Origin of the sequence: Streptomyces sp. NPDC021019, assembly GCF_044333295.1 — a bacterium.
Classification (GTDB): Bacteria; Actinomycetota; Actinomycetes; order Streptomycetales; family Streptomycetaceae; genus Streptomyces.
The window spans coordinates 1-55545 of sequence record NZ_JBIRQR010000013.1; the positions used below are offsets into that span (position 1 = coordinate 1).

The window sequence follows — 55545 nt, forward strand, 5'->3', positions numbered from 1 at the left end:
CCCCCCGGATCATGGTTAACAAGGGGGGGAAGTCATGCCGGGCCCGGAGGCCGGCAGCCCCGTTGCGAGGCCACCAAAAAGGTAATGGGGGGGGCTGGCCAAGGCGTCGGTGACCGACGGGTTCGCACCCTCCGTTCGGCATGCCCGGGGCCGAGGACCCGCGGGGCCCGCGACCGTCAGGCCGGGCCCGGGGTCCGCCCGTCCGGCAGGAAGAGCACCGAGTTGATGTACCGCTCCCGGTGCGGGACGAAGGCCCGGCGCAGCAGCCCCCGGTGGACCAGGTGCTCCGTCCGCTCCTGGTGTGCCACCAGGTCGAACCCGTCTAGCGCGATCCAGCGCCGGCCCGCCAGCAGCCAGCCCGCGTAGCCCTGACCGGTCAGCAGGTCGACCGCCGGTGCGATCGGGCCGAGCCGGCTCTCCAGTTCGACGAGCAGGGCCGGCCGGTCCCTGCGCAGCAGCTCCGCCGCACCGAGCAGCGCCGCCCGCTCGCCGCCGTCGACGTCCATCTTCACGAAGCCGACCCCGCTCAGTCCGAGACCGTCGACGGTGATCGACGGCACCTCCAGGCAGTGCGCGTGGATGTCGCGGCGGGCCAGCGACGACACCCCCCGGTCGCCGCTGTCGCCCTCCGGGAACCACAGCTGCGCCGTGCCCACCCGGTCGGTCGCCGCGCCCTGGACCACCCGGGCGTTCGGCGGCAGCGTCCGGCGCAGGTGTTCGGCCAGATGCGGCACGGGCTCGACGGTGACCACCTCGGCGCAGCGGGCGGCGAGCCGCCGCGACCAGGGGCCGTACCAGCCACCGATGTCGACGGCGATACCGTCCGGCGGGCAGAAGTCGGCGAGCCGCCGGAGCTCGGGCTCGAAGCGCGGGTACAGGGCGACGGCGGCCGAGCCGACGAGGCCACCGGGCAGGCGGGACGCCACCGCCGCGGCGAACGTGGTCACGTGGCCGAGGCCTTGAGCCGGGTGAGCAGCCGCTCGTGGTCGTCCGCCCCGACCTTCCTGCCCGATGAGGGCAGCAGTTGCGGGATGCCGTCCACGATCGGGTAACTCAGGCGCAGCCGGGGATTGTAGAGCGCCTCCTCCTCGGTCAGCAGGGACAGCGGGCCCTTGTCGAGCGGGCAGGCCAGCAGGGCCAGCAGCGGGTCGTCGGGGTTCATCGGGTGGCTCCTCGGTCTCGGAGGTGTCGGAGGTGTCGGAGGTATCGGACGGCAGAGGTGGCGGGGAGGTCGGGAGGGCCGGTGGTGCCGGTGGTGCCGGTGGTGCCGGACCCGGGTCAGGACGGGGCGGCGGGCTGGGGGTCGTGGCGCGGCATGGCCAGCAGGACGGAGAGGGCGAGCGCCGTGCCGCCCACCCGCAGGGCCAGCAGCAGCGGATCGTCGGGCAGCGTCTCGCCGAAGGCGAGCGTCCCGAGTACCGCGGTGAACAGGCTGGTCACCGTGGTGCACACCGGCACGATGAGGGAGGCCCGGCAGCGCTGCAACGCCGTCTGCGACATCACCAGACCGGCCCCCGCGGTGAACAGCAGCAGATACGGATAGGGGGACGCCAGCAGCGACAGTGCGGCCTCGCCCAGACCAGTGCCGGTCAGGCGGCTGGACGTGCCCTTGATGGCCAGCGAGCTGACCCCGTAGAGCAGGCCCACCGCCACTCCGTACCCGATGCCGCTGGTCGGGACCCGGTGCCGTTTCGCCGCCCGGCTCTCCACTCGTACGTACAGCCAGACGCCCGCCCCCAGGGCGGGCACGCAGACCAGGAGCACCAGAGCCCACGGAGCGCCGCCGCTCACCACGTCCTCGCCCTCGCGCACCGAGGCGACGACCATCAGCAGGGCGACCAGCACCCCGCCCAGCGCGTAGCGTTCGCGGCCCGTCGACTCCTCGCCGAGCACGGCCGACGACAACAGCAGGAGCAGCACCAGACCGGAGACGAAGATGCCCTGCGCCGCCGCGATCGGCAGCGCCCGGTAGACGACCAGCTGGGCCCCGAACCCGGCCGCCAGCGCCAGCGCGCCGACCATCCACAGTGGACTGGTCAGCAGCGTCCGGACCACCCGCAGCGGTCGGCCGGCGGAGAGCGCGGGCAGCGCGCCCAGGGCCCGCTTCTCCACCACGAACCCCACGCTGTACAGCGCGTTGGCGACCAGCGCCGCGCCGACACCCCACCACACCGCGCTACCTCCGCCGCGCGTGGGCCAGCAGGATGGAGGCGGCCCCGGGCACCGAGCACGCCGCCCGGTCCACCAGCCGCAGCGCCCGCGGCACCCCGTGGAAGGGGGCGCCCGTGATCCGCACGTCGTCGAACCCGGACGCCGCGAGGAACGAGCGCAGCGCACGGGCCGTGTACAGCCGCAGATGCCCGACCACCTCGGAACCGGGGCGGCCGTGGATGCCGCGCAGACTGACCTCCGAGAACACCGGCTGCACCCCGGCGAGCAGCAGCGCCCGGTTGTACCAGGCCGCCAGGTTCGGGGTGGACAGCATCAGATGGCCGCCGGGCCGCAGGACCCGCCGCAGCTCGTCCAGGGCCTGGTCCGGGTCGACCAGGTGCTCCAGTATCTCGCTGAACAGCACCGCGTCCGCGCACCCGTCGGCCAGCGGCAGCCCGCCGTGCTCCAGCTCGCCGCGGACCACGAGGCCCATCCGGGGCCGGGCCCTGCGCAGCGCGTCCTGCGACCAGTCGACGCCGATCAGCCGGTGACCGGCGAGGACCGGGGCCGCCGTGGCCGCCGCCGTGCCGTCGCCGCACCCGATGTCGAGGATCACCTGCCCCGGCGCGCCCAACGCGTCGGCCAGCAGCCGGGCCTGCCGCAGGGTGCGCCCGTCGCCCGAGGCGACCGGGACGGCCGGGTTCTCGTAGAAGTCCCGCAGCCCGGGCGGGGGAGAGGTGGTGCCGGTCATACGGTCTCCGAGGACGTCGAGGCCAGGTGACGGGTGAACAGCTCGCGCAGGCGTACGCCGTCCTCGTCGCCCAGCAGGGTGCGCGACCAGCGCAGCGCCAGATGCAGTCGGCCGCCCGTGGACGCCGTGGTGAACGTCAGCCCCCGGGGCATCCGGGCGGGCGCGGAGAACCACACGGCGGTGGCCCGGCCCGCATCCCCGAAGTCCAACGGGTACGGCACCCGGCCGATGTTGCTCAGCAGCGTCGTCGAGGTCCACGGCCCCGCCAGCACCCGCAGCCCCCGGGTGACGGCGGCGCGGGCGGTCACCGGCAGCAGTGGCGCGGTCAGCAGGGAAGCGGACCGGCCCAACGGGGGACGGGGGCGTGCCTTGAGCGCCCGGGTGCGCTCAGCGGTCGCCCGCAGCAGTGCCGGGAGGTCGGCCCCGGGCGCCAGTTCGGACGCGGCGAATCCGACCTCCACCAGCCGGGTGCCGTTCCCGATCGGCATCTCGGGTCCGCGAGTGCGGTCGTCGACCGGCATGGTGATCCGCAGCGGCCGACGGTCGGCCCCCGGCGCATCCCGCTCCCGGTTCCAGTCGGCCACCGTGAGGGCGGTGGCCACCATCAGCTGGTCGTTCACCGTGTACGGAGCGCCGGACCCCCGCCGGGGTACCGGCAGTTCGACCAGCAGCATGGCGTTGCCGGGTACCGGCGCGGGCCCCGGCGAGCCCGCCGCGATCCGGGCGGGCCGGGCCAGCGGCGCCGCCGGGGACTCCCCGTCGAACGGCTCGGACGCCGGGCGCGCGGGTGCGGGGGCCGGCGGGGTGCGGTGCGCCCCGTAGACCTCGGCGGCCGTCGCCGCCAGCCGCATGCAGGCCGGGCCGTCGAGGGCGGTGTGGTGCACGGTGAAGAGCAGCACACACCCTGCGGCGCCCGGCTCCTCGACCACCGTGAGCCGCAGCGGCGGCGACACCGTCAGCGGAGGGGCCTCGTCCAGCGCCCGCGCCCGGGCCCGGGCGAGCGCCCCGGGCGCGGACGGCGGGAAGGAGACCGGATCCGTGTCAGGACTTCCGGTCAGCTCCCACTCGTAGCGCCGGGCGAACGGGGACCAGGGGCGCTCCCGCATCAGCGCCCGGGGGTGCCGGGCGAGCGCCTCGCCGAACGCGGCGCGCAGCCGCCCCTCGTCCACCCGGCCGGGCAGGTGGATCTCGATGTGCACCGTGTTCGGCTCGGCGTCCTGCGCACAGTGCCGGGCCACCTCGTCGACCACGGGGAACGGCACCCGGGCCGGGTCCCCGGGCGGGGGCATGCCGCCCCGCGCCCGGGGGTGCCGCGTGGTTGCCATCAGGTGCCCCCTCCGGGACGGGACGGCTGCTGCTGCTGACCGCCGGCCTGCTGCGTCGGGCCGTCACCGCCGTCGCCTTCGCCCCTGCCGGAGCCCGAGCCCGGCCCGTACCCGATTCCGGGCGCGGGAGGCGGAGTTCCCTGCGGACGCTTCGGGTCGGTGGACAGCGTCCGGCCCGAGGCGGCGGCCTGCGCCGGCACCGTGGGCGCCTCGCCGTCCGCGGCGGCCGTGCCCGGGCCCCCGACGGCCCGCCTGCCGAGCGGCTCGCGCCCGACCGTGACCAGGGCGGCGAACAGACCGACCAGGGCCAGGAACTGGGCCGTCGCGCCGAACGCGCCCTCGCCCTCGGCCGTGGTGTCCCCGGTGCCCACCGCGGTGACGACACCCGCCGCGGCCATCGCCGCGAACGCGAGCGGCGCGAGCAGCTGCGGCCGGAAGTGGGCGAGTACGGCGAGGACCGGCACCGCCAGGGCGAGCGGCCCCGCGATCACCACCCCCACCAGGGTGAGTGCCACCGTGCCCAGGACCAGACCCGGACCCGGCACGACGGGCTGCTCCTCGGCCGCGTACGGCTCGGCTCCCCGTCGGCGCCCGAAGGCGAGTCCCACGAGCACCAGGAGCAGGACTCCCGCGCCGATCAGGCCCACCTGGTAGATGCGGGCCGGCTCGTACTCCAGGGTGACCTCGCCGCCCTCGCCCTCCGGGATCAGCCAGGCCTGCTGCCAGCCGTCGATCCGCAGCGGCGTCAGCTCCTCGCCGTCCAGGGTGGCCTTCCAGCCCTTGTTGTGGTTCTCGTGGATCTGGAGGTAGGAGGCCTCGCCCGCGCCGACGGCGATCGTGCGCCGGTCGCCGTCGCCCCGCTCGACGTCCACCGAACGCGGCTTGCCCGCCGCGGCCTCGGTGGTCCCCTTGCTCAGCGTGACGTCCGTGATGGCGAGCGGTCCCGCGTCACCCGCCTCGACCGTGGTGGACGAGGCGGCCAGCTCCACCGTGCCGCCCTCCGTGCACGGCGTGACCTCGATGGGGCGGCGTTGGGTCAGGTCCCGCACCAGGCCCTCGGCGCGGGTCTCCAGGAACGTACCGCCGACGGACAGGACCGGACCCTTGCCGCAGGCCAGACTGAAGGTCGTGCCCGGCTTCGGCTGCGGCGAGCGGTACTCCTCCAGGGCCGGGACGTAGACCTCGCTCAGCCCCACCGGCAGTTGCAACTGGTCGTCGGCGACCGGGTTGTGGACGGTCAGCGGAGCCTGGCGCGAGATGGTGATGTCCATCCGGTCGGTCCTGATGGGCGAGAAGCGGGCCATGCCGTTCTCGTCCACGGAGGCCACCGCCGTGCCGTCGGGGGAGCTGATCTGCACCTGCTCGGGGCGGGTGGACAGGCCGCCGGCCGCCGCGAAGACGATCTCCCCGATCTCCTTCTTCTCCGGCCAGGACAGATGCAGTACGGGGCGTTCGCCCGCGATCCACGCCGTGGTCAGATCACCGTCGGTCAGATTGCGCGGAGTGAGGCTGGTGCCCAGCCGCGCCGTGGAGTCGGCGCTCACCTCGATCTTGTCCCGCTCGCCCGTGAGCTCGAAGAGCAGCTTGTCCAGGGCCTCGCCGGGCACCGGCACCGCGCTCGCGGACAGCTTGTACGGGCCGGCCTCCTGGGCGGTGAACTGCCGGTGCAGGCCGACCTCGGCCGCCACCGACGACAGACCGCCCGGGTCGCTGCCCCGCCGCAGCGAGTAGACCGCGGAGTCCGCGCCCTCGCGCGGCGCGTCGGCGGGCAGCTCCAGCATCCGGGTCACCTGCACCCCCGGGATCGCGATGTCCGTGAAACCGGCCCCGGTGAGCCCGGGACGCCCCTGCTGGGACTCCAGGATCGTCACCTTCAGCCACGAGGCCTGCCCGGTGGGCGCGGCCACGGTCTGCGTCGACCCGTCCGGCTTCAGCGGGCTGTCCTCGAAGCCCCGCTCGGTCTCGACCCGCACGACGGTCGGCGCGGCCCGCACGTTCGCGCTGGGCAGCGGCGTCACCTGGAGCGAGCCCGGAAGCTCCGTCGGGGTGGTGAAGTCGACCCGCACCCACTCGTTCTCGGGCGAGCCCGGGGACCCTTCCGCCCAGCCGGTGTCCGGGTTGCCGTCGAAGGCGTTGACCGGGTCGTACTGCGGCAGATGGAACAGCCAGTTGCCCACCGACGAGGCGCTGACCTTCTTGGCGCCCCGCAGCACGGCCGTCGTCTGGTGCTCCGCGCCGGACGTCGGCAGGATCTGCCGGGGTTTCCGGTCCGGATCCTGTGCGGCCTCCACCGCGTTGCGCTCATCGGCGGTGTACGTGTACGAGGTGTTGGAGTTGACCAGCCCGAACCGGGTGTCGGCGCGCCGCAGCCCGTCGCCCGCCGCGTACAGCGACGGCCGCCCCAGACCCGGATGCGCGTCACCGGCCAGTACGGCCGGCCGGCCGTTCAGCGCGCCGCTCGCCGACAGCGGCAGCAGGGACTCGGGCCCGCCGCTCACGACGGCCGTCGAGGCCACCGGGGACGTGGTCGCCCGCCCCGGACGCTCCGTTCCGGCGGGCGGCTCGTAGATCTCCACGGCCCGCTGTCGCGGATAGAGGCCCTCGACCTGCACGGGGGTGTCCGCCGCGATCCGGCCGCCGGTCATCACCGGACCGAAACCGGTGACGCGCCGGTACCCGGACGCCTCCAGGGTGCGCTTCACCGTGGTCGTGGGGACATACCCCAACTGGTCGGGATCCAGGTCGTTGCGGACCACCACATAGTGCAGCCCCGCCCGGTTGAGGTACTCGCTCAGTCCGGGGACCTCGCCGCCGGTGGTCAGCGCCTGCTCGACGGCGTCCATCGCCCGCCGGTTGCCCGGCGTGCCGAACGGCACGTAGTCCCGTTGCGCCCAGGGCGAGTTCGCCAGCACGTCCAGCGGCTGGTCGATGGGGGAGCCCCAGGTGTAGATGCCGTGCGCGGTCGCGGGGACCACCAGGGCGCGGTCGTCGGCCGAGTTCTTCTTCAGCCAGCTCCCGGTCGTCTCCCAGTACGTGGGCAGCTGCTGGAACGAACCCGTCTGGAGGATCGAGCCGTTGACGTACGGCCAGGCGAGACCCGGCAGCACGAGCGCGGCGGCGATCACCGGCACGAGCCGGCGGGCGCGCACCGCGCTGCCTCCGCCCCGCGCCGCCGCGGCGACGGAGGCCACCGCGGTGAGGTGCGCGAGGCCCAGCGCCAGGGCCAGCGCAAGACCCGTCTGGAACTTGTAGATGTTGCGGAACGGCACCAGCCAGCCGTCCAGCCAGTCCTGCACGGTCCCGTGGAACAGCCCGCCCAGCGCACCGCCGTAGCCGGCGAGCGTGATGAGCGCGACGCTCAGGACGGTCAGCACGAGCCAGCGGCGCTCGGGCAGATCACGGCGTGCCAGCCCCGCCAGGCCCAGGGCGGCGGCGAGCGCCGAACCCAGGATGGTGACGGTCCCGGTGGCGACGGTCCAGCCGGCGGGCAGCCAGGCCTCGCCGAAGTTCAGATAGCCGACCCAGTTCCCGCCGCCGCGCAGGACCTCCGTCGCCGACATGGTCGTCGTGGTGGTGTACGAGGACTCCACGTACGGCATGAAGTTCTCGCCGTAGATCCCCAGCAGCAGCAGCGGAACGATCCACCAGGCCGTAGCCAGGACGACGCCGGGTATCCACCACGCCAGCAGGGCGCGCTTGCGCGGACCGCCGGGACGGGACAGCAGATACAGCCCGACCGGCAGCAGGGAGGCCAGTGTGGACGCGGCGTTGACGCCGCCCATCAGCGGGATCAGCAGTGCGGACCGGGTCGCCGCGATCCTCGGCGCGAGCCGCGGGTTCGTCAGCGGCAGCAGCACCCACGGCAGCAGGGCGCCCGGCAGGGCCGCCGCCGAGGTCGAGCCCACGACGATGGTGTACGTCGGCCACAGCGCGTACGCGACCGCGGCCGGCAGCCGGGTGGCCGGGGAACCCACGGCCAGCCGCTCCGCCAGCCGGAGGGCGCCCCAGAAGGCGGTTGCCACGATCAGCGACAGCCACAGCCGCTCCGCGAGCCAGACCGGTAGGTGCAGCAGGTCGGCGGCCCCGTAGTACGGCAGCATCGGGACGGCGTAGCCGACGTACTGGTCGGCGATCCCGCCGAACCCGGCCCGGCTGTGCCACAGCTCGCCCAGGTCGCCCAGGAAGCGCCAGGGATCGGCGACGACGCCGAGCTTGGTGTCGAACGTCATCCGGCCGGGCGACACCGCGAGGAACGCCGCGAACACGGCGGCCCAGAAGCCCAGCAGCCAGCGCCGTGAACGGGGCGTGGGCGGTCCGTCGGCGGGACCGGACGGCGCGGGACCCGCGCCCTCCGGGACCGTGGACCGGGGTGGGTGGACAGCGCTGGTCATGAACACCGCCGGAGGATGAGGAGGAGGTTCCAGGTGGCGAATTCCCGCAGTACGGGGATGCGCGGCACGAGCTGGGGAAGGACGGGCCAGTAGCGCGAGCGTGCTGAGACGACGGTCACGTCGGAGCGGCTCCGGACGTGGCTCAGGGTCTCCCCGACGCCGATCTTGAAGAGGTTCTCGCCGAGCCGGTGCTTGGCCGGGCCGCCGGTGCGCCGCTCGTAGCGGCTCCGGGCGCGTTCGGCGCCGAGGTAGTGCCAGGGCGCCCACTCGTGGCCGCCCCACGGGGAGAGCCAGTTGGTGTACGAGACGTAGATGAGACCGCCGGGGCGGGTCACCCGCGCCATCTCGCTGAGGAAGGTGTGCGGATCGGCGACGTGCTCCAGCACGTTGGAGGAGAAGCAGACGTCGGCCGCGCCGTCGGCGAGCGGCAGCAGATAGCCGTCGGCGACGACGGTGTCCGCGCGCTGCCCGGGGCCGATCTCGGTCGGATCCGGTTCGAAGAGGTAGCTGTGCGCACCGCGCCGCCGGAACTCGCGGGTGAAGTAGCCGTCGCCGCCGCCGACGTCCACGACGATCTTGTCGCGGAGCGGGGCGTGCCGTTCGACCTGGTCGGCCGCGTCACGGGCCAGCAGGGTGTACGCCGTGGCGGGGTCGGCCTGTTCGCGCAGGAAGGCGCGGAACAGGGCGGCCGACCGCCGGAACGAGGGGTCCTTCACGCGCTCGCGCCGATCACCGGGGCGCTCGGGCCGCCCGCGGCCCCGGCGCTCGCACCCGCGGTCGCCTCGGCGGCGACCGCGGCGAACCGGCGCACACTGGCGGTCCACCGGTAGTCGGCGGACCGTTCGCGGGCGGCCTTGCCCATCGCCTCGCGCCGCTCGTCGTCCAGCGCCAGCGCGCACCAGGAGGCGGCGAAGGAGGACGCGCCCGCGGCGAGGATCCCGGTGACACCGTCCTCGACGGAGTCGCGCAGCCCCGGCACGTCGAAGCCCAGGGTCGGGGTGGACCGGGCCGCGGCCTCCGTGACCACAAGACCCCACCCCTCCACGGCCGCCGGGTGCAGGAGCATCCACGCGGCGCAGAGCAGCCGGTGCTTCTCCGCCTCGGTCACATGGCCGGCGAACTCCACGCCAGGACCGGCGAGTTGTTCCAGCCGGGCCCGCTCGGGGCCGTCGCCGACGATGACGAGCCGGCCTCCGGTGACCGGCCGGACCCGCTCCCAGAGCTGGAGCAGCAGATCGATGCGCTTGTAGTCGACGAGCCGGCCCAGCGCCACGAACAGCGGTGTGGCGGACCGCTCGCCCTGCGGGTTCGGCTCCTGGACGCCGTTGTGCACCACCCGGATCCGCCGGTCGGGCACGCCCAGTTCGCGCAGGGCGCCCGCCGTGGACGGGGACACCGCGATCATCAGGTGGTCGCGGTAGGCGCGGGACAGGGCCCAGTGTTCGAGCTTGCGGCCGACACGGGCCACCGGCGTCGGGAAGCGCATGTCCCACAGGTCGGTGTGCACATGGTTGACCAGGCAGACCGTGGGTCCGCGGTGCCACAGCGGGGCCAGGTACGGCATGCCGTTGCAGACCTCGACGAGCAGGTCGCATGTGCCGATCCGCCGGGCGAAGGCGGACCGCGCGCCGACGTAGTGCCCCAGCGCGGAGCCTGCCGAGACGACCCGGTAGGGCCGGCGGGCGGCCGGTCCGCCGCACAGCAGCGTGACGTCGTGGCCCTGCTCGGTGAGGCCCAGGGCGAGCTGGTCGACGAGCAGCTCGGAGCCGCCGGCGGCCGGATTGCCCAGGTCGCGGTGGGCGAGGAAGACGATGCGTCCGGGGGTCGCGGGGATCGTCGCGGGCGCCGGGCCCTGACCCGGACGCGCGACGGCGTCAAGCAGGGGGGGAGGGACGTGCTGGGGCATGGGTGCTCCAACTCGGCTCGGGGGGCGGGGACGGGGGGAGCGGCCCTCGGGGTGAGGGCCGCCTTGGAGCGGGGACGTACCGGGGGGCCGGGACAGGGGGGGCGCCGGGGCCGGGAAACCCGGCTGCGGGGCGAGGGACCGAGAAGAGGGTGATGAGGGAGAAGAAGGGGACGGAAGTGATGAGGGTGATGAGGAAGTGAAGAGGAGAAGGACGGACGGGACGAGACCGGGGGGCCGTGCTCTGGTGGGGATAGACAGTTTTCGGCACGGGTACGCCCCCGGCTACTCACCGGTGCAACAACTTGCCGGTAACTCAGGTGTGCGGAATCGTCATCATGTGAGTATTCGGCGCTTCCGGCTCCGTCCGGCGGCCCCGGACGACGAGCACGACGCCCGCCAGGGCGAGCACACCGCCCAGCCCCGCGGCCCCGGTCGGCGCGGTCGTGCCGAGCATCGCCAGCCGGTCGCTGTCCGCCGACGCCAGCTCGACCTGCTTGAGCTGGGTCTCCTCGGTGAACTCCACCCGCTTGCTCTCCAGGAGCACGACGGCGTCCTTCTCGGAGCCCGGGGCGCGCAGCGTCTTCTTCGGGCCGATCGCCGCGTTCATGATCCGGCCGGTCCGCCGGTCGACCACCAGCTCGATGCCGCTGTTGGAATACCACTCCTCGGCCAGCACCTGGGGGATCTTCTTCTTCCCCACGAGCAGCCCGGGCACCTGGCGCACCCCGGTCCTGGTGGGCTCGACCTCGCCCTTGAAGAGCAGGCCGGAGTAGCCCTGAACCTCCTGCTCGCCGGCGTAGGAGAGCCGTACGACCCCGCCGAGCGTGCTGTCCCACCAGCGGTAGGAACGCTTCTCGACGTCGAAGGGGAACTTCAGGTAGGCCTCACCGTCGAACGTCGGGGATTCCTCGCAGCAGTGGACCGGCTCGTTCGTGACCCGGTCGGTCACCCAGCGCTCCAGCGTCCACTGGAGGGCGTCACGGGGGTCCGAGGCGGGCAGGGTGTCCTGGTGGTCGACCGAGGTGGAGACGTCCCACACGGCGTGGCCGCTCTTCTCGCTGTCGGCCACGTCCCCGCGCACCTGCCGCGTGATCGTGATCGTTCTGCCCTCGACCGTCTCGACCTCGGACGTGTCGAAATAGCTGCCCGTCCCGGTGAAGACGGTGGTGGTGTCGATGTCGATGGGGGTGCGCTTGGCATGCGGCTGGACGTACCAGACGAGCAGCGGCGCGAGGACGAGCAGGAAAACCCCTGCCCCCAGCAGGACAAGCGACAGGGGTGAAGCGTTGTGGCGCATCCGGGCACTCCTGGGTCGAATCTCTTCGCGGAGGTGCACGGGCCCGGGCCGGTCAGCCCTTGATTGGCGTGAACAGTAGGCAAGCCCTTGACGGAATGTCAATGTGCTGTCGACACTGTGTCCCAGCCGGAGGGGCCCGGCTGACAGGGGTGGGGATCGCCTCCAGCAAGGAGCTGACCCGACCATGCGCAGACTCATCGCCGCAGCTGTCACCGTTCTGGTGGCCGCCACACTCGCCGTTGGCGCGGCGGTCGGTGTCGTGGCACTGCTCGACGCCACTCCCGACCAGCCCAATACCCCCCTGATCAGCTATGACACCGCCCCGGCGGTTCCGTGACCCGCCCGGCCTGGCAGGACGTCCCCCGGTCGAAGCTCGACCGTTTCGAGGCGATCGCCCGGTCCGAGGCCCCGGAACTCGCTCAGATGATCCTCTACCAGATTCGCCAGGAATATCCCTATCTGCAGCTGGTCGAGGACGAGTCCGGGGAGCCGCTGGCCCTCGTCGGCATCCGCCGCGCGATCGAGGGCTTCGTCCACAACCTCACCGCCGGCGCCCACCCCCGGGTGCCGCCGGAGATGTTCCAGGAGTTCGGGCGCGGCGAGGGGCTGGAGGGCCGCAGCCTCGACGCGCTCCAGGCCATCTACCGCCTCGGGGTCCGGCTCACCTGGCGCAGGCTCGCCGAGATCGGCCAGCAGGTCGACATCCCCGCGCCCGCCATGTACGAGCTGGCCGAATCGGGATTCGAGTATCTGGACGGGCTCGTGGAACAGTCGGTACGGGGCTACGCCGAGGCGGCGGCCCGGCGCGCCAGCGAACGGCTCCGCCTCCAGCGCCAGCTGATCGAGCTCCTCCTGGTGGAACACCGGGGCGATGTGTCGGTGGCCCTGTCCGAGCGGGCCGCTCGCATCGGCTGGGAGCTCCCGGAGACGATCGCCGTCGGTGTGCTCATGCGCCCGGCCCGCGAGGCCGTGGCCCCGGCGGTCGGGCAGGGCATGCTGCTGGAGATGGAGAGCGAGCAGCCGCGCATCGTCATCCCGGACCCGGACACGGCGGGCCGCGCGGAGATCCTGCGGCGCGCCACGGCCGGCTGGTCCGGGGCGATCGGCCCGGCGGTCCCGTTGGCGGCCGCGGCGACCTCGCTGCGGTGGGCGGAGACCGCCGTCCAGCTGATCAAGAAGGGGCTGCTGCCGCAGGGCGAGGTGCTGTACTGCACCGAGCGGACGGAGGAACTGCTGCTGCTTCCCGCCCAGGAGCTGATCGACGCGTCGGCCCGCCGCTGCCTCGCCCCGCTGGAGGGCCTCAGTCCGACCCAGGCCCGGCGCCTGGCCGAGACGCTCCTCGCCTGGATCGAGACCCCCGGCGGCGCCCCGGAGGTGGCCGCCCGCCTCGGCATCCATCCCCAGACGGCCCGCTACCGGCTGCGGCAGATCCGCGAGCTGTGGGGTGACGCCATCGACGAACCCGATCAGCGCTTCGAGATGCTCCTGGTGCTCCGCGCGCGGCGTCTGCGGGGCGACCCGGCCGCCACCGCGGGCTGAACGGCGACCGGGCGTCCGGACGTTCGCGAACGTCCGACCGCCGGGACCGTTGGCAGACCGCCGGGGCCGCCGGGACGGTCCGGATCAGACCGGGGTGACGTACGCCCCGGCGATCCCGCCGTCGACCAGGAAGTCCGTGGCGTTCACGAACGAGGCGTCGTCGCTCGCGAGGAACGCGACGGCGGCGGCGATCTCCGTCGGCTCGGCGAACCGGCCGACCGGGATGTGCACCAGACGCCGGGCGGCCCGCTCCGGGTCCTTGGCGAACAGCTCCCGGAGCAGCGGGGTGTTGACCGGGCCGGGACACAGGGCGTTGACCCGGATGCCGTCGCGCGCGAACTGGACCCCCAGCTCGCGCGACATCGCCAGGACCCCGCCCTTGGACGCGGTGTACGAGATCTGCGAGGTGGCCGCGCCCATCCGGGCCACGAAGGACGCCGTGTTGATGATGGAGCCCTTGCCCTGCTCGCGCATATAGGGGATCGCCGCCTTGCAGCAGAGGTAGACGGAGGTCAGGTTGACCTCCTGCACCCGCCGCCAGGCCTCCAGGCCGGTGTCCAGGATGGAGTCGTCGTCGGGCGGGGAGATCCCCGCGTTGTTGAACGCGATGTCGACCGAGCCGTAGGTGTCGAACGCGGCCTCGAAGAGGGCGCCCACCTGGCCGGCGTCGGTGACGTCGGTGCGGACGAAGAGCCCGCCCGCCTCCTCGGCGGCCGGCTTGCCGCTCTCCTCGTCGACATCGGCACAGACGACGTGCGCCCCCTCGGCGGCCAGCCGCCGGACGGTGGCCAGGCCGATGCCGCTGCCGGCTCCGGTGACGACGGCGGTGCGGCCGACCAGGCGGCGGCAGACGGAAGAAGTGTCGGTCATGGTGCTCAGGCCTCCGTGCTGATGAAGACGTTCTTGGTCTCGGTGAAGGCGGCCAACGCGTCCGGGCCGAGCTCGCGCCCGAGCCCCGACTGCTGGTAGCCGCCGAAGGGGGTCGAATAGCGCACGGCAGAATGCGAGTTGACGGAGAGGTTGCCCGCCCGCAGCCCCTGGCTCACGCGCAGCGCGCGGCCGACGTCCCGGGTCCAGACCGAGCCGGCGAGTCCGTAGTCGGTGGCGTTGGCGAGGCGCAGCGCGTCCTGTTCGTCCTCGAACGGAAGGACCACGGCGACGGGCCCGAAGACCTCCTCGACCGCTACGGGCGCCTCGGGCGAGACCCCGGTGAGGACGGTCGGCGGGTACCAGAACCCGGGACCCTCGGGGGCCGTTCCGAGGACGGTCCGTACGCCGTCGGCACCACGGGCACCGTCGACGAAGCCCCGTACCCGGTCGAGCTGGTGCGCCGAGATCAGCGGGCCCATCTGCGTCTTCTCGTCGGCCGGGTCGCCCACCACGACGGCGGACACGGCCGGGACGAGAGAAGCGAGGAAGCGGTCGTACACGGACCGCTCGACCAGGATCCGGGTGCGGGCGCAGCAGTCCTGACCGGCGTTGTCCAGGAAGGACATCGGCGCGGCCGCCGCGGCGGCCTCCACATCGGCGTCGGCGAAGACGATGTTGGGGCTCTTGCCCCCCAGCTCCAGGGTGAGCCGCTTCACGCGCTCAGCGCAGCGGGTCATGATGTGCTTGCCGGTCCGGGTGGAGCCGGTGAACACGATCTTCGCGACGCCCGGGTGCTCGACCAGGGCGCTCCCGGCCACCGGCCCCTCGCCGGGCAGCACCTGGAAGAGACCCTCGGGAAGCCCGGCCTCCAGGGCGAGTTCGGCCAGCCGGAGAGCGGTCAGCGGTGTCGTCTCGGCGGGCTTGAGGAGGACGCCGTTGCCCGCCGCGAGGGCCGGGGCGAGGCCCCAGGCGGCGATCGGCATCGGGAAGTTCCACGGGGCGATGACCCCGACGACGCCCAGCGGTTCCAGGATCGTGAAGTCGATGCCGCCCGCCACCGGGATCTGCCGGCCCAGGAGCCGTTCGGCGCCGCCCGCGCCGTAGTCGAGGAGATCCCTTACGTTGCCGGCCTCCCACCGGGCGTTGCCGATGGTGTGACCGGCCTCGCGGACCTCCAAGCGGGCCAGTTCCTCGATGTGTTCGTCGACGACGACGGCGAAGCGGCGCAGCAGCCGCGCCCGGTCGGCGGGCGCGGCGGCCCCCCAGCGGCGCTGGGCGGCCGCCGCGCGGATGACGGCGGCGTCCACGTCGGCGGCGGAGGCCGCCGGGACGGTGGCGATGACCTCGGCGGTCGCCGGGTCGAGGACGTCCAGGGTGGGTTGTGACACGTACGGGCCCCGATCGGGAAGTGGTGGTCAGAGGCGTTCGAAGGAGCGGCGCAGTTCCCAGTCGGTCACCGCGGAGTCGTACGCGGTCAGTTCGACCCGGGCCATGTTCAGGTAGTGGGCGACGACCTCCTCGCCGAACGCCTCCTTGGCGATGGGGCTGGCCTCCCACAGCTCGGCGGCCTCGCGCAGGGTCGTCGGCACCTGGTCGTAGTTCCCGGTGTACGCGTTGCCCGTACAGGCCTCGGGCAGCTCCAGCCCGTGCTCGACCCCGTACAGTCCGGCGGCGACAAGACCGGCGACGGCCAGGTGCGGGTTGACGTCGCCGCCGGGCAGCCGGTTCTCGAAGCGCATCGAGCGCCCGTGGCCGACGACCCGCAGGGCGCAGGTGCGGTTGTCGACGCCCCAGGCGACGGCGGTGGGGGCGAAGGAGCCGGGCTGGAAGCGTTTGTAGGAGTTGATGGTGGGCGCGTAGAGGAGGGAGAAGTCCCGCAGGGCGGCGAGCTGTCCGGCCAGGAAGCGCCGCATCAGCTCGGACATGCCGCCCTCGCCCTCGCCCGCCATCAGGTTCGCGCCGTCCGCGTCGGTCAGCGAGAGGTGGATGTGGCAGGAGTTGCCCTCGCGCTCGTCGTACTTGGCCATGAACGTCAGCGAGACGCCCTCCTGGGCGGCGATCTCCTTGGCGCCTGTCTTGTAGACGGCGTGCTGGTCACAGGTGGTGAGCGCCTCGTCGTAGCGGAAGACGATCTCGTGCTGGCCGGGATTGCACTCGCCCTTGGCGGACTCGACGGTCAGCCCGGCCTCCTGCATCTCGTTGCGGATCCGGCGCAGCAGCGGCTCGACGCGGCCGGTGCCGAGGATCGAGTAGTCGATGTTGTACTGGTTGGCCGGGGTCAGCCCGCGGTAGTCGCGGTCCCAGGCCTCCTCGTAACTGTCCCGGAAGACGATGAACTCCAGCTCCGTGCCGACCTGCGCCGTGTATCCGAGCTCCGCCAGCCGGTCGAGCTGGCGGCGCAGGATCTGGCGCGGGGCCGCCACCACCGGACTGCCGTCGTGCCAGGCGAGATCCGCGATCAGCAGGGCGGTCCCCTCGTGCCAGGGGACGGGGCGCAGGGTGGCGGGGTCGGGGACCATGCCGAAGTCGCCGTAGCCGTTCTCCCACGAGGACATCGCGTAGCCGTCGACGGTCCGCATCTCGGTGTCCACGGTCAGGAGGTAGTTGCAGCCCTCGGTGCCGTGCTCCAGCACCTCGTCGAGGAAGAACCCGGCCGCGAACCGCTTCCCCTGGAGCCTGCCCTGCATGTCCGGGAAGGCCAGCACCACGGTGTCTATCGACCCGTCCGCGACCCGTGAGCGGAGCTCGTCGACGCCGAGCGGGGGTGTGCGGTCTGCCACGGGATGCCTCCTAGGGTGAACCGGGAGGCTTAAGGTATGGCAGGGAACCATTGCTTGGGAAGGGGATCGGCCAGTGGCCACCAGGGGAAGAGCGGACGACACCCGTCCGGCGGTAGGGGCGGCGGAGGTGGCGGCGGCGGTGGACGCCGCCGGGGGCGGGAGCGACACCGTGATCGGCCCACCGGCCTCCGTGCTGCGGCCCGTCCGCGCGGGCAACGGCTTCGAGGAGGCGCTGGAGCAGCTCCTCCAGCTCCTGCGCCTCGGGCTGGTCCCGCCCGGCGAACGGCTCCCCTCCGAACGCGAGTTGTCCCAGCACCTGAGGGTCAGCCGCGTCACGCTGCGCGAGGTCCTCAAGGTGCTCCAGGATCAGAACATGGTCGAGAGCCGCCGGGGCCGCTACGGAGGAACGTTCGTCCTGCCGCGCCCCGCGGCCCCCAGCGGCAGCGGCGAACTGCGCCGCCGCATCGCCGCCGTCGACGTGGAGGACACCCTGCGCTTCCGCGAGGTGCTGGAGGCCGGAGCGGCGGGCCTGTGCGCCGAAGGGCTCCCGGCGGGCGGCGGGTCCAGGCTGCGGGCCGCGCTCGACGCGACGCGGGGCGCCAGGCTCGAGGACTACCGCCGCCGGGACACCCTGCTCCACCTCACGCTCGCCGAACTCTCCGGCTCCCGCACGCTCGCCGCGCAGTACGCCGCGGTCCGGGCCACCCTCAACGAACTGCTCGCCTGCATCCCGCTGCTGGTGCGCAACCTGGAGCACTCCCAGCAGCAGCACGCGGCCGTCGTCGAGGCGGTGCTCGACCGGGACGCGGACGCGGCCCGCGAGATGATGCGCGAGCACTGCGGAGGCACGGCGGCCCTGCTGCGCGGCTTCCTCGTCTGAGCCGGCCTGATCGGCGGGACGCTCCCGGCCGGTGTCCGGCGCGTAGGTGAATCCGTGGCCACGCTCCGCGTCCGTGGCCACGCTTCTCATCCGTGGTCACCCCGCGAATCCGCAACCACTCTTCAACGCACGCCCCTTGCGATTCCCTCCGCGTTCCACAAAGGTGTGCCGACGGACCTTTGATCGAAGCAGTTCCCACGATGAAGTCGACACACATCTGGAGCGCCTCATGGCTCAGGGAACCGAAACACCCGCCGGACCACCCGGAGACGCGAGCCCGGGGGCGTCCGGCACGGACGCGTATCTGCACCGCAGAACCCTGCGCCGGGGCAGTGCCGGCTGGCTCCTGCTGACCGGGCTCGGCGTCGCCTACGTCGTCTCCGGCGACTTCTCCGGCTGGAACATCGGCCTGTCCAAGGGCGGCTTCGGCGGACTCGCCGTCGCCATGGTCCTGATGGGCGTCATGTACGCGTGTCTGGTCTTCGCGCTGGCCGAACTCTCCGCCATCCTGCCCACGGCGGGCGGCGGCTACGGCTTCGCCCGGCGGGCGCTCGGCACCTGGGGCGGATTCCTCACCGGCACGGCCATCCTCATCGAGTACGTCCTCGCGCCCACCGCGATCGCGCTGTTCATCGGCGACTACGTCGAATCGCTCGGCCTGTTCGGCCTCACCTCCGGCTGGCCCGTCTACCTCGCCTGCTTCGCGATCTTCATCGGCATCCACCTCTGGGGAGTCGGCGAGGCGCTCCGCTTCAGCCTGGTGGTGACCGGCATCGCGGTGGCCGCGCTGCTGATCTTCGCCGTCGGCGCGTTCACCGAGTTCGACGCGGGCCGGCTCAACGACATCCCGGCGGACACCTCCGCCTTCGGCTCCTCCTCCTGGCTGCCGTTCGGACTCCTCGGGATCTGGGCGGCCTTCCCGTTCGGCATGTGGTTCTTCCTCGGCGTGGAGGGCGTGCCGCTCGCCGCCGAGGAGGCCAAGGACCCGGTCCGCTCGATGCCCAAGGCCCTGGCCATCTCCCTCGCCGTGCTGGTCCTCCTGGCCGTCATCACCTTCATCTCCGCCACCGGCGCCCAGGGAGCCGACGCCATCAAGGAGGCCGGGAACCCGCTCGTGGTGGCCCTGCAGGGCACCGGTGAGCCGACCGCCCTGAGCCGCTTCGTGAACTACGCGGGCCTCGCCGGACTGGTGGCCTCCTTCTTCTCCCTGATCTTCGCCGGATCCCGCCAGCTGTTCGCCCTCTCCCGGGCCGGCTACCTGCCGCGCTTCCTCTCGCTGACCAACCGGCGCAAGTCCCCCTACCTCGGCCTGCTGATCCCCGGGATCATCGGGTTCACGCTCGCCGCCTGGAGCGGCAACGGCGGCCGGATGCTGAACGTCGCCGTCTTCGGCGCCACGATCAGCTACGCCCTCATGGCCCTCTCCCACCTGGTGCTGCGCCGCCGCGAACCGGAGCTGCCGCGCCCCTACCGCACCCCCGGCGGCGCGCTCACCTCGTCCGTGGCCTTCGTTCTGGCATGCTCGGCGCTGGTGGCGACCTTCCTGGTGGACCGCGACGCGGCGTTCATCGCCCTCGGCGTGTACGCGGTGGCGCTGGCCTACTTCGCCTTCTACAGCCGTCACCGGCTGGTCGCGGGGGCCCCGGAGGAGGAGTTCGCCGCACTGGCGGCGGCCGAGGCCGAACTCGCCCGCGACTGAGCCCCGCGCCAACGCCCGGCCCTCCCGATCCCACGAGGAGTACGTTCCATGTCCCGGCCCGTCATCGGCATCAGCACCTACCAGGACCCGGCCCGCTGGGGGGTGTGGGAGATGCCCGCGGTGCTGCTGCCCGCCGGTTACCCCCGCCTCGTCCGGGCGGCGGGCGGGCTCGCCGTGCTGCTGCCGCCCGACGCGGCGCGGGAAGCGGCCCGGGACACCGTCGCCGCCCTCGACGGGCTGGTGATCGCCGGGGGAGCGGACGTCGAACCGGCGCGCTACGGGGCGGTCGTCGATCCCCGTACGGGCCCCCCGGCCCTCGAACGCGACGCCTGGGAGCTGGCGTTGATCCGGGCCGCGATCGAACGGGAGGTCCCGCTGCTCGGCATCTGCCGGGGCATGCAGCTGCTGAACGTCGCCCTCGGCGGCACCCTGCACCAGCACCTGGACGGCCACACCGGCGGCCCCGGCGTCTTCGGCAGCCACCCGGTGACCCCCGTGCCCGGCACCGCCTACGCGGACGCCGTACCGGAGACCGCCATGGTGCCCGCCTACCACCACCAGGCGGTCGACCGGCTCGGCGGCGGCCTGGTGGCCTCCGCCCACGCACCCGACGGGACCGTGGAGGCCCTGGAGCTCGCCGGGCACGGGAGCCTGGTGTTCGGTGTGCAGTGGCACCCGGAGATGGGCGAGGACACCCGGGTCATGGCCGCTCTGGTCCGGGCGGCCGGGGCGCGGGCGGCGCTGATCCCTCGAACCCCGGACCGGAGAAGTCGGGCCCCGCGAACGCCGGTGAGCTGAAACGGGAGCCGAGGCCCGCACCCGGCGTGGGCGTCGCCGCGCCGGCCAGCTCCTGGAGGAGGAACGGCCTGATCCCCCGGTCGCGCAGCGCCGTGAGCCAGGCCTCACGGGCGTGCTCGACAGCGGGTGACCGGTCGGGCTCGGTCACCGTGCCGTCCGCCGACTGCTTCGCCGCCGTGCGGTAGAGGGCGACGACGCTGACCAGGGCCGTGGCCGCCGTGACCACCAGACTGCACCAGCCGACGCCGACGAGCGTGCCCGCCAGGTCGGGCAGGGCCCCGGCGAGCCGCAGACCGTAGCCCAGCAGCAGGAACGTCGCCGCGGCCACGGCGGCGAGCACCGGCGTCAGCACTCCGAGGACGGCCAGCATCCCGGCCCCCGGCCGCTCCTGATCGCCCGGTCCCGAGAGCGGCGAGCTCCCGGCGTTCTGCCGTCCGCCCCGGGCGCGCCGCCGCAGGGCCGCGTAGCGCCGGTACTCGGCGTCGGCCGCGGGCGTCGTGCGTGCCACGGCGGCCAGGCCCCGGACGCGCAGCCGGCCGCCGGGGACTCCCGAGCGTTCGAGCAGGCGTTGGATCTCCGGGGAGGCGATCACCTCGTCGAGTGCGCGTCCGTAGTCGGAGCTGTCCTCGTCCCCGAGCCGGGTGGGTCTGCCCATGCTGTCCCTCGGTCGACACAGGTGTGCCGACACCTGTGTGTGGGTGTTCCGCCACCGCGCCGCGGGGGCGCGCACGTGCCGCGTGCGCACCTCCGCGGCTGTCCGGTGAGGCGTTCGAAGCGTGCTGGAAGGGTGTTTCCGGAAGGATCTAGAGGTGCTGCGCGACCGCGGGCATGAGGTCCTGGAAGGTCCGCCCGTCCGCCGGCGCCCCGATCGCGGTCATCTGCCAGCCCGCGCCGGACCGCTGGACCTTGGCCATGATCTGGGCGGTGTGCCGCCCGCCGCCGGTCAGGGTGTACCGGGCCAGCTCCTGGCCGTTGCTCTCGTCGACCAGACGGCAGAAGGCCGCCTCGACCTCCTCGAAGGTCTGGCCGGTGAAGGAGTTCACCGTGAAGACGATCTGGTCAACATGGACCGGCACGCGCCGCAGGTCGACGACGATGGACTCGTCGTCCCCGCCCTGCCCCGCCCCGCCGACCCGGTTGTCCCCGGTGTGCTGGACCGAACCGTCGTCACTGGTCAGGTGCTGGAAGAAGACCACGTCCTGCGGGGCCTGGCCCGCGAAGAGCACCGCCGAGGCGTCCAGGTCGATCTCGCGGGCGGTCAGCCGCGCCAGGAATCCCTTACGGGGAGCGGACTTCCAGCCCAGTCCCATCCGTACGACACCGAGCTCGCCGCCGCCGGACTTGGTGAGGCTGACCTGCTGGCCCTTGGTGAGGTTGATCGTCATCGTTCCGCCTTCGGTGACTGGGTGACTGGAGTGTCTACGGTAGGGCGTGCGCCTCAAGGATCCCGGCGACTCAGAGGCTGACGCCGAAGTCGGCGACGATGCCGCTGAGGCCGGACGCGTAACCCTGCCCGACCGCGCGGAACTTCCACTCGGCGCCGTGCCGGTAGAGCTCGCCGAAGACCATCGCGGTCTCGGTGGAGGCGTCCTCGCTCAGGTCGTAGCGGGCGATCTCCGCGCCGCCCGCCTGGTTCACCACCCGGATGTACGCGTTGCGCACCTGGCCGAAGCTCTGCCCCCGGCTCTTCGCGTCGTGGATCGAGACCGGGAAGACGATCTTCGCGACGGTCGCGGGCACCGAGGCGAGGTCGACCTTGACGATCTCGTCGTCGCCCTCACCCTCACCGGTGAGGTTGTCGCCGGTGTGCTCGACCGACCCGTCGGGGCTCCTGAGGTTGTTGTAGAAGACGAAGTGCTCGTTGGACAGCACCTTGCCCGCCTCGTCGCAGAGCAGCGCGCTCGCGTCCAGGTCGTAGTCGGTGCCGGTGGTCGTGCGGACGTCCCAGCCGAGACCGACGAGGACCGCGGTCAGCCCCGGGGCCTCCTTGCTCAGCGAGACGTTTCCGCCCTTGGCGAGGCTCACGCCCATGATGTGTTCTCCCTTGTGCGGTGACGGGTGTTCACGTGATGGCGGCCACGCCACGGGTGACGGCGCGGGCGCTCTGCGACTACGAGAAAAATCTACAGCACTGTAGATTTCCCGGGCCAGGAGGTGTTCGGCCCGCCCCGGGCGGTCGCCGGTACCTCCACCGGGTGGATACGATTTCCCGACGCCCGGCAGGCGAAACGCCACGGCCGGGCGGCCGAACGGAGAAGGCCGGGCGGACGGACGGAGAGAGGGGTCGGGCCGTGGACGCCGAAGGAGCCGGGGGCGAGCGGGAGTCACCCGCCCGCAGGCGTGGCCAGGGCGAGCTGGAGGCCCAGGTGCTGTCGGTGCTGGGCGGGGCGAGTGAGCCGGTGACCGCCGCCTGGGTGCTGGAACGGCTCGGCGCGGGCCTGTCGTACAGCACCGTCATCACGATCCTGACGCGTCTGCACGCCAAGCAGGCGGTCACGCGCACCGGACGGGGCCGCCCCGTCCTGTGGGAGCCCGTGGCGAACGAGGCGGGGCTCGCCGCCCTGCGGATGCGCCGGCTCCTCGACAAGCAGAGCGACCGGGACGCGGTGCTCTCCAGCTTCGTCTCCGTCCTCTCCTCGCACGACGAGGAGCTGCTGCGGGCCCTGCTCGCCGAAAGCGGTCCCGACGACACCGGAACGCCCTCGGACCGGCCGGAGCGCTGACGATGGGCGTCTTCGTCTACCTGCCCCTCGTGCTGCCCCTGACCGCGTTGCCGGTCGCGCGCCTGGCCGAACAGCACCTGCACCCCCGCAGGGCCGCCGGGCTGCTGACCACTGTCGCCGTGATCCTCGCCTCCTGCAGCCTGGTGTGTCTCGGACTGCTGGTGGTGGTGGGCACGGCCCAGCTGCCCGGCAACCCGTTGCCCGACGGGTGGTCCGACGCCGAGGTCCGTGACGCCGTGCCGCACGACGCCTTCGCGGGCAAGGCGTCCATCCTCGCGCTCGTCGCCGTGACGGTGGCCTGCGGGGTCACCGTCCACCGCCACTACCGCTTCCGGGCGCGGGCCCACCGGACGCTCGCGGGCCTGCCGGGCGGGGACGTCGCCGTGCTGCCCGACGACGTCCCGTACGCCTACGCGCTCCCCGGCTCGCCGGGGCGGGTGATGGTCTCCACGGCGCTGCTCGCCTCCCTCGAACCGGCCGAGCGCCGGGCGCTGTTCGCCCATGAACGCGCCCATCTCGCCGGACGCCACCACCGGTTGTTGCTCGCGACCCGGCTGGCCGGCTGTGTCAATCCGCTGCTGTGGCCGCTGCTCGGCGCCCTGGTCTACAGCACGGAACGCTGGGCGGACGAGGAAGCGGCCCGGGTCACCGGCGACCGCCGGCTGACCGCACGCGCGGTCGGCAAGGCGGCGCTCGTCTCCCGCCCGGTGCCCGGCGGCGCGGCCTTCGCCGCCTTCGCCGCGGTGGGGCCCGTACCTCGCCGGGTGGCGGCGCTCCTGGGCCCGGTACCGCCGGACCGGGGCTGGCCCCCCGCCCTCACCCCGGCCGGTGTCGCCGCGCTCGTCGCCGCGGCCGGGACGACCGTCTCCGCGCTGTCCGCGCTGAACGCGGCCGTCGCACTGTTCCTCGTCCTGGAGGCGGCGACACCGCTGTAGCCCGGGGCGGACACCCGGTCCGGAGCGGCGGAGATCGGGCCGACGCCTGCCGCTACAGGGTTGTAGAGTTCATCAGCCGCGGAACGCGGGCCCCGTCGACGGCGGTTCCTCACCCGCCCGGCATGCAGAATCGTGCCCGGGTGCTCACCTCCCGCCGGAGTGCGTCCCACTCGAACCCATGGCTGGAGAACCCAGCCGGACAGGAGCCACGCGTTGTCCGCCAGTCCGGGCCCCTCAGGGCCCGACCCCCACCGCCACCGACCCGCGGCCCCGGGCAGGACCGCCCGCCGCCTCCCGCGCGGGGCGGGTGCCCGATGACCTCCGCCCTGGTCGGCCTGCTGGCCGTGTTCGTCCTCACCGCCGGGACCGGCTACTTCGTGGCCCAGGAGTTCGCGTACGTCTCCGCGGACCGGCTGACCCTCGGCCGGGAGGCCGCCGCCGGGGACAAGAGGGCCGCCCGCGCCGTGAAGGTGCTGGAGCGGCTCTCCTTCATGCTGTCCGGCGCGCAGCTCGGCATCACCGTCACGGGACTCGTCGTCGGCTTCCTCGCGGAACCGTCCGTCTCCGCCCTCCTGCGGCCCGCCCTGAGCGGCACCGGCCTCTCCGACGGACTCGTCTCGGGCATCTCCGTGGCGCTGTCGTTCGTGGTGGCGACCGTCATCCAGATGGTCCTCGGGGAACTCGCCCCCAAGAACCTCGCCCTGGCCGTGCCCGAGAGCATGGCGAAGTCCCTCGCCTCCTCCACCCTGATCTACCTGCGGATCGTCGGCCCCGTGGTCCACGTCTTCGACGGCGTCGCCAACCGGCTGCTCCGCCGCATCGGCATCGAACCGGTCGAGGAGCTCCACCACGGCGCGACCCTGGAGGAGCTGGGCCACCTCATCGGTGAATCCCGCGAACAGGGCGAGCTCCCGGCCGCCACGGCCGAACTCATGGACCACGCGCTGGAGTTCTCCGAGCGGAACCTGGGCGAGGTGATGATCCCCCGCGCCGACGTGGCGTTCGTCCGCCGGGACGCCCTCGCAGCCGAGGCGGTCGAACTGATCGCCCGGCACGGGCACTCCAACTACCCGGTGCTCGGGGACCACCCGGACGACCCCGCCGGAGTCCTCGGCGTGCGGGAGCTGATGCGGCTGCCCGCGGCCGAGGTCGGTCGCACCACCGTAGGCTCCCTGGCCCGCCGCCCCCTTCTGCTGCCGGAGCTCCTCAGACTCCCGGCGGCGGTCGCGCAGATGCGTGAGCGCGACGACGAGTTCGCCGTCGTCCTCGACGAGCACGGTGGCCTCGCCGGGATCGTCACGTACGAGGACATCGCCGAGGAACTCGTCGGGGACATCGCCGACGAGTCCGACACCGTCGTCGAACTCGCGGTCGCCGACGGCTCCGGCTGGATCGTGGACGCGGGCCGCCGCCTCGACGAGATCGAGGAGGCCACCGGCGTCGCACTGCCCCAGGAGAGCGAGGACTACGACACGCTGGCCGGGCTGATCATCGACCGGCTCGGACGCTTTCCCACCGTGGGCGACCGGCTCACCGTCGGCGCGGTCCGGATCGAGGTGCGCACCCTCGACCGGCACGTCGCCGAGTACGTCCGCATCGAACCCACCGAACCCACGGAACGTGGGGAACCCACCGGACCCACCGAACAGGAGCCGCAGGCATGAGCTTCCCCATGGCGCTCTTCGTGACGGTCCTGCTCCTGATCGGCAGCGGATTCTTCGTCGCAGCAGAATTCGCCCTGGTCGCCTCCAAGCGACACCGCATGGAACAGGCCGCCGCCCGGGGGCAGCGCGGGGCCAAGGCCGCGCTCGACGGGATGCGCGAGCTGTCGCTGATGCTCGCCGGAGCCCAGCTCGGCATCACCATCTGCACCCTGGGCCTGGGCTCCGTGTCCAAGCCCGCGATCTCCCACGAGCTGGACCCGCTGCTGGAGCGGCTCGGACTGCCCGCGGCCCTCAGCTACGGCATCGCCTTCGCGCTGGCGATGACCGTCGTCGTCTTCCTGCACATGGTGATCGGCGAAATGGCCCCGAAATCCTGGGCCATCGCCCACCCGGAGCGCTCCGCGATGCTGCTGAGCCCCGCCTTCCGCGCCGTGGTGGGCGCCGTACGCCCGCTGATCCGGCTGCTGAACGCGATCAGCAACGCCCTCGTGCGGCTGTGCCGGGTCACCCCGCGCGACGAACTCGCCTCGGTGCACAACCGCGACCAGCTCACCCACCTGATCGAGGAGTCCGAGCGCCTCGGTCTGATCAGCAAGGGCGACTCCGGACTGATGACCAGGTCCCTGACCGAGCCGGGGACCCCGGTCTCGGTGCTCCGGACGCCCGTGGAGCGGATCGCGACTGTTCCGGCGGACGCGGGGCTCGACCGGATCCTGGCCACCGCCGCCGAGGCCGACCGCACCCGCCTGCTGGTACGCGACGGGGAGGAGATCCTCGGATCGGTGCACGCCCGGGACGCCCTCGTGGCCCGTGCCGGAGGCCGGGACGTCCTCGCCCGCGACCTGGCCCGTCCCGTCCCGGAACTGGCCCCGGACGCGACCGCGGCACACGCGGTGGAGCAGCTGCGCGAGCGCCGGGCCACGATCGCCGTCGTCCGCGACGGGGAGGGTGGGCTCACCGGGCTGGTGAGCCTGGACGACCTGCTCGCCCGGCTGCTGCATCCCCCGACGGCACCGGGGCGGGCCGGGAAGTAGCTTGGAGGCATGGACGAGGCGACGGACCCGGTGGCGGCGGCCGACGACCGGGGATTCCCGGCGCGGCACGCGCCCTCGTGCACCGGGCTCGCCGAGCTCGACGGCCTCGTTCCCCACTGCCGCGCCTGTCCGCGGCTCGTGGCCTGGCGCGAGGAGGTCGGCGGGGTCAAGCGCGCCGCTTTCCGGGACCAGGACTACTGGGCGCGACCGGTGCCGGGCTTCGGCCCGGCGGACGCCAGGGTGGCGGTGGTGGGGCTGGCGCCCGCGGCCCATGGCGGCAACAGGACCGGGCGGATGTTCACCGGTGACGCGACCGGCGACTTCCTCTTCTCCGCGCTGCACACGGTGGGCCTCGCCTCGCAGCCGTCCTCGGTCCACGCCGAGGACGGGCTGCGTCTGCGTGGCGTACGACTGACCTCGCCCGTACACTGCGCGCCTCCGGCCAACCGGCCGACCCCCGAGGAACGCGACACCTGTCGTCCCTGGCTCGCCGCGGAGCTGGACCTGCTGAGTCCGGGGCTGGCCGCGGTGGTCGTCCTCGGTGGCTTCGGCTGGCAGGCGCTGCTTCCCGCCCTCACGGAGGCGGGGTGGGAGATTCCGCGTCCGCGCCCCGCCTTCGGACATGGCGCCCGGGCCGTGCTGCCCGCCACCGGGCGTCGACAGGAGCTGCACCTGCTGGGCAGCTACCATCCCAGCCAGCGCAACACCTTCACGGGCCGGCTGACCATGCCCATGCTGGTCGACGTGCTCCAGGAGGCCGTCACCGTCGCTGGGATCGCCACCTGAGACAGCCCGGACGTCCGGTCCCGCCCCCGGTCTGTGCCGCCCGTCCTTCGCCCACCGCCCCGTCAGCGCTTCCCTGCCCCCCGCCGCGCGGGCCCCGGCCTCGGGGCCGGGACGAGGCGGAACGCCGTGTTGAGGACATGGTCGATCACATCGCGTGAGGGCTCGTCCGTCAGGTCGGTGAGCAACCGGGCCAGCGTGTTGAGGAGGAACGGCGATCCCATGACGTACCGGTTGAGCACCGGCTGGAAGCCCGAGCGGCTGAAGATCAGGTCGGCGGCGGTGTTGCCGAGGCGGTAGTAGCGGCCCCAGCGGCGGTTCATCTCCACCGGGTAGCCGCGCAGCACCTGTTCGCGGCGGGGTCCCTGGCGGTGGGCCAGGGCCAGGGCCGCGGTCCCCGCGGCGACCTCGCCCGCCTCCATCGCCTGGGCGATGCCCTCGCCGTTCCAGGGGCTGACCATCCCGCCGGAGTCGCCGACGAGCAGCAGACCTCTCGCGTACAGCGGGTGGCGGTTGAAACCGATGGGCAGGGCGGCGCTGCGCACCGGGCCCTCCGCGTTCTCCTCGCGCAGCCCCCAGTCTTCCGGAATCCGGGCCAGCCACTGGTTCAGGGTGGCGCGCAGGTCCGCCTTGCCGTGCCGCCGGTGGGGGAACGCCCCGAGCCCGACGTTGACCCGGCCGTCGCCCATCGGGAAGATCCAGCCGTAGCCGGGAAGGTACGGGCCCTCGTCCGGGAAGCGGAGGTCGGCCCACAGCTCCAGGTACTCCTCCTGGGAGCGTTCGGGGCTGTGGTAGTAGCGCCGGGCGGCCGTCGCGATCTGCCGCCGGGGGTCCCGCTCCAGTCCCAGCGCCAGGGCGAGGCGGGCGGAGGCCCCGTCGGCGGCGATGACGACCGGCGCGCGGAAGTCGACCGGCTCCGGGACGTCCGGGGAATCCGAGGACGCGGCGACCCCCGTGAGCCGGCCCGCCCGGTCCGTCAGCGGGCGCTCCGCCTTCCAGCCGCTGTACAGCCGGGCCCCGGCCGCCACGGCGTGCCGGGCCAGGATGTCGTCGAAGTCGTGCCGGCTGCGGGAGAGCCCGAAGTCCGGATAGCGGCCCAGCGCGGGCCAGTCGATGTGTACGCGGTGCTGTCCGGCCACCCAGCGCATACCGCGCGAACGGGCCCAGCCCGGTGCGGTGATGTCGACGCCCATCCGGATGAGCTGGTGCACCGCGCGCGGGGTGAGCCCGTCGCCGCACACCTTCTCCCGGGGGAAGCGGGCCTTCTCCAGGAGGACCACGTCCACTCCGGCCCGCGCCAGGTGATACGCGGCCGAGGAGCCGGCCGGCCCCGCCCCCACCACGATCACCTGGGCGTCCTCGCCCGTGCGGGACGCCTCCCGCGCGTCTTCCGTACGGGGGGCCTCCCGCGGGGCTCCCGTACGGGGAGTCTCCCGTGCGTCCGTCGTCGTCGGGTCCGGTGGCAGTTCGCGCATCACAACCCCTTCGTCCCACGGGCCGTTGTCCCTGCCGGGGCGGCGGCCCAGGACAACATCATCGATCAGGACGGGCCGACGCGGAACCAGGCGTCGGAAAAGCCCGGGCGACCGGGCGACACCGCCGTCTACGCTCCGTCGGTGACCACTGCGCCGGACGAAACGATCATCGACGCCCTCGACCGCGCCGACGCCGCTCTCCTCGCCCGGCGCCTCGATGCCCGCACCTGTCCGCCGGAGCTGCTCGGCCGGATGGTCCGGCACCCGGCGCCCCGGATAGGCCACAGCCGCGAGGCCGACGTCCGGCTCGGCGTCGAACGCGTCGGCCGGGGAGCTCATCGAGGTTCTGCACGCCGTCGTACCGCACCTGTCCGAGGTCCAGCGTTTCACCGTCGTCGAGGGGGTTCGCGCCCTGCCGCCCGCCGGCCCGGACAGCCTGCCCCGGCCCGGGTCCGCCGCCTCCGCCCTCGCGCTGCTCCGACAGCTGGGCGCGGTGCTCGTCCGCGCCGATCTCGACCGGGCCCTGGACGCCGCCCACCTCGGCGCCGACCCCTGGAGCGCCGCGCCCGCCGTGCTCCGGGAGGCGTTCGGCGTACCGGAGGAACCGGCAGTCGTCGATGCGACAGTCTCCTGGCATGCCGAGTTGACCGAGGCGGTACGGACGCCCGAAGCCCTGGCGGAGTTCCGGGGACGCGACGCCGTCGCCGGTGCCCGGCCCCGACGTGCCGCCGGTGGCGGGCGTACATCTGCCCGGACCGAGTCCCGAGAACTGCTCTCCGCGCTCGTCGAGGCGTACCCGCAGGCCGCGCCCGACGTGCGCGGGCGGCTCGTCGACTGGATGACCGAGCTCCAGCCGATCGACGCACCCGCATGGACCATCGCCGAGACCGGGGCGGGGCGTACGGCCTCCGGCACCTCGTCGCGCCCGGTGCGGGCGGACGATCTCGACCAGCCCCGGTCGGCCGCCCAGCGGACCCGGCTGCTGGCCATGCTGGACGCGAAGAGGCCGGAGCGCCGGACCGCCGCCGCGCGGGCCCTGCTCGACTGGCCGGAGCCGGGGATGGCGCGCGCCGTGCTGCGGGCCTATCTGCGCGGCCGGGTCGACGTGCTCCCGGACACCGCAGCCCTGGATCTCCTCGCGCACCCGGACGACCACGCCGGGGCCCACCCCGCACAGGGCTCCGGCCTGCATCCCGCCGTCGTGGCACTGACCTCCCGAGGGGTGCTGCCCGAGCGGGCGCTGCGCTGGGCGGCGCGGCTGTCCGAGGACGATCTGCCCCCGCTCGTCCCGCTGATCGTCGGGTGGTGGGAACACGGTTCGCCCGCTGTGCACGAGGCGGCCGGCACCGCGCTGCGCAACGTTCCCGCCGATGTCCTCGCCCACCACCTGGCGCCGCGCGTCGAGGCGGGCGACCTCGGGCTGCTCGACCTGCTGACCGGGCGGCGACTGCTCCGGACCCCCGTGCTGACCCGGGCCGAGCGTCGGCTGCGCACCGAAGGCCGCGCTGCCCTGGCCGACGCGCTCGTCCTCGTCGACGGCCCGTTGCGCACACCCGGGGCCGAACACGAGGACACGGCCGCGCTCGACGCCCTGCGCACCCCGTTCCGGAGCCCGACGGCAGCACGGGCGGGACGTCCGTCGCTGCCGGAGCTGCTCGACCTCGCCCGCACGGGAACGCCCGAGCAGACCCGCCAGGCCCTCACCCGCCTCGTCGAGGAGCGAGCACCCGCGCCCGGAGCCGGCCCGGGCCCGGAACTGCGCGCGTTGGTCGAGGAGTTGCTGAGCCACCCGAGCGCCGGGGTGCGCCTGCACGCACACCGGACCTCGCGCGCCCTGTTCGACCGGGACACCCACGCCCGGCTCACCGCGCTCCTGCTGCCCGACCCCTTGCCCGACGTGGTGCGCATGGCGGCGCGGACGCTCGGCCGCGCCGGCTGGGAGCCCGCGCTGCCCGACCTCGTGCGGCTCCTCGGCCACACGAGGCCGGTGGTCCGGAGAGCGGCCCGGGACGCGCTCGTCGGCTTCGGCGACGCGGCGGTCCCGGTTCTGCGCCGGACCGCGGCCCACGCCCGGCCCGACCGGCGGCCGCTCTACACGGAGGTGCTCGCCGAGATCTCCGGCGCGGGGGCCTGACGGGGCGTTCGGGCGTCACCCGGGGCGTTGTGGTCAGCCTCCGGGCCTCCGGGACGCCGCCGCGGCGACCTGGTGCAGCGTCCGCCCCGTACGGGCGGACCTGGCGTGGTACGGGTCGGGGGAACCGGGCCTGCCGCGAACGGCGAGGCGGTCGTTCGCCTTGATCAGCAGCCACGCCTCGTGACCGCCGCTGTCCGGCTCGTCGCCCTTCTGGACGCGGGTCAGCGCGAACTCGCCGTGCAGCTTCGACCCGTACAGCCAGAACGTCGCATGGCCGAGCGCCAGGGACTCGGGGAAGGGGACGGAGTCGCCCTGTCCGTCGTGCCCGAGCGGCCGATAAGTGCCCTGGTCCCAGACGATGACCGTGCCGCTGCCGGACTCGCCGCGGGGGATCACCCCTTCGAACTCGCGGTACGCCAGGGCGTGATCCTCCGTCGGCACGGCGAGCCGCCGGTCGCTGGGGTTCTCCGACGGCCCGCGCGGCACCGCCCAGGACTTCAGTACGCCGTCGACCTCCAGCCGGAAATCGAAGTGCAGGCGTCGCGCGTCGTGGATCTGCACGACGAAGTGGGGCCGCGGTGTGCCGTCGTTCTCCACGTCGTGCTCCCTTCGTGCCCCGGCCCGTCTCGCCGGTCCGTGCTTCCACTCTGCGACTGCCCGGGACGAACCGCACGATGAGCCGACCGCTTTCAGGCGCATATGCCCTTGAGATGTGCCGTTCCCTCTCCGGTCTGGATCAGCTTCTTGACGGCTCCTGCGGCACTCCCTTAAATCAAGTAGTGAAATATGCGCCCGAGGCGATCGCCCCAACCGTTCACCTCTCGGTGTCGACCTGTCATGTACATGCCCCCCACGCGAAGTGATGTGATGACCGTGCACCCCACGCACCCGACGCACTCCACGGCGCGCGGCGTTTCCCGGCGCCGCCGCGTCGCCCTCTGCGCCGCCTCGCTGCTCTGCTGTTCCGCCATCCTGACCGCACTCCCCGGTGGGGCGTCCGCCGCACCCGCCGCCGGTGCCCCGGCCTCCGGGCCCGGGGCGCGTGCGGTCGCCTTCGAGGACCAGTTCGACGGGCCGGCCGGGGCCGCTGTGGACGGCGACAAGTGGCAGATCGAGACCGGCGACAACGTCAACAACCACGAGCGGCAGTACTACACCCCGGGCAACGACAACGCCGCGCTCGACGGCCAGGGCAACCTCGTGATCACCGCCCGGAAGGAGAACCCGGGCAACTACCAGTGCTGGTACGGGACCTGCGAGTACACCTCGTCCCGGCTCAACACCTCCGGCAGGTTCGCCGCCGCCTACGGTCACGTCGAGGCCCGCGTCAAGATCCCGCGCGGCCAGGGCATCTGGCCCGCGTTCTGGATGCTGGGCGACGACTTCGGCAACGTCGGCTGGCCGAACAGCGGTGAGATCGACGTGATGGAGAACGTCGGCTTCGAGCCCGGCACGGTCCACGGCACCCTGCACGGTCCCGGCTACTCCGGCTCGGGCGGTATCGGAGCCGCGTACACCCTCCCCGACGGGCGGGCGTTCGCCGACGACTTCCACACCTTCGCCGTCGACTGGGCGCCCGACTCCATCACCTGGTCCGTCGACGGCCAGGTCTTCCAGCGGCGCACCCCGGCCGACCTGGGCGGCAACCAGTGGGTGTTCAACAAGCCGTTCTTCCTCATCCTGAACCTCGCGGTCGGCGGCTACTGGCCCGGCGACCCCGACGGCAGCACGCGGTTCCCGCAGCAGATGGTCATCGACTACGTCCGCGTGACGACCGGCGACTGACCATCGGCGCGCCCCGGGGCGGCCCCGAAACGTGGACGGCGGCAGAGGTGCTCCTGCCGCCGTCCACCCCCGGCCCGAGAGCGGAATAGCATGATCCTCATGGAACAGCGCACACTCGGCAGGACCGGCCGTGACGTCTCGGTCGTCGGACAGGGCACCTGGCAGCTCGGGGGCGACTGGGGCGAGGTCGCGGAGGACGACGCATTCGGGGTTCTCGACGCGGCCGTCGCATCCGGCGTCACCTTCCTCGACACCGCGGACGTGTACGGGGACGGCCGCAGCGAACAGCTCATCGGCCGCTACCTCAAGGACCGCCCCGACGCCGACGTCCTCGTCGCCACCAAGATGGGCCGCCGCGCCGACCAGGTCGCGGAGAACTACGTTCTGGACAACTTCCGTACCTGGAACGACCGTTCCCGCGCGAACCTCGGGACCGACACGCTCGACCTCGTACAACTGCACTGCCCGCCCAGCGGCGTCTACTCCTCCGACGCCGTCTACGACGCCCTGGACACCCTGGTGGCCGAGCAGCGGATCGCCGCCTACGCGGTGAGCGTCGAGACCTGCGCCGAGGCGCTGACCGCCATCGCGCGCCCCGGCGTCGCGAGCGTGCAGATCATCCTCAACCCGTTCCGCCTCAAGCCGCTGGACGAAGTGCTCCCGGCGGCGGCAGCGGCGGGCGTGGGCATCGTCGCCCGGGTGCCGCTCGCCTCGGGCCTGCTCTCCGGCAAGTACACCCGGAACACGGTCTTCGGGCCCGAGGACCACCGTACGTACAACCGGCACGGCGAAGCGTTCGACCAGGGCGAGACGTTCTCCGGCATCGACTACGCGACCGGCGTCGCCGCGGCCGCCGAGTTCGCCGAGCTGGCCCCCGAGGGCGCCACCCCCGCGCAGACCGCGCTGCGCTGGGTCATCCAGCAGCCGGGCGTGACCAGCGTGATCCCCGGTGCACGCTCGGTGGAGCAGGCCCGCGCCAACGCGGCGGCGGCCGCCCTGCCGCCGCTGCCGCAGTCCACGCTGGACGCGGTGCGGGACCTGTACGACCGGTCGATCCGCGCGGAGGTCCACGACCGCTGGTGACGGCGGGCGGGACGGAACCGGCGGGGCCCCGACGGGTGGGGGCGGCGGGCGGCGCCCCGGCGAGTGGGGGAGAGCGGACGGGGACTCAGTCGTCCCGCTCGTCCTCGTCCCGGTCCCTCTGCCCCTGACCTTGACCCTGATTCTGGCTCTCGTCTCGGCCCTGGGCCCTGCCCTCGCCCGGGTTCTGCTGGTCCCCGCCCTGTCGGCCCTCCTGCTGGTCCTGCGGGCTCTGCCGGCCTTGTTGTTGGTCCTGTTGCTGCCCGTCGCCGTCGCCGACGTCCTGCGAGGGGCCCGACGACGGACTCCGATCCGGCGTTCCGGCCGAGCTGGAGTCCGGGGAGAAAAGAATCATTCCGAGATAAACGGCGGCCAGGAACGTCGCCGTGCCCGCGATGACGCTGGCCACCCTGGGCCGACGCCGTATCGCCTCACGGGTACTGCGACGACGGGCCGGAGCCGATCGGGCCGACGCCTGCCGTCTTCGCCCCGTGGGTCCCGGAAGCCGGTACGTCGTCGGGCCGACCGGCGCCGGCGGCCCGACGGGGGAGGGCTTCGGGGCCATGGGGGCGGACGCCCGGTGGGACGTGGGCGTCTGCAGCGGTAGGGGCTCCGGCCGGCCGCGCCAGGCGTCGGTGCGGAACCAGTCGGAGACCTGCTGCGCGGTGGGCCGTTCCTCCGGCTGCTTGGCCAGCAGCCCGAGGAGATACGAGTCGAAGGCGGCGGAGATGTCCACGCCCCGCTGCCGCAGCGGAACGGGCGGGGTGTCGACATGCTGGTACAGCGTCGCGGTCGCCGTGTCGGAACGGAACGGTGGCTGTCCGAGCAGCAGTTGATAGACGACGCAGCCCAGGGAGTACATGTCGGACGCGGAGTCGGCGGTCCGTCCCAGCGCCCGCTCGGGGGCCAGATAGAGGCTCGTGCCGACGATGTGACCGGCCGTCGTCAGCGCGGTCGAGGGATCGTCGACGAACTGGGCGATCCCGAAGTCGCCGATCTTCACCGAACCGTCCGCGTCCAGCATCAGGTTGCCCGGCTTGATGTCGCGGTGGACGATGCCCTGACGGTGCGCGGCGGCCAGCCCGGCGGCCGCCTGGCCGGCGATCAGGGCGACCTGTTCGGGATGGACCCGCTCCTGGGCGGCCAGCAGGTCTCCGAGGCTCTGCCCCTCGACCAGCTCCATCACCAGGAAGAACCGGTCCTCCCAGGCCCCGAAGTCGAACACCGCCACCAGGTGCGGGTGGCTCAACCGGGCGGCGGTCTGCGCCTCCAGCCGGAAGCGGGCGGTCGACGAGGCGTCCGCCTGGTCCCCCAGCAGCAGCTTCACGGCAACGGCGCGTCCCAGCACCTCGTCCGTGGCGCGCCACACCTCGCCCATGCCGCCACGACCGATGGGGGATACCAATCGGTACCGACCAGCTACCAGCACCTGTACACCTATCTCGCATTGTGGCCCGCTCCGGCTGCCGGCCCCCGTGGTTCCCGGTCTCCGGCGGAGTCCTGGGCGGAGCGGCGAACGACATGATCAGGATATCGGTCCGGCGGAGCCCCGGTGCCCCGACGGCCCTTTCGCCGGGCCCTGCTGACGCCCCGGTACCCCTCCTCGCCCGCCTTGCCGCCGCGAGCGCCCGCCGGGCCCCGGTTCAGTCGAGCAGCCGACGGTACGCGGCATCGGCCGTGAACGCGGACTGCCCGTCCCTGAAGAGCAGTTCGGCGGTCCCGAACGCCGGGTCGGACGCCGTCTCCGGCACATAGGGGACGGCGAAGCACCGCATGCCCGCCGCGTGCGCGGCCGCCGCTCCGGGCGGGGCGTCCTCCAGCACCACGCAGTCCGCCGGCTCCGCCCCCATCCGCCGGGCCGCCTCCAGGAACACGTCCGGCTCGGGCTTGCCGTGCGCGACCTCCTCGGCGGAGACGTACAGCGGGATGTACGCGTCGAGCCCGGTCACCGCGAGGACCGCCCCGATCGCGGCCCGGGACGAACCGGAGGCCACCGCCATCGGCACCCCGGCCGCGTACAGGCGCTCCACGAAGACCCGCATCTGCGGGAAGACCTCCGTCGACGCCCCGGCCAGCTCCAGGTACAGGGCGTTCTTGCCGGCGAGCAACTCCTCGACCGGGGCGTCGATCCCGTACTCCGCGCGCAGGACCGTCAGCGTCTCCCGGGTGCCGATGCCGATGAACCGGGTGTGGGCCTCCCAGTCGAAGTCCCGCACCCCGTAGCGGGCGAGCAGCCGCCGCCCCGCCTCGTAGTAGTTCGGCTCGCTGTCCACCAGCGTCCCGTCGAGATCGAAGATCACGTGCGGGCCGGGCGCGGTCACGGGGCGGGACGTCATGGCCCCAGCATGCCCCAGTCCTCGGTGACGGGCCCCGTCACCCCCGACCGGGCGCGGAGCCCGGCCGGTCCCGGTCGCCCGCCGCGCGCCCCACAGATTCCACCAGCGGCAGCACCCGGTGCGCCACCCGCTCGCGGAGCGCCACATCGGTCCGGGTCCTGACGACTCCCGGGAGCTGGATCAGCCGTTGGATCACGTCCTCCAGATGCCCGGCATCCCGGGCGACGACGCGGGTCAGCAGATCGCCCCCGCCCGTCGTCGAGAACGCCTCGATGATCTCGGGCACGGCCGCCAGGGCGTCGCCCACCTCGACCAGACGTCCCTGCGTGACCTCCAGGTGCACGAAGGCGAGCACGGGATGACCGAGCGCGGCGGGGGAGAGGGTAGGCCCGGTACCGGTGATCACCCCGTCGCGCTCCAGCCGGTCGAGCCGGGCCTGGAGCGTGCCGCGGGCTACGCCGAGGATGCGCGCGTACTCCCGGACGCTGGTCCGCGGCTGCTCGATCAGCAGGCGCAGGATCCGGGTGTCGAGAGCGTCCACCGCCATGATCCGCAGATCTCCTTCCGAGCCGTCCGGTGCGCCCCGACTGTACCCAGGGCGAGGGCCCCGCGCCGCCGGGGCGGTGCGGCAGCGCCTCAGCCGGGGAACGACAGCAGCCAGGCGATCAGTACGGCCGTCAGGACGAACTGGGCCGCTGCGGCGCCCCAGTACCGCCCCCAGCACAGCGCCAGCCCCACAGCCGCCGGCACGCCGCCGTACGCCGCTGAATCCGTGAACGCGACGGTTACTTCCTCGCCGTTGTGCGCGGCGGCCCAGCCGTTCATGCCGATCGCGAGCCACGCGTAGCCGCCGACGAGCGCGTCGAGCGGCAGCAGAGCCAGGAACACCAGGAGGTTCGCCCCTCCGCTCCGTGGTTCGCGTCCCTGCCGGGCCCCGTCCCCGCGCATGTCCATGTCCATGACGGCATCGTGGGCCGCCTGTCCCGTCCGGGGGATGAGTACGCGTACTCATCCCCCGGACGGGACAGGCGGAGCCAGGCGCCCGACGCGGTGCCTCGCCGTGCGAGCGACGGTGCCCGTCCCGGGTGGTCCGTTGGCACGCCGGTGGCCGAACGTCCACGAGATCTGCTGGGCCATTGGTACAGGGTTCTCCTCCCGATTTGATCCAAGAGCCCGATAGATGCTGCAATGGATCCATCGATGGCGCTGCGGACTTCCGCGGCGCCTTTTTCATGCGAGTTCTGCGGAGACGCGGAAGAAGGGGTGGAAGTGTGCTGAAGAGGGTGTTCGTGGCGCCGGACCCGGGGCGGGTGCGGCTGCGCTCCGCCGGCCGTGGCGTCCTCGGCGTCAGCCTCGCGGTCGCGCTGTGCGGCCTCGCCGGGCACTCGCTCGTGGCGGCCGTCGCGGGCGGCCTCGCGGCGCTGCTCGCCCTGTTCGCCGTGACCGACCCGACGGCGCCCGGTCGCGCGGTCACCACCGCCCTGCTCCCCGTCGTCGGCCTGCCCGTACTCGCCGTCGCCCCCGTGCTGGATCAGACAGGGCTTCGCCGGCGCCGCTTGATGCGCGGGTACGGGCGTCTTCGGCAGTCCGTGGGCGGACCGATGCGGACTCGTTGCCGACTCTCCTGATGGTGTGTCAGTTGAGTGGGTCCGTGGGTTCGGTCTTCGGAGGAGAGTCGTGTTGAAGAGGTTGTTCGTGGCGCCGGATCCGGGTCGGCTGCGCTTGCGGAGTGCCGCGCGTTCGGTCGTGGGGGTCGGCGGTGCGGTGGCCGTGTGCGGGGTGACGGGGCATTCTCTGGTGGCCGCGATCACGGGTGGCCTGGCTGCTCTTCTGGCTCTGTTCACTGTCACGGATCCGGACGTTCGTGCTCAGGCCCTGACCACCGCGCTACTGCCGGTGGTCGGTTTCCCCGTGCTCGCGCTCGCGAGCGCGTTGCATGAAACGCCATGGGTTCGGGACGCGGCTTTCCTCGCGGTGATCGGTGCGGGGGTCTACGCGCGACGTTGGGGGCCGCGCGGGAATGCGCTGGGAATTTTCGCGTTCATGATGTTCTTCGTCGCCCAGTTCCTGCATGCCACCCCCGTCCAGTTGCCCGGCTTCTTCACTGCCGTCCTCCTCGCTCTGCTGGTTTCTTCGGCGGTCCGTTTTGGTCTGTGGTGCTTCGAGCGCCGTTTTCCGCTCGCGACTGTGCCTGCTCCGGCGGGTGGTCGAGGGCTGGGGCGTTCGACGACCCGCCAGGCGATACAGGCGACTGCGGCGTGCGGGTTCGCTCTGGGGGCGGGGCAGGTGCTGTCGCACGACCGCTGGTACTGGGCTGTGGGCACCGCCTGGTGGATTTTCGTGAACACAGCCTCGCGCGGTGAGACCCTGGTCCGCGGTTTCCGCCGGGTGGTCGGCACGGTACTGGGTATTCCCGCCGGGTTGCTGATCGCTGTTCCCCTCGACGGAAATCTCGTGGGCACGGCGATCCTGGTGGCGGTATGCGTCTTCGGGATCTTCTATACCGCCGCGGTGTCGTATTCCTGGATGATCTTCGCCGTCACGTTGATGATCTCGCTTCTCTACGGTCTGCTGGGAGTCCTGAACCCTGAACTGCTCGTGCTGCGGCTGGCGGAGACCGGGGTCGGGGCGCTCGGGGCTGCCCTCGCGGTGGTGTTGGTGCTTCCCGTGACCACGCACGCGACGACCCATGCGTGGGTACAGCGCGCCCTGAGCTGCGTCCACGCGTGCACCGCCCGGGCCGCTGCGCGGCTCGCCGGTACCCCGGGTGCCGACCCGGAGCCCCACATCGCCGAACTCGAAGTTCTGCTGGGGCGTGTACGGCTCTCCCTAGCGCCCCTGGTGCACCCGCTCAACCCGCTTCGAGCCCGCAAAGCCCGCGCCCGCAAGGTCCTGGCCCTGCTCGACGATTGCGCCCGCGAGGTCCGCAGCCTGGCCGTTGTCGCGGCCGACCCCGACGCCTCGCACGACGCCCGCCTCGCGGCTGCCTGCTGGCGGGTCCAGTCCGCGGTCGAAATCCTCACGGCAACCCGGCCCGGCGCGAACACCACAGTGACCGTCCAGGCGCATCACTCCACTGCGGCAGAGCCTGCCCTTGCCCACCTCCACGACCTGGAACGTGCCCTCGCCGAACTCGTCAGCCCGCTCAGCCACGCCCCGTACGCGACATCGACAAACGCCTGAAGTCGCAGGAAAGTCACACGTAAGCCGGCCCGGCCTTCTCGGAATCCCAGACGACTTGCTTCCGGTGACGCACCACGTGGAGTGCGTCGTGATCCTCGCGGCGTAGTCCGCGCCCTGGTCGGCTGTCGGCGTGCTGGTCGAAGACGCGCCGCCGACAGGCGGCCGACAGGTCCCGTAGCCACGGGGGACCTGTCAGGAGCACTCCGAGGCCGCATCGCGGCTACCAGATCGCAGTGACAGGGAAGCGCCGAAGTCGCGGGCCGACGTGCTCCGGCGCTTCGAGCGGTTCGGCTGGTCGGGAGGGCACCCGTCGGCCGGGAGGGCGGACAAGACCGTGATGAGGCCCTCTGACCAGGCTTTTATGAAGTCACGTCCCCCGGTCCGGGGATGCACGCGAACGTCCCCCGGACGGGGCCGACACATCCCGTTGAAGACCTGAGTCAGTCAGGCGGTGGGTCAGGCCCCGCCGGAGAACGCCTCTACATGCTTACTGTCAGGCGGTGACGCTGAACTCGCCGATCTTCTTCATGCTTGAGCCCCTGACGGAGTACACCCAGAAGTTGATCTTCTTGCGTTCCGCCACGGCGTAGTTGCAGGTCTTGCTGCTCTGGCCCCTGGTGCTGCAGTGCGGCGTCAGGTAGACGTTCGTGCCCGCGAACTGGCCCATCGTGTAGATGTACCGGCCGTCGGTCTTGGTGTCCTTGACCGTGAGAATCTCACCGCCGGCGGACCACGAGATCTTGGCCCCGGGGTAGGTGAACGTCGCCGCCTGAGCCGCGCCGGCGGAGACCCCCACCATGGCGAGCGCGAGAGCGCCGGCGGCCAGGGGCATGGTCAGGTGCTTCCTGAGCCTCTTCAGCTTCTTCAACTGTCTTCCTCCGTAGTCGGGAGTATCCCGGTGCTTACCGTTTCACATGCCATTCGCGACACCGTCGCCGGGCGAACTCAGAGATGGTGGGCACCGCTTGGTGACGCGGGCGCTGTGGCCGCGAGATCCACATCGCGGCGTGACCGACCCGGCCACGCGAGAGGCTCCGAGACGATCGGCTCCCGCGTGACGATCAACCGTTCATCTCACTGACGGCGACCCGGCTGAAACGGGGCATCCGCGCGTCGCGTAGACCGCCGTCGGCTCCCTCAGCGCTGTCCTCGCCGTGCTGCTGGTCCTCCCCGTCACCACCCATGCCATCACCGACGCGTGGATCCAGAAGGTCCTGCGGTCGTCCACGTCTGCACGGCGGAGGCCGCCGACCCGGCCCTGGCCCACCTGCACGGCCCGGAGCGCGCATTCGCCGAACCTTTCAGCCCGCTGAGCCACGGTCCTCGCGCGGCGTCGACGAACGCCTGAAGAACCCTGGCCCGGCCCGGGGGTCGCCGGGGCCGGGCGGTTTTCAGGAGCCGCTGTCCTTCTTGTCCGCGCGGGGGCCGGCGGGGCCGGTGTCGCCCATGGCTCTGCGGTCCTCGTCGGTCCATTTGCGGGTGTCGCGGGGGGCGACGTACGGCTCCTCCGTCTGTGGGTGGCCGCCGATGACGGCCCGCTCCCGGGCCATCTCCGCGTCGAGTTCCAGGCCGAGCAGGATCGCCAGGTTCGTGATCCACAGCCAGACCAGGAAGATGATCACGCCTGCCAGAGCGCCGTAGGTCTTGTTGTACGAACCGAAGTTGGCGACGTAGAAGGCGAAGGCGGCCGAGGCCACCATCCAGATCAGCAGCGCCAGCAGGCTGCCCAGGGAGACGAACTTGAAGCCGCGGTTCTTGGCGTTCGGCGCCGCCCAGTACAGGAGCGCCAGCATGACGGTCACCAGCACCACCAGGACGGGCCATTTGGCGATCGACCAGACGGTCATGGCCGTGTCACCGACACCCAGGGCGGTGCCGAGCTGGCGGGCGATCCCGCCGGAGAGCACGACGATCAGCGCGCTCACACAGGCCAGCACCATCAGCACCAGCGTCAGGCCGACGCGGACCGGGAGCACCTTCCAGGCCGGCCGGCCCTCGGGTACGTCGTACACGGCGTTCGAGGTGCGCATGAAGGCGGCCACGTAGCCGGACGCGGACCACAGTGCGGCCAGCAGACCCACCATCGCCATCACCCAGCCGGCCCCGCCGCTGGACTGCAACTGGGTCACCGCGTTGGTGAGGACGTCGCGGGCCGCTCCCGGCGCGAGCTTCTGCAAGTTGTCCAGCACGGTCCGCGTGGTCTCCCTGCCCGCGATACCGAGCAGGGAGACCAGGACCAGCAGGGCCGGGAACAGGGCCAGGACGCCGTAGTACGTCAGCGCGGCGGCCCGGTCGGCCAGCTCGTCCCGCTTGAACTCGCCCAGGGTGCGCTTCAGCACCGCACCCCACGACCTTCTGCCGAACTTCGCCGGCGAGCCGGGCGGGGTAGGGTCCGCTCGCGTGTGCGCGCCGGCACCCGACCGGCTTCCCTCCGGGCCCAGGCTGTCTCGATCATGCTGCTCGTGCGCCATGGGATTCACACCTCCTCGACGGTGTGCGGCCGGCGACCTCACGGCCGCTTCACTCTGCTGGGGGCGGACGACACGCCTGCGGGGCGGGGCCCCGGAGCGGGGCCCCGCCCGACGCCGGACGCCTCTCAGTGGCGGACCGGTCCGTGGAGCGGCCGAGTCAGCTCCCGGTTTGCCGGGCGGCGTCCTCTCCGACTTCGCGCAGTCCCGTCCCGGCCTCCTGCCCGGCGTCCCGTGCCTTCCGTTGGGTGGTGCGAGCCGCGTCCTGTGCGGTGCTCCTCACCGCGTCCACGGCTTCCGTGGCAGGTCCGCGCATGTCCTCCTTGACGTCGTGGGCGACGTCCTGGGCGGTCTGCTTCACGGGTTCGAGGAGATCGTCGGAGTGCTCGCGGAGCTGTGCGCCGACGCGTTCCTCGGCGTCCGTGGTGGGAAGCAACGCGGCGGCGAGCATGCCGGCGCCGAAGGCGATGATGCCCGCGGCGACGGGGCTGCCCTGCGTCTGGCGCGTGATCCGGTCGGGGGCCTGGCGTACGGATCGGCCCACCTGGTCGGCGGTGTGCCTGACCGCGTCCCCCGCCTGGCCGGCGGTGTCCGCGACGCCTTGCGTACCCGAGGCCGTGGTGTCGCTCGCCGCACCCATCACACGCTCCTTCACGCGGGTGATCCGCCGCTGCGTGGCGTCCGCCTTGCGTCGCGCGACCTTTCCCGGGGCGACCTTGTCCGCGAGACGGTCCACGTTGTGGGCGAGGTGGGCCCGGGTGTCTTCCACGTCGGACTTCAGCTCGTCGGGTTGCGTGCCCATTGCGCGTCCTCCTTCAGCGTTTCCACAGTGCGTTCGGGCTTGGCGCTGACCGTGCTGAGGCGTTTGCGGCCGACCACGAAGAGAACGGCGGCCAGGATCGCCCAGAACCCGGTGACGATCAGGGCGGCCCAGGCCAGGTCGACCACGTGTGCGAGGCCGAAGACGGCCGCCAGACTGCCCATGAGCAGCATCAGATGACCGGCGTACCCGGAGCCGGCGAGCATCCCCGCCGCCTTGCCCGCCCGGGTCGCGCTCTCCTTGACCTCGGCCTTGGCCAGCTCGACCTCCTCGCGCACCAACTGCGTGAGGTCCTCGCTGATCTCGCCGACCAGCTCTCCGATGGAAGGATCCGGCGACGGTGCGCGGGTGGAGCCGGCGGACGGGGCGGCCGGCTGGTCGGTGGTGTGTTCCGAAGCTGGTGTGACCACGGCTCGGTTCCCCTCTCCCTACGGCTGCTGCGGATCCGGATACGGGCCGCTCATCGGGGCCTGCCCCGGTGCGCCTGCTCCCCCGTCGGACGGAGTGAGGGGCGGCGAGGAGGGTGGCGGGGGGGTGCCCGGGGCCTGCTGGGCCCCGCGTCCCGTCCCGACTCGTGGCACGTTCGGGCCCGTACCGCTGTTCGTCGGGCTCGTGTGTCGGCCCTCTCCGCCGTCCGCGGACTTGGCCCCCTTGGCGAGCCGGGCGGTGGCGAAGCCCGCGAGCGCCGCGCCCGCCAGGAACATCCCGGGACGACGGCGTGCGAAGTCCTGCACGTCGTCGAGGAGACCGGCTGGCCCCCTGTCCTCCAGGTGGGAGGCGGCCTGGTGCCCGCGGTCCGCTATCTGCTTCACCGCACCCGCAGCGGAAGAGTCGCCGTCGCTGTTGCGGCTCATGTCGTGCAGTTCGTCGGCGAGCCGTCGTACGTTGTCCGCCAGCCGCTGTGTCTGCGAGCGCGCCTGTTCCTCCAGTTGGCTGCGCAGCTCGCCCATGACGTCCTGGGCCCGTGCCGTGGCCTCACCCGTCACATCGGCTGCCTGTTCCCTGGCGGTGCCCGCCACGTCACCGGCCTTCGAGGCCAGCAGATCGGTGCCCTCGCTCGCCTTGTCCCGTGCGGTCTGTGCCGTCGTCGCCGTCGTTCCGTCGCCCGGACGGCTCGAACTCTCGAAGTCGCTCAAGGCTCCTCCTAGGTCGGCCCTGCTTGGGAGGTGTCTCGCGTCGTCCCCTCGACGCTTCCTCAATGGTTGCAAAAAGGGTGAACATGCGCGATTGGGGCCTCAAAGAGAGTGTGGGGAAAAGCCGGGCCCCCTCCGGGAGGCTCACGGACGGCGGCGGGATGGCGTTGGCGAGTTCGATGGTCGTTCCGCACCGCCGTGCAGCCGGCCCGGGGATCGGCCATGGTGGCGTCGCGGGGCTCAGCCACTGTTCTTCTGCGTCAGGCAGTCGTAGCCCAGTTGCAGAGTGTCAGCCACGGCGAGGGCGGTAAGGCCGCCCGTGACCGTGCGTGTGGCGCGCGGCCACAACAGATGGGCGCCGGTGAAGGTGGTCGTCAGCCAGACGCTCAGGCAGAAGGGGCAGGTCGCGAGCTCACCCACGGTCGACCGGAAGCGACCTCCGCGAGGGCTTTCGTTGACTTCGGCAGGGCCCGCCACTGAGTCGTACCGGGTGAATGGCGCTCGGAGCGGGCTCGTGACGGAGCCCTTGCTGAGAAGACGGCCGAGTCGGAAGGCGGCGGCTGCGGTCAACAGGAGATCCAGCGGTTGGTGGCGGTCCGGAAGCTCGTTCCTTCGCACGCTCACCGTGGCGCCCCAGACGCCGGTGTAGGCGGCGAATGCGACCAGGGCGCCGAGGTGCCCGGCGAGTTGATGCTCCTTCGGTGCCGAGTAGGCCCTGTTCACGCGGCGGAAAACCTCCCCTGCCCTCCACAGCGGGGTGCTTTCCCCGCGCACGTCCTTCTTCATGACGGATACCTCCGGGGAGCGCGGGCCGGGGACTCGTACCTCGCTGCGTGAGGGCCTGCCACGCGGTGATCCCGGAGCGCTCCTCGCCGGGTCGGCGGGCGGCCGATCCGTACCCCGCGCGCGTACGCCGGAGCCAAGGCGTCCGGACTGACCCGGACCTGCTGACATTCACGCGTCTTCGTCGTCATCGTCGGCTTCCCTGTCTCCTTCGGCCTGGGAGGGCGTCGTGCGTCCGGGGTCCGCGGTCCGGTGCTCCGCGGCTTGGGCCGTCTCGCCGTCCGGGCGCTCGCCCTCGGCCTGCGACGGTGTCTTCTCCTGCATCAGTCGGCTCTCTTCGTCGTCCTGGGCGGGTGCTGCGGTGACACCGCCCCCGTGCATGGGAGGAGTGCCCGTTTTGGGCGGAGGTAGACCTCCGTGCCGCGATCGTGCCCCTCGCGCCTCAAGACGGATCGGCGGTGGGCACGACCGGTGGCGGGCGGCGGACGGGGTCGAGCCGGCAGAGGGTGGACGTGAACGGCCACCCGGCGCCCAGGACGCACACGTGCATGATGATGTCGAGCAGAGGCTGGTGATGACTGGCGGCCAGCAGGGGTGCGGTGAGGCAGTCACAGGCCGCCGAGGTGCAGGATCGCGGCGACGGGTGGGAAAGGGATCGCGGCCGCGGGCCTGAGGGGCACCCGCTTCCGTGTCGGCGTGACCTGCGAGTCGCCCGTCGACCCGGGCGAGTCCTGGTGGGAGCAGCTCGTCCACCATGAGTACAACGAGTGCTCCCTGTACCACCCCTTCATGGAGCAGGAGGGCGACCCGGCGGTCACGGCGATCTCGGAGCCGCACCGGGACACGGAGCCGGAACACTCGCACATCGCTGCGGACCTGATGCGCCGGCACGACGGCCGTGAGGCGGCGGAGGTCTGCGCGCCGTCGCCGCCCAACGCGCTCACGTTCGAGCCGGACACGTCCTAACAGGGACTGAACAGTCCGACGCCCCCCGGCCGACCACGACGCGGTGGCGCTGCTCATGCGCCGGCACGGAGTGATCCGCAACCTCTTCGACGAGGTCGAGGGGAGCAGCGGCGACGCACGCAGGGACGCCGTCCGGCGGCTGGTCCGTCTCCTGGCCGTTCACGAGACGGCCGCGGAAGAAGTGGTCCACCCTCTCGCCCGCCGTACTCTCCCCGGCGGCGAGCAGGTGGTGGAGGACCGTCTCCAGGAGGTGAAGGCCGCGAAGGAGGCCCTCGCCGACCTCGACAGTCCGGACACCGACGACCCCGCCCGGGCAGCCGGTCGACGCGTCGACTGTGCGGTGGCCGCACAGAGACCGCAGTGGTAGCTGTGGGAGCGCGGACGCGCACCGCGTTCCCACCTCCCGCGGTTCGGTTTTCGCCTGCGGTGCGGCTCCGCACCGCACTACGGAACGAGAGAAGGAGTAGTTGGCTGTGACAGACGTAGCGAGCGCCGGGCCGGCCGCGGACGACGACCGGCCGGAACTCACGAACCGGCAGGGCCATGCGGTCTTCGACAACCAGAACCAGCGCACCGTCGGGGCCCGCGGCCCCGCCACTCTGGAGAACTACCAGTTCCTCGAGAAGATCAGTCACTTCGACCGGGAGCGCATCCCCGAACGCGTGGTGCACGCGCGGGGCGTGACCACCTATGGCTACTTCGAGGCGTACGGAAAGTGGGGCGATGAGCCCATCGCCCGCTACACCCGGGCCAAGCTGTTCCAGGAGGCGGGCAAGCGGACGGAGGTCGCGGTCCGCTTCTCCACGGTGATCGGCGGCCGTGACTCGTCCGAGGCGGCGCGCGACCCCCGGGGGTTCGCCGTCAAGTTCTACACCGAGGACGGCAACTGGGACCTCGTGGGCAACAACCTCGGTGTGTTCTTCATCCGGGACGCGATCAAGTTCCCCGACGTCATCCACGCTCTCAAGCCCGACCCGGTGTCCCACGAGCAGAAGCCGGGGCGCATCTTCGACTTCATGTCGCAGACTCCGGAGAGCATGCACATGCTCGTGAACCTGTTCAGCCCCCGGGGCATTCCGTCCGACTACCGCCACATGCAGGGCTTCGGCGTGAACACGTACAAGTGGGTGAACCCCGAGGGCGAGTCGGTGCTGGTCAAGTACCACTGGCTTCCCAAGCAGGGCGTCCGCAGCATGACGGCCGAGGACGCGGCGAACGTACAGGCTCATGAGCTGGGGCACGCCACGAAGGACCTCTACGACGCGATCCGGCGGGGGGAACACCCCGAGTGGGAACTGGTCGTGCAGATGATGTCCGACGACGACCATCCCGAGCTGGACTTCGATCCGCTGGATGACACGAAGACCTGGCCCGAGCAGGACTTTCCACCCAAGGCGGTGGGCCGGATGGTGCTCAACCGGGTGCCGGACAACTACTTCGCGGAGAACGAGCAGGTGTCCTTCGGCACCGGCGTACTGGTCGACGGGCTGGACTTCTCCGACGACAAGATGCTGGTCGGGCGGACCTTCTCCTACAGCGACACCCAGCGCTACCGGGTGGGCCCGAACTACCTGCAACTCCCCGTCAACCAGGCGAAGAACGCCCACGTGGCCACCAACCAGCGCGACGGGATGATGGCGTACGACAACGGTCACCACGGTGAGAACCCCGAGGTGAACTACGAGCCGTCGATCACCGGGGGACTGCGTGAGGCCCAGTACCCGACGCACGACGAGCAGGGCCCGGAGATCCGCGGCCGCCTCACCCGTAAACGCATCCCCCGGACCAACGACTACCTCCAGGCCGGCCAGCGCTACCTCCTCATGGAGGAGTGGGAGCGGGAGGACCTGGTGACGAACCTCGTCGGCATGCTCTCCGACTGTGACCGGGCCGTGCGGGAGAGGATGGTCTGGCACTTCCTCCTCGTCGAGAACGATCTCGGCCGCCGGGTCGGCGACGGGCTGGGCATCACCCCGCAGGACGTCAAGGGACTGCGGCCCCTCGCGAGCCAGGACCTGTCGGAGGACGACCGTGAGCGTCTTGCCCGCCTGGGCGAGAACCCGCCACGTGACGTCGAAGGGCTCACCATGACGCACTGCGTCAGCAACGAACGGCACGTCGTCGTTGGCTGAACGGATCATCGGCAAGAGGGCGCGGCCGGATCAGGCAGTCGGGTCCTCCTCCAAGGAGGAAAGCCGGGTCCTCCTCCCAGGAAAGAGAAGACGTGGTGATCGACGAGACCCTCGTCCGCGAGCTGTTGGATGCGGCGGACGAGGACTCCGCACTGGTCCTGCTGGAGGGCCGCGCCCGAGTGGCCGGACAGGCCGCCCTGGCCGGTGACGACCTCCGCGGCGCGGCGGTCGTGCTGACCCGGGCGGAGCTCGTCGATCGGCTGGGGACCGCGTATCCGGCCGAGCGGGAGCTGACTCTCATGGCGACGTCGCTGGACGACGCAGTCGGCAAGCTCGGCGGCTGACGAGCAGGCCCGGGGCGCGCCGCCGGACGCCCCCCCGGGCGGCGCGCGAGTCCACGTGCGCCACCCGCCCTTCAGGACACTGCGCTCGCCGCTGCCGGTGGGAGGCGCCAGCACCTGGGCAGACGGTGCGGCACGACCTCGTCGAGCATGCCGTCCGTCACCGCGCGGGTCATGTACGTGCGGTACGGCTGTCGTCCGCGGTCCGTCGGCGAGCCCGGGTTGAGCAGGCGCCGCGCGCGATGCCCATCAGCTCCAGGGTGGCGGCTCCGTCGCCGCCCCGGTCGAGTCGCCGTCCCTCCGCGGCTTCCTTCTCAGGTCCGTCAACTCCGACGGCCGTGGCTGTCCGTCTCCGGGGTGGGGCCCGCCCCGGAGCGGCGACCGGGGCGCCGCCCGCGCCGGCCGATTCCTTCCGGCCGCATTGGTCTGGACCTCGGAGGGGCGCCTGCTACCGTCGGCCGTGAAGATCGCGGCGACGGTGAAGAGGGGTAGCGCGATGATCGGCAACAGCGCCGGGCGGGCATTCATAGGGTCGTTCACCTCGGCGGGCGGGCGCGGGATCACCGCCGCCGCCGTGGACCGGGACACCGGTGCGCTGACGGTGCTGGGGTCCACGGATGCCGTGCCCGACCCCTCGTTCCTCACGGTCGCCCCGGGCGGCGCGGCCCTGTACGCGGTCGGCGAGAGCGCCCCGGGCGTCGCCGCCGCCTTCGCCCTCGACGGCGACGTGCCGGCGCTTCTGGGACCCGTCCGCGCCGTCGACGGGGATGCGCCCACCCACCTCGCACTCGCCGCGAACCACCTGGTCACGGCCAACTACACCTCCGGCGGCGTCACCGCCCTGCCGGTCCTCGCCGACGGCTCGCTCGGAGCCGTGGCCTCGGTGCTCCGGCACAAGGGCAACGGCCCGGACACCGGCCGCCAGGGGGCCCCGCACGCTCACCAGGTGCTCGCCGACCCCTCGGGAAACTGGGTGGTCAGCGTGGACCTCGGCACCGACTCGGTACGGGTCTGCGCCCTGGACCCCGCCACCGGCGCCCTGCGCCTGCACAGTGAGACCGCCCTGCGCCCCGGCACCGGTCCGCGCCATCTGGCCTTCCACCCCTCGGGCTCGCTCGCCTACGTCCTGGGCGAGCTGGAGCCGACGCTCACCGTGTGCCGCTGGGACGCGGCCGCGGGCCGCCTCGACGCGCTCGGCGAGACGCTGGTGCTGCCCGAGCACGAGGCGGCCGACGACGCGGCGCGCACCTACCCGTCCGAGGTGGTCGTCGCGCACGACGGGCGCTTCGTGTGGACCGCCAACCGGGGCCACGACAGCATCTCCGTACTCACCCTCGACGAGAGCGGCGAGAAGGCGGCCCTGGTGGCCACCGTCGGCTGCGGCGGCCGCTGGCCGCGCGACCTCACCCTCGACCCGAGCGGCCAGTGGCTGTACGCGGCCAACGAGCACTCCGGGAACGTCAGCTGGTTCGCCGTGGACGCCGGGACGGGCGTCCCGCGGCACGCGGGTTCCGTCGAGGTTCCCGCGGCCTCCTGCATCGTCCTCCTCTGACAGCGGTCGCCCCCGGGGCAGCACCTCCGGCAGCGGTCGCCCCGGGGCAGCACCTCCGGCAGCGGTCGCCCCGGGACGGTGGGGCCCGACAGCGGCCGCCCCGGACAGCGCGGCGGGGGGGGGGGGGGGGGGGGGGGGCGGGGGGGGGGGGCGGGGGGGGGGGGGGGGGCGCGCCCCCCCCCCCCCCCCCGCGGGCCCCCGGCGGGGGGCGGGGCCCCGCGGGCCGGCGCCCCCCCGGGCGGCCCGGGCGGGGGGGGGGCGCGGGGGGGGGGGGGGGGGCGGCGGGCCCCCCCCGGGGGGGGGGCCCCCCCCCCCCCCCCCCCCCCCCCCGCCGCGCTGTCCGGCTTCCCGAGCCGCCGCCCCACGGCGACGGCGTCCGGTCAGTGCGCCTGAGCACCCTGCGGCGTCGCCGGCGTGATGCCCAGCGTCGTGGCGTACAGGGACAGCACGAGCTTGCCGATCGCCGGGTAGGCGCCCAGCGGCTCGGCCGTCGCGCAGCCCGCCTCCTTCGCGGCGGCGTCCAGCAGGCCGGGGTCGACCTCGGGGCCCACCAGGTACGGCGCCAGGGCCAGCTGCGCGGAGCCGGAGCCCTGCAGCTGCTCCGCGATCGAGGCGACCGAGCCCTCCACGTCCAGCGCGGCGGCCATCACCGGCACGGCGAGCCGGGCGGCCAGCAGCATCCCGGTGATCCCGGCGGCCCGCACGGCCTCCTCGCCACCCACGGTGACCAGCACGATGCCGTCGGCGGCGGTGGCCACGGTGAACAGCCTGGCGCGGTCCGCGCGCGCCAGCCCGGCCTCCGACAGCCGTACGTGCAGGGCCTCGGCGAGCAGCGGGTGCGGGCCGAGTACATCGGTCAGTTCGGCCTGCGTACCGCTGTCCATCACGGCCTGCCGTATCCGCCGGATCAGCGCGCTGTCGGGGCCCGCGAGCAGCGGGACCACGACGGCGGGCGGACCCACGGGCTCGGCGACCTCACGGCCGACGGCGACGGCCTGCTCGAAGCGCGCGACGCGCTCGGCGGCGGTGTGGGCCAGAACGGTGGCAAGGGTCGGGTATTCGGCGTCGTCGCCGTCGAGGTAGCCGATCCGGGCGTTGAGACCGGGCAGCTCGGAACGGGCGATGCTGATCACCTCTTCGGCCAGGCTGCGCGTGGCTGAAGTGGGGGTACCGGGAACGGCGAGAACGAGCGCGGCAGCGCCCTCAGGTGCGACCACGGGCTCCGGGCGGCGGTGCCGTCCGGACTGGCGAGGTCGCGGCATTCGTACAGGCAGGCCGGAAGCGGGCCCAGTGGGGGTGCTCATGGCGCCGCATGCTACTGGTTTTGGCTGCCCCTCTGTTCGGGGAGGGCCCGGTCGAGCGTTAACTATCCTCTTATGTCCGATGAGCGATGTATCACCGGATTGCCCCTGTCTGTCGGGTCGTTGTTCCGTCGGCCGCCGTCCGGCTGCCCTTTCGGCCCGCCGAGCGTCACCCCGTGCGGGGCTCGTCGCGCACGGTCGTTCCGACGCGCTGTCCGCTCCCGTGCTCCTGGGGCACGAACAGCATCGTCGGATGCAGCGGCAGGCGTAGATCCCCGGCGGCCAGGGCTCGCGAGATCCGGAGGGCGCCGGTCAGCGGATCGCCCGCCGCCGAGGCCACCCGGGCCCCCGGCAACAGCCGTGCCAGCTCCTCGCGCAGGGGTGCGATCAGAGGCTCGCCCATCTTGAACAAGCCACCGGTCAGAGCCACTTCACCGCCCTCGCCGTCCTCGGCTTCCGTCCCGGCGGGCCTCGGGCACACAGCCGCCGCAGCCTCGGCGATATGACCGGCGGCCTGCCGAAGAATGCCGGCGGCCACCGGATCCACTCCGGCGCACGCCGCCACCTCCGGGGCGAACGAGGCCAGCACGGCCGGCCGGTCGGAGCGCGGATAGAGCAGCCCGGGCAGCGCCTCGGCCGGTCCGAACACAGCCCGCACCCGGTCCAGCAGGGCGGGGGAGCCGCCGCGCCGCCCGTCATGGGCCCGCATCGCCGCGTCCAGCCCGGCCCGCCCGATCCAGGCACCGCCGCCGCTGTCACCCAGAAGATGACCCCACCCGTCGGCCCTGTGCCACTCCGTCAGGTCCGTACCGAGGGCGATCATGCCCGTGCCACCGGCGACGACCGCCCCCGGGCGCTGTCCCACCGCGCCCGCGTAGGCGGTCACCGCGTCGGCGGCCAGCGCCAGTCGGCGCACTCCCAGCGCGTCCGCGAGCGCGCCGGGCAGCTCCGACCGCAACCGATCGCCGAGCGTGGCCATGCCAGCGGCCCCGATCGCCAGCGCCGCGACCTCACCCGTCGGGGCGTCACCGGGCGCGGCGGTGGACGCCCGGTCGAGCAACTCCCGGGCCGCGGGCAGCAGCTGGTCCAGCAGATGCCCGGCGTCGATGCCGCCGGGTCCCGTCCGCACCGGCTCCGCGCAGAGGGTCGTCGCGAGAGGCCCGGGCAGCGCCACCCGGCCGAGCGCCACCCGCAGACCGGAGCCGCCGGAGTCCACCCCGAGGACGTAAGCGCCGGGTCCGGCCGCGTCGGCCGCCGCGGGGGAACGGGTCACGGAAGCCGCCAGTCCACAGGCTGCGCCCCCTGGCGCTCCAGCAGTTCGTTGACGCGGCTGAACGGCCGCGAGCCGAAGAAGCCCCGGTCGGCGGACATGGGGGAGGGGTGCGAGGACTCGATCGCGGGGAAGTCGCCCAACTGCGGGCGCAGATTGCGGGCATCGCGCCCCCACAGGACCGACACCAGCGGCGTGCCCCGGGCGACCAGCGCCTTGATGGCCTGCTCGGTCACCTCTTCCCAGCCCTTCCCCCGGTGGGCGGCGGGCCGCCGCGGCGCGGTGGTCAGCGCCCTGTTCAGCAGCAGCACCCCCTGCCGCGTCCAGGGTGTGAGATCGCCGTTGGACGGCCTGGGCAGCCCCAGGTCCGCGTGCAGCTCCCGGAAGATGTTCTCCAGACTGCCCGGCAGCGGCCGGACGTCGGGCGCCACCGCGAAGCTCAGCCCGATCGCGTGCCCCGGGGTGGGATACGGATCCTGGCCGACGACCAGCACTCTCACCTCCTCGAACGGCTGCTGGAACGCCCGCAGTACATGCGCCCCGGAGGGCAGGTACGTGCGTCCCGCGGCGATCTCCGCGCGGAGGAAGTCGCCCATAGCGGCGACGCGTTCGGCGACGGGTTCGAGGGCGTCCGCCCACCCCGGCTCGATGATCTCTTTCAACGGTCGTGCTGCCACGGCCCGCACTCTACTGCTGATACGACCACTCCGATCAACTGCCGTCAGCCGAGCGCCACCGCGCGCACGCACAGGACGTCCGGCAGGTGCGCCGCGAGCTGCCGCCAGCTGTCCCCGTCGTCCGCGCTGGCGTACAACTCGCCGTTGCGGTTGCCGAAGTAGACCCCGGCGGGATCCGCGTCGTCCGTGCACAGCGCGTCCCGCAGCACCGTGCCGTAGTGCGCCCCGTCCGGCAGGCCCTCCGTGAGCGGCTCCCAGGTGTGCCCCGCGTCGGTCGTCCGGAACACCCGGCAGCGGTGATCCGCCGGGACCCGGTCGGCGTCGGCGTTGATCGGGAAGACATACGCCGTGTCGCCGCGGTGCGGGTGCGCGACGGCCGCGAATCCGAAGTCGGAGGGCAGGCCCCCGCCGATGTCGCTCCAGTGGTCGCCGGAGTCGTCGCTGCGGAACACGCCCCAGTGGTTCTGCAGGTAGAGCCGGTCCGGGTCGGCCGCGTCCCGGGTGACCTTGTGCACGCACTGGCCGAACTCCGGGTCCGGATCCGGGAGGAAGACCGCGGAGACGCCCTTGTTCGACGGAGCCCAGCTCGCACCGCCGTCCTTGGTCCGGAACACGCCGGCCGTCGACACGGCCACGGTCACGGCCCCGGCGTCCCGGGGGTCGGTCAGGATGGTGTGCAGCCCCTCGCCGCCGCCCCCCGGCTCCCACCGCGAGCGGGTCGGATGCTCCCAGAGCGGCCGGACCAGCTCGAACGACTCGCCCCGGTCCTCGGAACGGAACAGCGCGGCCGGCTCCGTGCCCGCGTAGACCACGTCCGGCGCCTCGGGTCCTGCCGGGTGCAGCTGCCAGACGCGCTCCAGCGACGCCCCGGTGGACTTGGGGAACTTCACCGCGGGCTGCCGGGGCTCGGTCCAGGTCTCGCCCAGATCGTCGGAGTGGAAGACGGACGGCCCCCAGTGCGCGCTGTCCCCGCCGACCAGAATTCTCGGGACGTCCCCCCGGGTGTCCACGGCGACCGAGTAGATCGCCTGCGCGTTGAAGTGCGGGCCCGTGATCTCCCAGGTCCCGCCGCTTCTGCGGCCGATGAAGAGACCCTTGCGGGTGCCTGCGGTGAGCAATACGTCGGTCATGGTCCTGGACCTCCCGAAACGCCGTTGTGCCGGAACAGTGCCAGTCTGCACCCGGCCACTGACAGTGGCCCCCGCACACGCCCGTCGCCCCGTTCACGTCGGTGTGGCCCCACCCGGGACGACCGTTCAGGAGCGGGCCTCTGGCCCGGCGCGACCTCGCCGCGGCGGGGTTCCCGGTCCCGCGCGAGGCCGTGGAGGACGGCGACCCGGAACCGCCGGCCGCGTCCCACCGCCGGGTGCTGACATGCTGGCGGGGGCCGGACGACGGCCGGACGAGGGCCTGGACAGGGCCGGGGACAGGGAGACCGAGGAGACGACGATGCGCAGCGGGATCACGGACGCCGACGGGCACCCGGTCACGGTCACGGTCACCGCGGGCGAGCCGGCGCCGTTCACTGTCGGCGCGGGGGAGTCCGGCCCCCGCGTCTCCATCCGGCTCTCGCCCCCGGCCGGCGAGCTCGTCTGGTCCTGCACCTCCGGGGCGGCCCGCGAGCTGGCGGCCGTACTCCTCCGGGCGGCCGAGGAGGCCGAGAACGCGCCGGGGGAGCGTCCCGTCACGGTCGAGGCGGGCGAGCTGCGCCGCGGCGACGTGCGCGGCGGCGACCGGTCCATGACCGTGGAGAGCGCCCGGACCGACGGCTCCACGGTCCACGTCACCTGGAAGTCCGGGGCCGGCCGCAGCTGGACCCAGGCGTACACCGCCGATACGGCCATCACTCTCAAGCGGCGACTTCACGAAGGACGTTGACGCTTCCGCCCCGCCGTGCCCCGGCCGGGCCGCCCCCCGTGCCTCGGCCGCCGGGCGTGCCCCGGCCGGGCCGCCATCCGTGCCCCGGCCCGCGCCCCGACCGGCGGTGGCGGGTGCGCCGTGTCGGTAGGGTGGTCCGTGATGTTCACCAAACAGGGCCCCAGCGTGCGCGAGCTGGCCGTTCAGGCGCTTTCCTCGACCGAGCGCGGATACGACCTCCTCGCCCCGAAGTTCGACCGGACGCCCTACCGCACCCCTGACCGCGTGCTCGACGCCGTCACCCGGGCGGTACGCGAGCTCGGACCCTTCGACGCCGGACTCGACGTCTGCTGCGGCACCGGCGCGGGGGTCGGCGTGCTCCGACAGCTGTGCCGGGAGCGCGCGGTCGGCGTCGACTTCAGCGCGGGCATGCTCGCCGAGGCCCGTGCCGCCTTCCCGCCCGGGGGAGAGGGGCCGGCGGTGCACTGGGTGCGGGCCGACGCCCGCTCCCTGCCCTTCGCGCCCGTCTTCGATCTCGCCCTGAGCTTCGGCGCGTTCGGCCACTTCCTGCCCGCCGAACGCTTCGGCCTCTTCGCCGAGGTGCATGGATCGATCCGGCCGGGCGGGCGGTTCGTCTTCCCGATCGGCGCACCGCCCCCGGTGGGATCGCGCGCCTACTGGTCGCTGTTCGGCTTCGACGCGGCGATGCGGCTGCGCAACGCCCTG

At 72.9% G+C, this 55545-nt stretch carries 53 protein-coding genes and 2 pseudogenes (1 of these 55 only partly in view); 23 read left to right on the forward strand and 32 right to left on the reverse strand.

The genetic code is table 11. The annotated features are described in order from the left end of the window. Positions 1–176: 176 nt before the first annotated feature. The 9 genes from ACH4RG_RS35815 to ACH4RG_RS35855 form a co-directional block, all read right to left on the reverse strand. On the reverse strand, positions 177–947 hold the full coding sequence (locus tag ACH4RG_RS35815; protein ID WP_397931436.1) for an FkbM family methyltransferase: 771 nt from the start codon (positions 945–947) through the stop codon (positions 177–179). After that, the gene (locus tag ACH4RG_RS35820; RefSeq protein WP_397931433.1) at positions 944–1162 is read right to left on the reverse strand and encodes a Trm112 family protein; all 219 of its coding nucleotides are present in this window, start codon (positions 1160–1162) and stop codon (positions 944–946) included. The genes ACH4RG_RS35815 and ACH4RG_RS35820 overlap by 4 nt, the downstream gene beginning before the upstream one ends. A gap of 116 nt (positions 1163–1278) precedes the next feature. Continuing rightward, on the reverse strand, positions 1279–2172 hold the full coding sequence (locus tag ACH4RG_RS35825; protein WP_397923662.1) for a hypothetical protein: 894 nt from the start codon (positions 2170–2172) through the stop codon (positions 1279–1281). 4 nt (positions 2173–2176) lie between these two features. Beyond that, entirely contained in the window at positions 2177–2902 is a 726-nt protein-coding gene (locus ACH4RG_RS35830; RefSeq protein WP_397923664.1) for a methyltransferase domain-containing protein, read from the reverse strand. Beyond that, positions 2899–4227 carry a condensation protein gene (locus tag ACH4RG_RS35835; RefSeq protein WP_397931431.1) on the reverse strand — a complete coding sequence of 443 codons (1329 nt, stop codon included), beginning with the start codon at positions 4225–4227 and terminating at the stop codon, positions 2899–2901. Before ACH4RG_RS35835 ends, ACH4RG_RS35830 begins: the two co-directional genes overlap by 4 nt. Next, positions 4227–8618, reverse strand: coding sequence for an alpha-(1->3)-arabinofuranosyltransferase family protein (locus tag ACH4RG_RS35840; RefSeq protein ID WP_398540890.1), 4392 nt, complete (start codon positions 8616–8618; stop codon positions 4227–4229). The genes ACH4RG_RS35835 and ACH4RG_RS35840 overlap by 1 nt, the downstream gene beginning before the upstream one ends. Continuing rightward, positions 8615–9334, reverse strand: a complete 720-nt coding sequence (locus ACH4RG_RS35845; RefSeq protein WP_397931426.1) for a class I SAM-dependent methyltransferase — start codon at positions 9332–9334, stop codon at positions 8615–8617. The genes ACH4RG_RS35840 and ACH4RG_RS35845 overlap by 4 nt, the downstream gene beginning before the upstream one ends. Continuing rightward, positions 9331–10524, reverse strand: a complete 1194-nt coding sequence (locus ACH4RG_RS35850; protein WP_397923671.1) for a glycosyltransferase family 4 protein — start codon at positions 10522–10524, stop codon at positions 9331–9333. Before ACH4RG_RS35850 ends, ACH4RG_RS35845 begins: the two co-directional genes overlap by 4 nt. A 313-nt stretch (positions 10525–10837) precedes the next feature. Further along, on the reverse strand, positions 10838–11821 hold the full coding sequence (locus tag ACH4RG_RS35855) for a DUF3068 domain-containing protein (RefSeq protein ID WP_397923673.1): 984 nt from the start codon (positions 11819–11821) through the stop codon (positions 10838–10840). Between the two features lie 184 nt (positions 11822–12005). Here ACH4RG_RS35855 and ACH4RG_RS35860 point away from each other — a divergent pair, with 184 nt between their 5' ends. Both ACH4RG_RS35860 and ACH4RG_RS35865 read left to right on the forward strand, forming a co-directional pair. Further along, positions 12006–12158 (forward strand): hypothetical protein, encoded by a 153-nt coding sequence (locus tag ACH4RG_RS35860; protein ID WP_003970781.1) that lies wholly within the window; start codon positions 12006–12008, stop codon positions 12156–12158. Further along, complete coding sequence (locus tag ACH4RG_RS35865; protein ID WP_397923675.1) at positions 12155–13360, forward strand: helix-turn-helix domain-containing protein; 1206 nt, start codon at positions 12155–12157, stop codon at positions 13358–13360. Before ACH4RG_RS35860 ends, ACH4RG_RS35865 begins: the two co-directional genes overlap by 4 nt. An 84-nt stretch (positions 13361–13444) precedes the next feature. Here ACH4RG_RS35865 and ACH4RG_RS35870 read toward each other — a convergent pair whose 3' ends face one another. From ACH4RG_RS35870 to ACH4RG_RS35880, 3 genes are read right to left on the reverse strand one after another with little or no spacing between them, the layout of a single operon-like run. After that, positions 13445–14230, reverse strand: a complete 786-nt coding sequence (locus ACH4RG_RS35870) for a 3-oxoacyl-ACP reductase (protein WP_398540891.1) — start codon at positions 14228–14230, stop codon at positions 13445–13447. Positions 14231–14235: 5 nt separating this feature from the next. After that, the gene (locus ACH4RG_RS35875) at positions 14236–15618 is read right to left on the reverse strand and encodes an aldehyde dehydrogenase family protein (RefSeq protein WP_397923679.1); all 1383 of its coding nucleotides are present in this window, start codon (positions 15616–15618) and stop codon (positions 14236–14238) included. A gap of 27 nt (positions 15619–15645) precedes the next feature. After that, positions 15646–17010 (reverse strand): glutamine synthetase family protein, encoded by a 1365-nt coding sequence (locus ACH4RG_RS35880; RefSeq protein ID WP_398540892.1) that lies wholly within the window; start codon positions 17008–17010, stop codon positions 15646–15648. A gap of 127 nt (positions 17011–17137) precedes the next feature. On the opposite strand from ACH4RG_RS35880, the gene ACH4RG_RS35885 reads away from it, so the two are divergent. From ACH4RG_RS35885 to ACH4RG_RS35895, 3 genes are all read left to right on the forward strand, one after another. Next, a complete protein-coding gene (locus ACH4RG_RS35885; protein ID WP_398163424.1) occupies positions 17138–17890 on the forward strand; it encodes a FadR/GntR family transcriptional regulator in 753 nt (250 codons plus the stop codon). Between the two features lie 229 nt (positions 17891–18119). After that, positions 18120–19589 carry an ethanolamine permease gene (gene eat / locus ACH4RG_RS35890; protein WP_398540893.1) on the forward strand — a complete coding sequence of 490 codons (1470 nt, stop codon included), beginning with the start codon at positions 18120–18122 and terminating at the stop codon, positions 19587–19589. Positions 19590–19637: 48 nt separating this feature from the next. Then, positions 19638–20387 carry a gamma-glutamyl-gamma-aminobutyrate hydrolase family protein gene (locus ACH4RG_RS35895; RefSeq protein WP_397923685.1) on the forward strand — a complete coding sequence of 250 codons (750 nt, stop codon included), beginning with the start codon at positions 19638–19640 and terminating at the stop codon, positions 20385–20387. Here the strand turns inward: ACH4RG_RS35895 and ACH4RG_RS35900 are convergent. The 3 genes from ACH4RG_RS35900 to ACH4RG_RS35910 all read right to left on the reverse strand — a co-directional run bounded on the left by ACH4RG_RS35900 (position 20290) and on the right by ACH4RG_RS35910 (position 22418). Continuing rightward, positions 20290–21042 (reverse strand): hypothetical protein, encoded by a 753-nt coding sequence (locus tag ACH4RG_RS35900; protein ID WP_397923687.1) that lies wholly within the window; start codon positions 21040–21042, stop codon positions 20290–20292. The genes ACH4RG_RS35895 and ACH4RG_RS35900 overlap by 98 nt on opposite strands. A gap of 148 nt (positions 21043–21190) precedes the next feature. Continuing rightward, positions 21191–21772, reverse strand: a complete 582-nt coding sequence (locus tag ACH4RG_RS35905; protein WP_398540894.1) for a TerD family protein — start codon at positions 21770–21772, stop codon at positions 21191–21193. 70 nt (positions 21773–21842) lie between these two features. After that, positions 21843–22418 carry a TerD family protein gene (locus tag ACH4RG_RS35910; protein ID WP_398540895.1) on the reverse strand — a complete coding sequence of 192 codons (576 nt, stop codon included), beginning with the start codon at positions 22416–22418 and terminating at the stop codon, positions 21843–21845. A gap of 260 nt (positions 22419–22678) precedes the next feature. Between ACH4RG_RS35910 and ACH4RG_RS35915 the strand changes: the two genes are divergently transcribed. From ACH4RG_RS35915 to ACH4RG_RS35935, 5 genes are all read left to right on the forward strand, one after another. Next, the gene (locus ACH4RG_RS35915; protein WP_397923693.1) at positions 22679–23110 is read left to right on the forward strand and encodes a BlaI/MecI/CopY family transcriptional regulator; all 432 of its coding nucleotides are present in this window, start codon (positions 22679–22681) and stop codon (positions 23108–23110) included. A gap of 2 nt (positions 23111–23112) precedes the next feature. Next, on the forward strand, positions 23113–24045 hold the full coding sequence (locus ACH4RG_RS35920; protein WP_397923695.1) for a M56 family metallopeptidase: 933 nt from the start codon (positions 23113–23115) through the stop codon (positions 24043–24045). A gap of 314 nt (positions 24046–24359) precedes the next feature. Further along, positions 24360–25709, forward strand: coding sequence for a hemolysin family protein (locus tag ACH4RG_RS35925; protein WP_398540896.1), 1350 nt, complete (start codon positions 24360–24362; stop codon positions 25707–25709). Continuing rightward, the gene (locus tag ACH4RG_RS35930) at positions 25706–26743 is read left to right on the forward strand and encodes a hemolysin family protein (RefSeq protein WP_398540897.1); all 1038 of its coding nucleotides are present in this window, start codon (positions 25706–25708) and stop codon (positions 26741–26743) included. Before ACH4RG_RS35925 ends, ACH4RG_RS35930 begins: the two co-directional genes overlap by 4 nt. 9 nt (positions 26744–26752) lie before the next feature. After that, the gene (locus tag ACH4RG_RS35935) at positions 26753–27529 is read left to right on the forward strand and encodes a uracil-DNA glycosylase (RefSeq protein WP_398540898.1); all 777 of its coding nucleotides are present in this window, start codon (positions 26753–26755) and stop codon (positions 27527–27529) included. A gap of 62 nt (positions 27530–27591) precedes the next feature. Here the strand turns inward: ACH4RG_RS35935 and ACH4RG_RS35940 are convergent, their stop codons facing one another. Beyond that, positions 27592–29001 (reverse strand): geranylgeranyl reductase family protein, encoded by a 1410-nt coding sequence (locus ACH4RG_RS35940; RefSeq protein ID WP_397923703.1) that lies wholly within the window; start codon positions 28999–29001, stop codon positions 27592–27594. A gap of 493 nt (positions 29002–29494) precedes the next feature. Here ACH4RG_RS35940 and ACH4RG_RS35945 point away from each other — a divergent pair, with 493 nt between their 5' ends. Continuing rightward, positions 29495–31135, forward strand: a complete 1641-nt coding sequence (locus ACH4RG_RS35945; RefSeq protein WP_398540899.1) for a HEAT repeat domain-containing protein — start codon at positions 29495–29497, stop codon at positions 31133–31135. A gap of 33 nt (positions 31136–31168) precedes the next feature. Here the strand turns inward: ACH4RG_RS35945 and ACH4RG_RS35950 are convergent, their stop codons facing one another. Then, positions 31169–31732 (reverse strand): DNA polymerase ligase N-terminal domain-containing protein, encoded by a 564-nt coding sequence (locus ACH4RG_RS35950; protein WP_397923707.1) that lies wholly within the window; start codon positions 31730–31732, stop codon positions 31169–31171. 270 nt (positions 31733–32002) lie between these two features. Between ACH4RG_RS35950 and ACH4RG_RS35955 the strand changes: the two genes are divergently transcribed. After that, positions 32003–32920: a family 16 glycosylhydrolase gene (locus ACH4RG_RS35955; protein ID WP_397923709.1), complete on the forward strand. Its 918-nt coding sequence runs from the start codon at positions 32003–32005 to the stop codon at positions 32918–32920. A 90-nt stretch (positions 32921–33010) separates the two neighbouring features. Beyond that, the gene (locus ACH4RG_RS35960; protein WP_397923711.1) at positions 33011–34003 is read left to right on the forward strand and encodes an aldo/keto reductase; all 993 of its coding nucleotides are present in this window, start codon (positions 33011–33013) and stop codon (positions 34001–34003) included. 85 nt (positions 34004–34088) lie between these two features. Here the strand turns inward: ACH4RG_RS35960 and ACH4RG_RS35965 are convergent, their stop codons facing one another. From ACH4RG_RS35965 to ACH4RG_RS35980, 4 genes are all read right to left on the reverse strand, one after another. Continuing rightward, positions 34089–35378: a serine/threonine-protein kinase gene (locus tag ACH4RG_RS35965; protein ID WP_398540900.1), complete on the reverse strand. Its 1290-nt coding sequence runs from the start codon at positions 35376–35378 to the stop codon at positions 34089–34091. A 265-nt stretch (positions 35379–35643) separates the two neighbouring features. After that, positions 35644–36336 carry an HAD family hydrolase gene (locus tag ACH4RG_RS35970; protein ID WP_397923715.1) on the reverse strand — a complete coding sequence of 231 codons (693 nt, stop codon included), beginning with the start codon at positions 36334–36336 and terminating at the stop codon, positions 35644–35646. A gap of 37 nt (positions 36337–36373) precedes the next feature. After that, entirely contained in the window at positions 36374–36883 is a 510-nt protein-coding gene (locus tag ACH4RG_RS35975) for an Lrp/AsnC family transcriptional regulator (protein ID WP_397923717.1), read from the reverse strand. Between the two features lie 89 nt (positions 36884–36972). Beyond that, entirely contained in the window at positions 36973–37296 is a 324-nt protein-coding gene (locus ACH4RG_RS35980; RefSeq protein ID WP_398540901.1) for a hypothetical protein, read from the reverse strand. Between the two features lie 311 nt (positions 37297–37607). Between ACH4RG_RS35980 and ACH4RG_RS35985 the strand changes: the two are divergent. Together ACH4RG_RS35985 and ACH4RG_RS35990 are read left to right on the forward strand one after the other, a co-directional pair. Continuing rightward, positions 37608–37886 (forward strand): annotated as a pseudogene (locus ACH4RG_RS35985) (FUSC family protein); the annotation flags it as partial. 127 nt (positions 37887–38013) lie between these two features. Beyond that, positions 38014–39519: an FUSC family protein gene (locus ACH4RG_RS35990; protein WP_398540902.1), complete on the forward strand. Its 1506-nt coding sequence runs from the start codon at positions 38014–38016 to the stop codon at positions 39517–39519. 493 nt (positions 39520–40012) lie between these two features. Here ACH4RG_RS35990 and ACH4RG_RS35995 read toward each other — a convergent pair whose 3' ends face one another. Further along, positions 40013–40387: a hypothetical protein gene (locus tag ACH4RG_RS35995; RefSeq protein WP_397923723.1), complete on the reverse strand. Its 375-nt coding sequence runs from the start codon at positions 40385–40387 to the stop codon at positions 40013–40015. Positions 40388–40717: 330 nt separating this feature from the next. On the opposite strand from ACH4RG_RS35995, the gene ACH4RG_RS36000 reads away from it, so the two are divergent. Continuing rightward, positions 40718–40867: a hypothetical protein gene (locus tag ACH4RG_RS36000; RefSeq protein ID WP_398540912.1), complete on the forward strand. Its 150-nt coding sequence runs from the start codon at positions 40718–40720 to the stop codon at positions 40865–40867. A gap of 43 nt (positions 40868–40910) precedes the next feature. Here the strand turns inward: ACH4RG_RS36000 and ACH4RG_RS36005 are convergent, their stop codons facing one another. The 6 genes from ACH4RG_RS36005 to ACH4RG_RS36030 all read right to left on the reverse strand — a co-directional run bounded on the left by ACH4RG_RS36005 (position 40911) and on the right by ACH4RG_RS36030 (position 45104). Next, positions 40911–41990, reverse strand: coding sequence for a YihY/virulence factor BrkB family protein (locus ACH4RG_RS36005; protein ID WP_397923725.1), 1080 nt, complete (start codon positions 41988–41990; stop codon positions 40911–40913). A gap of 157 nt (positions 41991–42147) precedes the next feature. Then, on the reverse strand, positions 42148–42789 hold the full coding sequence (locus ACH4RG_RS36010) for a DUF3618 domain-containing protein (RefSeq protein ID WP_397923727.1): 642 nt from the start codon (positions 42787–42789) through the stop codon (positions 42148–42150). Continuing rightward, entirely contained in the window at positions 42765–43217 is a 453-nt protein-coding gene (locus ACH4RG_RS36015; protein ID WP_397923729.1) for a phage holin family protein, read from the reverse strand. The genes ACH4RG_RS36010 and ACH4RG_RS36015 overlap by 25 nt, the downstream gene beginning before the upstream one ends. Positions 43218–43235: 18 nt before the next feature. Then, a complete protein-coding gene (locus tag ACH4RG_RS36020; protein WP_398540903.1) occupies positions 43236–43943 on the reverse strand; it encodes a hypothetical protein in 708 nt (235 codons plus the stop codon). Between the two features lie 237 nt (positions 43944–44180). Then, positions 44181–44726 carry a DUF1360 domain-containing protein gene (locus ACH4RG_RS36025; RefSeq protein ID WP_398540904.1) on the reverse strand — a complete coding sequence of 182 codons (546 nt, stop codon included), beginning with the start codon at positions 44724–44726 and terminating at the stop codon, positions 44181–44183. Positions 44727–44894: 168 nt separating this feature from the next. After that, positions 44895–45104 carry a hypothetical protein gene (locus ACH4RG_RS36030; RefSeq protein ID WP_397931392.1) on the reverse strand — a complete coding sequence of 70 codons (210 nt, stop codon included), beginning with the start codon at positions 45102–45104 and terminating at the stop codon, positions 44895–44897. A 315-nt stretch (positions 45105–45419) separates the two neighbouring features. Between ACH4RG_RS36030 and ACH4RG_RS36035 the strand changes: the two genes are divergently transcribed. The 5 genes and pseudogenes from ACH4RG_RS36035 (at position 45420) to ACH4RG_RS36055 (ending at position 49714) form a co-directional block, all read left to right on the forward strand. After that, the gene (locus ACH4RG_RS36035) at positions 45420–45689 is read left to right on the forward strand and encodes a hypothetical protein (protein ID WP_398540905.1); all 270 of its coding nucleotides are present in this window, start codon (positions 45420–45422) and stop codon (positions 45687–45689) included. 43 nt (positions 45690–45732) lie between these two features. After that, positions 45733–45996, forward strand: a pseudogene (locus ACH4RG_RS36040) (hemerythrin domain-containing protein); the annotation flags it as partial. Positions 45997–46162: 166 nt separating this feature from the next. Next, positions 46163–47821, forward strand: coding sequence for a catalase (locus ACH4RG_RS36045; protein WP_397923739.1), 1659 nt, complete (start codon positions 46163–46165; stop codon positions 47819–47821). A gap of 92 nt (positions 47822–47913) precedes the next feature. Further along, on the forward strand, positions 47914–48165 hold the full coding sequence (locus tag ACH4RG_RS36050) for a hypothetical protein (RefSeq protein ID WP_397931385.1): 252 nt from the start codon (positions 47914–47916) through the stop codon (positions 48163–48165). A gap of 493 nt (positions 48166–48658) precedes the next feature. Continuing rightward, positions 48659–49714, forward strand: coding sequence for a lactonase family protein (locus ACH4RG_RS36055; protein WP_398540906.1), 1056 nt, complete (start codon positions 48659–48661; stop codon positions 49712–49714). 380 nt (positions 49715–50094) lie between these two features. Here the strand turns inward: ACH4RG_RS36055 and ACH4RG_RS36060 are convergent, their stop codons facing one another. The 4 genes from ACH4RG_RS36060 to ACH4RG_RS36075 all read right to left on the reverse strand — a co-directional run bounded on the left by ACH4RG_RS36060 (position 50095) and on the right by ACH4RG_RS36075 (position 54092). Continuing rightward, positions 50095–51018 (reverse strand): sirohydrochlorin chelatase, encoded by a 924-nt coding sequence (locus ACH4RG_RS36060; RefSeq protein ID WP_397923743.1) that lies wholly within the window; start codon positions 51016–51018, stop codon positions 50095–50097. A 166-nt stretch (positions 51019–51184) separates the two neighbouring features. Next, complete coding sequence (locus tag ACH4RG_RS36065; protein WP_397923745.1) at positions 51185–52288, reverse strand: N-acetylglucosamine kinase; 1104 nt, start codon at positions 52286–52288, stop codon at positions 51185–51187. Beyond that, positions 52285–52962: a uracil-DNA glycosylase gene (locus ACH4RG_RS36070; RefSeq protein ID WP_032792802.1), complete on the reverse strand. Its 678-nt coding sequence runs from the start codon at positions 52960–52962 to the stop codon at positions 52285–52287. The genes ACH4RG_RS36065 and ACH4RG_RS36070 overlap by 4 nt, the downstream gene beginning before the upstream one ends. A gap of 44 nt (positions 52963–53006) precedes the next feature. Then, positions 53007–54092, reverse strand: coding sequence for a WD40/YVTN/BNR-like repeat-containing protein (locus ACH4RG_RS36075; protein ID WP_397931378.1), 1086 nt, complete (start codon positions 54090–54092; stop codon positions 53007–53009). A 319-nt stretch (positions 54093–54411) separates the two neighbouring features. Between ACH4RG_RS36075 and ACH4RG_RS36080 the strand changes: the two genes are divergently transcribed. Next, on the forward strand, positions 54412–54840 hold the full coding sequence (locus ACH4RG_RS36080; protein WP_398163423.1) for a hypothetical protein: 429 nt from the start codon (positions 54412–54414) through the stop codon (positions 54838–54840). 141 nt (positions 54841–54981) lie between these two features. Then, positions 54982–55545: the 5' portion of a class I SAM-dependent methyltransferase gene (locus ACH4RG_RS36085; RefSeq protein ID WP_398540907.1), read on the forward strand. The gene runs 168 nt beyond the window's last position; the window shows 564 of its 732 coding nt (coding positions 1–564); its start codon is at positions 54982–54984; the stop codon falls past the right edge of the window.

What these genes read in the sequence shown, in the direction of transcription:
- ACH4RG_RS35830 (WP_397923664.1), bottom strand. Translation starts at nt 2,902, where the DNA reads ATGACCGGCACCACCTCTCCCCCGCCCGGGCTGCGGGACTTCTACGAG.
- ACH4RG_RS35840 (WP_398540890.1), bottom strand. Translation starts at nt 8,618, where the DNA reads ATGACCAGCGCTGTCCACCCACCCCGGTCCACGGTCCCGGAGGGCGCG.
- ACH4RG_RS36030 (WP_397931392.1), bottom strand. Translation starts at nt 45,104, where the DNA reads ATGCACGGGGGCGGTGTCACCGCAGCACCCGCCCAGGACGACGAAGAG.
- ACH4RG_RS35965 (WP_398540900.1), bottom strand. Translation starts at nt 35,378, where the DNA reads ATGGGCGAGGTGTGGCGCGCCACGGACGAGGTGCTGGGACGCGCCGTT.
- ACH4RG_RS36005 (WP_397923725.1), bottom strand. Translation starts at nt 41,990, where the DNA reads ATGGCGCACGAGCAGCATGATCGAGACAGCCTGGGCCCGGAGGGAAGC.
- ACH4RG_RS35860 (WP_003970781.1), top strand. Translation starts at nt 12,006, where the DNA reads ATGCGCAGACTCATCGCCGCAGCTGTCACCGTTCTGGTGGCCGCCACA.
- ACH4RG_RS35850 (WP_397923671.1), bottom strand. Translation starts at nt 10,524, where the DNA reads ATGCCCCAGCACGTCCCTCCCCCCCTGCTTGACGCCGTCGCGCGTCCG.
- ACH4RG_RS36080 (WP_398163423.1), top strand. Translation starts at nt 54,412, where the DNA reads ATGCGCAGCGGGATCACGGACGCCGACGGGCACCCGGTCACGGTCACG.
- ACH4RG_RS35955 (WP_397923709.1), top strand. Translation starts at nt 32,003, where the DNA reads ATGACCGTGCACCCCACGCACCCGACGCACTCCACGGCGCGCGGCGTT.
- ACH4RG_RS35980 (WP_398540901.1), bottom strand. Translation starts at nt 37,296, where the DNA reads ATGGACATGGACATGCGCGGGGACGGGGCCCGGCAGGGACGCGAACCA.
- ACH4RG_RS35855 (WP_397923673.1), bottom strand. Translation starts at nt 11,821, where the DNA reads ATGCGCCACAACGCTTCACCCCTGTCGCTTGTCCTGCTGGGGGCAGGG.
- ACH4RG_RS35925 (WP_398540896.1), top strand. Translation starts at nt 24,360, where the DNA reads ATGACCTCCGCCCTGGTCGGCCTGCTGGCCGTGTTCGTCCTCACCGCC.
- ACH4RG_RS35895 (WP_397923685.1), top strand. Translation starts at nt 19,638, where the DNA reads ATGTCCCGGCCCGTCATCGGCATCAGCACCTACCAGGACCCGGCCCGC.
- ACH4RG_RS36055 (WP_398540906.1), top strand. Translation starts at nt 48,659, where the DNA reads ATGATCGGCAACAGCGCCGGGCGGGCATTCATAGGGTCGTTCACCTCG.
- eat (WP_398540893.1), top strand. Translation starts at nt 18,120, where the DNA reads ATGGCTCAGGGAACCGAAACACCCGCCGGACCACCCGGAGACGCGAGC.
- ACH4RG_RS35820 (WP_397931433.1), bottom strand. Translation starts at nt 1,162, where the DNA reads ATGAACCCCGACGACCCGCTGCTGGCCCTGCTGGCCTGCCCGCTCGAC.
- ACH4RG_RS35905 (WP_398540894.1), bottom strand. Translation starts at nt 21,772, where the DNA reads ATGACGATCAACCTCACCAAGGGCCAGCAGGTCAGCCTCACCAAGTCC.
- ACH4RG_RS35935 (WP_398540898.1), top strand. Translation starts at nt 26,753, where the DNA reads ATGGACGAGGCGACGGACCCGGTGGCGGCGGCCGACGACCGGGGATTC.
- ACH4RG_RS36010 (WP_397923727.1), bottom strand. Translation starts at nt 42,789, where the DNA reads ATGGGCACGCAACCCGACGAGCTGAAGTCCGACGTGGAAGACACCCGG.
- ACH4RG_RS35960 (WP_397923711.1), top strand. Translation starts at nt 33,011, where the DNA reads ATGATCCTCATGGAACAGCGCACACTCGGCAGGACCGGCCGTGACGTC.
- ACH4RG_RS35970 (WP_397923715.1), bottom strand. Translation starts at nt 36,336, where the DNA reads ATGACGTCCCGCCCCGTGACCGCGCCCGGCCCGCACGTGATCTTCGAT.
- ACH4RG_RS35930 (WP_398540897.1), top strand. Translation starts at nt 25,706, where the DNA reads ATGAGCTTCCCCATGGCGCTCTTCGTGACGGTCCTGCTCCTGATCGGC.
- ACH4RG_RS36075 (WP_397931378.1), bottom strand. Translation starts at nt 54,092, where the DNA reads ATGACCGACGTATTGCTCACCGCAGGCACCCGCAAGGGTCTCTTCATC.
- ACH4RG_RS35835 (WP_397931431.1), bottom strand. Translation starts at nt 4,227, where the DNA reads ATGGCAACCACGCGGCACCCCCGGGCGCGGGGCGGCATGCCCCCGCCC.
- ACH4RG_RS35975 (WP_397923717.1), bottom strand. Translation starts at nt 36,883, where the DNA reads ATGGCGGTGGACGCTCTCGACACCCGGATCCTGCGCCTGCTGATCGAG.
- ACH4RG_RS35900 (WP_397923687.1), bottom strand. Translation starts at nt 21,042, where the DNA reads ATGGGCAGACCCACCCGGCTCGGGGACGAGGACAGCTCCGACTACGGA.
- ACH4RG_RS36025 (WP_398540904.1), bottom strand. Translation starts at nt 44,726, where the DNA reads ATGAAGAAGGACGTGCGCGGGGAAAGCACCCCGCTGTGGAGGGCAGGG.
- ACH4RG_RS35870 (WP_398540891.1), bottom strand. Translation starts at nt 14,230, where the DNA reads ATGACCGACACTTCTTCCGTCTGCCGCCGCCTGGTCGGCCGCACCGCC.
- ACH4RG_RS35940 (WP_397923703.1), bottom strand. Translation starts at nt 29,001, where the DNA reads ATGCGCGAACTGCCACCGGACCCGACGACGACGGACGCACGGGAGACT.
- ACH4RG_RS35920 (WP_397923695.1), top strand. Translation starts at nt 23,113, where the DNA reads ATGGGCGTCTTCGTCTACCTGCCCCTCGTGCTGCCCCTGACCGCGTTG.
- ACH4RG_RS35910 (WP_398540895.1), bottom strand. Translation starts at nt 22,418, where the DNA reads ATGGGCGTGAGCCTCGCCAAGGGCGGAAACGTCTCGCTGAGCAAGGAG.
- ACH4RG_RS36060 (WP_397923743.1), bottom strand. Translation starts at nt 51,018, where the DNA reads ATGAGCACCCCCACTGGGCCCGCTTCCGGCCTGCCTGTACGAATGCCG.